Source organism: Mesorhizobium sp. M0227, from assembly GCF_040321855.1.
Classification (GTDB): domain Bacteria; phylum Pseudomonadota; class Alphaproteobacteria; order Rhizobiales; family Rhizobiaceae; genus Mesorhizobium.
Window position 1 is genome coordinate 1 of sequence record NZ_JAMYSJ010000033.1, and the last position, 57,671, is coordinate 57,671.

Annotated in this window: 48 protein-coding genes (1 of these 48 running past the window's edge); 25 read left to right on the top strand and 23 right to left on the bottom strand. The window is 63.4% G+C overall.

Annotation, left to right across the window (positions count from 1 at the left end; all coding sequences use genetic code 11):
- Positions 1-224: 224 nt before the first annotated feature.
- From NKJ00_RS28320 to NKJ00_RS28365, 10 genes are all read right to left on the bottom strand, one after another.
- A complete protein-coding gene (locus NKJ00_RS28320) occupies positions 225-1,106 on the bottom strand; it encodes an AAA family ATPase (RefSeq protein ID WP_352441171.1) in 882 nt (293 codons plus the stop codon).
- An 8-nt stretch (positions 1,107-1,114) separates the two neighbouring features.
- Entirely contained in the window at positions 1,115-2,119 is a 1,005-nt protein-coding gene (locus NKJ00_RS28325) for a xanthine dehydrogenase family protein molybdopterin-binding subunit (protein WP_127295450.1), read from the bottom strand.
- Between the two features lies 1 nt (position 2,120).
- Positions 2,121-3,488: a xanthine dehydrogenase family protein molybdopterin-binding subunit gene (locus NKJ00_RS28330; protein ID WP_127295452.1), complete on the bottom strand. Its 1,368-nt coding sequence runs from the start codon at positions 3,486-3,488 to the stop codon at positions 2,121-2,123.
- Positions 3,489-3,501: 13 nt separating this feature from the next.
- The gene (locus NKJ00_RS28335; protein WP_127295454.1) at positions 3,502-3,984 is read right to left on the bottom strand and encodes a (2Fe-2S)-binding protein; all 483 of its coding nucleotides are present in this window, start codon (positions 3,982-3,984) and stop codon (positions 3,502-3,504) included.
- Positions 3,985-4,044: 60 nt separating this feature from the next.
- Positions 4,045-4,839 (bottom strand): FAD binding domain-containing protein, encoded by a 795-nt coding sequence (locus NKJ00_RS28340; RefSeq protein ID WP_127295456.1) that lies wholly within the window; start codon positions 4,837-4,839, stop codon positions 4,045-4,047.
- A gap of 13 nt (positions 4,840-4,852) precedes the next feature.
- Positions 4,853-5,296: an SRPBCC family protein gene (locus tag NKJ00_RS28345; protein ID WP_127295458.1), complete on the bottom strand. Its 444-nt coding sequence runs from the start codon at positions 5,294-5,296 to the stop codon at positions 4,853-4,855.
- Positions 5,297-5,426: 130 nt separating this feature from the next.
- Positions 5,427-6,254 (bottom strand): AraC family transcriptional regulator, encoded by an 828-nt coding sequence (locus NKJ00_RS28350; RefSeq protein WP_352632101.1) that lies wholly within the window; start codon positions 6,252-6,254, stop codon positions 5,427-5,429.
- Positions 6,255-6,429: 175 nt separating this feature from the next.
- On the bottom strand, positions 6,430-7,197 hold the full coding sequence (locus NKJ00_RS28355) for an SDR family oxidoreductase (RefSeq protein WP_023813246.1): 768 nt from the start codon (positions 7,195-7,197) through the stop codon (positions 6,430-6,432).
- 66 nt (positions 7,198-7,263) lie between these two features.
- Complete coding sequence (locus NKJ00_RS28360) at positions 7,264-8,262, bottom strand: ABC transporter permease (RefSeq protein WP_023813245.1); 999 nt, start codon at positions 8,260-8,262, stop codon at positions 7,264-7,266.
- 41 nt (positions 8,263-8,303) lie between these two features.
- Positions 8,304-9,044, bottom strand: a complete 741-nt coding sequence (locus NKJ00_RS28365; RefSeq protein ID WP_013530854.1) for an ATP-binding cassette domain-containing protein — start codon at positions 9,042-9,044, stop codon at positions 8,304-8,306.
- Between the two features lie 466 nt (positions 9,045-9,510).
- Here NKJ00_RS28365 and NKJ00_RS28370 point away from each other — a divergent pair, with 466 nt between their 5' ends.
- Together NKJ00_RS28370 and NKJ00_RS28375 are read left to right on the top strand one after the other, a co-directional pair.
- On the top strand, positions 9,511-10,500 hold the full coding sequence (locus tag NKJ00_RS28370; RefSeq protein WP_023813244.1) for a sugar-binding protein: 990 nt from the start codon (positions 9,511-9,513) through the stop codon (positions 10,498-10,500).
- A 197-nt stretch (positions 10,501-10,697) separates the two neighbouring features.
- Entirely contained in the window at positions 10,698-11,480 is a 783-nt protein-coding gene (locus tag NKJ00_RS28375; RefSeq protein ID WP_023813243.1) for a FadR/GntR family transcriptional regulator, read from the top strand.
- Between the two features lie 24 nt (positions 11,481-11,504).
- Here the strand turns inward: NKJ00_RS28375 and NKJ00_RS28380 are convergent, their stop codons facing one another.
- Complete coding sequence (locus tag NKJ00_RS28380) at positions 11,505-12,443, bottom strand: NAD(P)-dependent oxidoreductase (RefSeq protein ID WP_352611333.1); 939 nt, start codon at positions 12,441-12,443, stop codon at positions 11,505-11,507.
- Between the two features lie 119 nt (positions 12,444-12,562).
- Here NKJ00_RS28380 and NKJ00_RS28385 point away from each other — a divergent pair, with 119 nt between their 5' ends.
- The gene (locus NKJ00_RS28385) at positions 12,563-13,459 is read left to right on the top strand and encodes an NAD-dependent epimerase/dehydratase family protein (protein ID WP_352632103.1); all 897 of its coding nucleotides are present in this window, start codon (positions 12,563-12,565) and stop codon (positions 13,457-13,459) included.
- Between the two features lie 102 nt (positions 13,460-13,561).
- On the top strand, positions 13,562-14,338 hold the full coding sequence (locus tag NKJ00_RS28390; protein ID WP_023813240.1) for a FadR/GntR family transcriptional regulator: 777 nt from the start codon (positions 13,562-13,564) through the stop codon (positions 14,336-14,338).
- A 12-nt stretch (positions 14,339-14,350) separates the two neighbouring features.
- Here the strand turns inward: NKJ00_RS28390 and NKJ00_RS28395 are convergent, their stop codons facing one another.
- Complete coding sequence (locus NKJ00_RS28395; RefSeq protein WP_031213606.1) at positions 14,351-14,641, bottom strand: DUF3175 domain-containing protein; 291 nt, start codon at positions 14,639-14,641, stop codon at positions 14,351-14,353.
- A 170-nt stretch (positions 14,642-14,811) separates the two neighbouring features.
- On the opposite strand from NKJ00_RS28395, the gene NKJ00_RS28400 reads away from it, so the two are divergent.
- From NKJ00_RS28400 to NKJ00_RS28430, 7 genes are all read left to right on the top strand, one after another.
- Entirely contained in the window at positions 14,812-16,041 is a 1,230-nt protein-coding gene (locus NKJ00_RS28400; RefSeq protein ID WP_352611331.1) for an MFS transporter, read from the top strand.
- A gap of 177 nt (positions 16,042-16,218) precedes the next feature.
- A complete protein-coding gene (gntR, locus tag NKJ00_RS28405) occupies positions 16,219-17,247 on the top strand; it encodes an HTH-type transcriptional regulator GntR (RefSeq protein WP_352611330.1) in 1,029 nt (342 codons plus the stop codon).
- 301 nt (positions 17,248-17,548) lie between these two features.
- Positions 17,549-18,676, top strand: a complete 1,128-nt coding sequence (locus tag NKJ00_RS28410; protein WP_352441169.1) for a sugar ABC transporter substrate-binding protein — start codon at positions 17,549-17,551, stop codon at positions 18,674-18,676.
- 79 nt (positions 18,677-18,755) lie between these two features.
- Positions 18,756-20,303 carry a sugar ABC transporter ATP-binding protein gene (locus NKJ00_RS28415; RefSeq protein ID WP_352632105.1) on the top strand — a complete coding sequence of 516 codons (1,548 nt, stop codon included), beginning with the start codon at positions 18,756-18,758 and terminating at the stop codon, positions 20,301-20,303.
- Positions 20,300-21,280 (top strand): ABC transporter permease, encoded by a 981-nt coding sequence (locus NKJ00_RS28420; protein ID WP_127295462.1) that lies wholly within the window; start codon positions 20,300-20,302, stop codon positions 21,278-21,280. The genes NKJ00_RS28415 and NKJ00_RS28420 overlap by 4 nt, the downstream gene beginning before the upstream one ends.
- On the top strand, positions 21,277-22,263 hold the full coding sequence (locus tag NKJ00_RS28425) for an ABC transporter permease (protein WP_127295464.1): 987 nt from the start codon (positions 21,277-21,279) through the stop codon (positions 22,261-22,263). The genes NKJ00_RS28420 and NKJ00_RS28425 overlap by 4 nt, the downstream gene beginning before the upstream one ends.
- A 2-nt stretch (positions 22,264-22,265) precedes the next feature.
- On the top strand, positions 22,266-22,814 hold the full coding sequence (locus tag NKJ00_RS28430) for a gluconokinase (protein WP_352611328.1): 549 nt from the start codon (positions 22,266-22,268) through the stop codon (positions 22,812-22,814).
- A gap of 63 nt (positions 22,815-22,877) precedes the next feature.
- Here the strand turns inward: NKJ00_RS28430 and NKJ00_RS28435 are convergent, their stop codons facing one another.
- Together NKJ00_RS28435 and NKJ00_RS28440 are read right to left on the bottom strand one after the other, a co-directional pair.
- Positions 22,878-23,039 (bottom strand): hypothetical protein, encoded by a 162-nt coding sequence (locus NKJ00_RS28435; protein WP_352611327.1) that lies wholly within the window; start codon positions 23,037-23,039, stop codon positions 22,878-22,880.
- Positions 23,040-23,152: 113 nt separating this feature from the next.
- Positions 23,153-24,058 carry a LysR family transcriptional regulator gene (locus NKJ00_RS28440; RefSeq protein WP_352441166.1) on the bottom strand — a complete coding sequence of 302 codons (906 nt, stop codon included), beginning with the start codon at positions 24,056-24,058 and terminating at the stop codon, positions 23,153-23,155.
- 119 nt (positions 24,059-24,177) lie between these two features.
- Here NKJ00_RS28440 and NKJ00_RS28445 point away from each other — a divergent pair, with 119 nt between their 5' ends.
- Both NKJ00_RS28445 and NKJ00_RS28450 read left to right on the top strand, forming a co-directional pair.
- Complete coding sequence (locus NKJ00_RS28445) at positions 24,178-24,600, top strand: DoxX family protein (RefSeq protein WP_127295470.1); 423 nt, start codon at positions 24,178-24,180, stop codon at positions 24,598-24,600.
- Between the two features lie 43 nt (positions 24,601-24,643).
- On the top strand, positions 24,644-25,513 hold the full coding sequence (locus tag NKJ00_RS28450) for an NmrA family NAD(P)-binding protein (RefSeq protein WP_023813228.1): 870 nt from the start codon (positions 24,644-24,646) through the stop codon (positions 25,511-25,513).
- Positions 25,514-25,633: 120 nt separating this feature from the next.
- Here NKJ00_RS28450 and NKJ00_RS28455 read toward each other — a convergent pair whose 3' ends face one another.
- The gene (locus tag NKJ00_RS28455; RefSeq protein WP_023813227.1) at positions 25,634-26,083 is read right to left on the bottom strand and encodes an RrF2 family transcriptional regulator; all 450 of its coding nucleotides are present in this window, start codon (positions 26,081-26,083) and stop codon (positions 25,634-25,636) included.
- A 256-nt stretch (positions 26,084-26,339) separates the two neighbouring features.
- Positions 26,340-27,326 carry a sulfate ABC transporter substrate-binding protein gene (locus tag NKJ00_RS28460; RefSeq protein WP_352551694.1) on the bottom strand — a complete coding sequence of 329 codons (987 nt, stop codon included), beginning with the start codon at positions 27,324-27,326 and terminating at the stop codon, positions 26,340-26,342.
- Between the two features lie 253 nt (positions 27,327-27,579).
- On the opposite strand from NKJ00_RS28460, the gene NKJ00_RS28465 reads away from it, so the two are divergent.
- The 4 genes from NKJ00_RS28465 (at position 27,580) to NKJ00_RS28480 (ending at position 29,173) form a co-directional block, all read left to right on the top strand.
- The gene (locus tag NKJ00_RS28465) at positions 27,580-27,861 is read left to right on the top strand and encodes a type II toxin-antitoxin system TacA family antitoxin (protein ID WP_023813225.1); all 282 of its coding nucleotides are present in this window, start codon (positions 27,580-27,582) and stop codon (positions 27,859-27,861) included.
- Positions 27,861-28,346, top strand: a complete 486-nt coding sequence (locus tag NKJ00_RS28470; protein ID WP_128303536.1) for a GNAT family N-acetyltransferase — start codon at positions 27,861-27,863, stop codon at positions 28,344-28,346. The genes NKJ00_RS28465 and NKJ00_RS28470 overlap by 1 nt, the downstream gene beginning before the upstream one ends.
- Positions 28,347-28,501: 155 nt before the next feature.
- Entirely contained in the window at positions 28,502-28,774 is a 273-nt protein-coding gene (locus NKJ00_RS28475; protein WP_023813223.1) for an AbrB/MazE/SpoVT family DNA-binding domain-containing protein, read from the top strand.
- Complete coding sequence (locus NKJ00_RS28480; RefSeq protein ID WP_023813222.1) at positions 28,775-29,173, top strand: type II toxin-antitoxin system VapC family toxin; 399 nt, start codon at positions 28,775-28,777, stop codon at positions 29,171-29,173.
- Positions 29,174-29,188: 15 nt separating this feature from the next.
- Here the strand turns inward: NKJ00_RS28480 and NKJ00_RS28485 are convergent, their stop codons facing one another.
- From NKJ00_RS28485 to NKJ00_RS28515, 7 genes are all read right to left on the bottom strand, one after another.
- A complete protein-coding gene (locus NKJ00_RS28485) occupies positions 29,189-30,229 on the bottom strand; it encodes a sulfate/molybdate ABC transporter ATP-binding protein (protein WP_023813221.1) in 1,041 nt (346 codons plus the stop codon).
- Between the two features lie 13 nt (positions 30,230-30,242).
- Complete coding sequence (cysW, locus tag NKJ00_RS28490; protein WP_127270916.1) at positions 30,243-31,127, bottom strand: sulfate ABC transporter permease subunit CysW; 885 nt, start codon at positions 31,125-31,127, stop codon at positions 30,243-30,245.
- On the bottom strand, positions 31,120-31,971 hold the full coding sequence (cysT, locus tag NKJ00_RS28495; protein WP_013530875.1) for a sulfate ABC transporter permease subunit CysT: 852 nt from the start codon (positions 31,969-31,971) through the stop codon (positions 31,120-31,122). Before cysT ends, cysW begins: the two co-directional genes overlap by 8 nt.
- A gap of 21 nt (positions 31,972-31,992) precedes the next feature.
- Positions 31,993-33,018, bottom strand: coding sequence for a sulfate ABC transporter substrate-binding protein (locus tag NKJ00_RS28500; RefSeq protein WP_127271865.1), 1,026 nt, complete (start codon positions 33,016-33,018; stop codon positions 31,993-31,995).
- A gap of 218 nt (positions 33,019-33,236) precedes the next feature.
- A complete protein-coding gene (locus NKJ00_RS28505; RefSeq protein ID WP_502895930.1) occupies positions 33,237-33,893 on the bottom strand; it encodes a M15 family metallopeptidase in 657 nt (218 codons plus the stop codon).
- Positions 33,894-34,200: 307 nt separating this feature from the next.
- Positions 34,201-36,291, bottom strand: coding sequence for a penicillin-binding protein 1C (gene pbpC, locus NKJ00_RS28510; protein WP_352632107.1), 2,091 nt, complete (start codon positions 36,289-36,291; stop codon positions 34,201-34,203).
- A gap of 108 nt (positions 36,292-36,399) precedes the next feature.
- A complete protein-coding gene (locus NKJ00_RS28515) occupies positions 36,400-41,898 on the bottom strand; it encodes an alpha-2-macroglobulin family protein (protein WP_352632109.1) in 5,499 nt (1,832 codons plus the stop codon).
- Between the two features lie 272 nt (positions 41,899-42,170).
- Between NKJ00_RS28515 and NKJ00_RS28520 the strand changes: the two genes are divergently transcribed.
- The 8 genes from NKJ00_RS28520 to NKJ00_RS28555 form a co-directional block, all read left to right on the top strand.
- Entirely contained in the window at positions 42,171-44,099 is a 1,929-nt protein-coding gene (locus tag NKJ00_RS28520) for an autotransporter assembly complex protein TamA (RefSeq protein WP_352551705.1), read from the top strand.
- 3 nt (positions 44,100-44,102) lie between these two features.
- Positions 44,103-50,156: a translocation/assembly module TamB domain-containing protein gene (locus tag NKJ00_RS28525; protein ID WP_352632111.1), complete on the top strand. Its 6,054-nt coding sequence runs from the start codon at positions 44,103-44,105 to the stop codon at positions 50,154-50,156.
- Between the two features lie 266 nt (positions 50,157-50,422).
- Positions 50,423-52,075 (top strand): ABC transporter substrate-binding protein, encoded by a 1,653-nt coding sequence (locus NKJ00_RS28530; RefSeq protein WP_352632113.1) that lies wholly within the window; start codon positions 50,423-50,425, stop codon positions 52,073-52,075.
- 228 nt (positions 52,076-52,303) lie between these two features.
- Positions 52,304-53,338, top strand: coding sequence for an ABC transporter permease (locus tag NKJ00_RS28535; protein ID WP_352632115.1), 1,035 nt, complete (start codon positions 52,304-52,306; stop codon positions 53,336-53,338).
- A 12-nt stretch (positions 53,339-53,350) separates the two neighbouring features.
- Entirely contained in the window at positions 53,351-54,508 is a 1,158-nt protein-coding gene (locus NKJ00_RS28540; protein ID WP_023813215.1) for an ABC transporter permease, read from the top strand.
- 67 nt (positions 54,509-54,575) lie between these two features.
- On the top strand, positions 54,576-56,924 hold the full coding sequence (locus tag NKJ00_RS28545) for a dipeptide ABC transporter ATP-binding protein (protein WP_023813214.1): 2,349 nt from the start codon (positions 54,576-54,578) through the stop codon (positions 56,922-56,924).
- A 118-nt stretch (positions 56,925-57,042) separates the two neighbouring features.
- Entirely contained in the window at positions 57,043-57,270 is a 228-nt protein-coding gene (locus NKJ00_RS28550; RefSeq protein WP_023813213.1) for a ribbon-helix-helix domain-containing protein, read from the top strand.
- A protein-coding gene (locus NKJ00_RS28555; RefSeq protein ID WP_352632119.1) for a TA system VapC family ribonuclease toxin crosses the window boundary here: on the top strand, positions 57,267-57,671 show its 5' portion. The gene runs 33 nt beyond the window's last position; only the first 405 of its 438 coding nucleotides appear in the window; it begins with the start codon at positions 57,267-57,269; the stop codon falls past the right edge of the window. The genes NKJ00_RS28550 and NKJ00_RS28555 overlap by 4 nt, the downstream gene beginning before the upstream one ends.

The window sequence follows — 57,671 nt, forward strand, 5'->3', positions numbered from 1 at the left end:
CGACCGCTCCGACCAAGACCCTGCGGCAGCAGAGCCTCCACAAAACTGAACTGACCGCTCGGCTTCGTCGTCATCGCAAGATCCCCGTTTCAAAAACAGGGAACCACATCCACACAATTTTGCAACGGGCCCCTTGAGGGGGAGATGTCCGGCAGGACAGAGGGGGGTGCTGTCCCGCCAGCGTTGCGGAATGAACGGGGAGAACGTGCCGTTGAGGTCTCGGCTCACGCCAGCGCCTCCTCGACAATCCGGCCAAGCTCGGGCTCGATGTAGGAGAGATCCTCCTCGTCCTTGATCAGCACGCCGATGGCGCGGCGGAAGGCTTCCGGCCACGGGCTGCCGCCTTTTTCCAGGATGGTCGCGGCGTTGGCCCATTCGACCGCCTCGGCAATGCCGGGCGGCTTGGCGAGCGGGCGGGCGCGAATGGTCTGCACGGCCGCCGCCACCGCGCGTGCGGTGGCTTGCGCTACATCGCCGGCGCGCAGCATGATGATGGTGGCCTCGCGCTCGGCGTCGGGATAGCCGATCCAGTGGTATACGCAGCGGCGGCGCAGTGCTTCGGCCAGTTCCCGGGTGCGGTTCGAGGTCAGGATGACGATCGGCTGTGCCGTGGCGCGGATGGTGCCGCGCTCGGGAATGCTGATCTGGAAGTCGGAGAGGAATTCCAGAAGCAGCGCTTCGAATTCGTGGTCCGAGCGGTCGATCTCGTCGACCAGCAGCACGCGCTGCTCGGGCGCCTTCAGCACCTGCAGCAGCGGCCGGGCGATCAGGAAACGGTCGTCGTAGATGTCGATCTCATGCTCGCCGGCATGGCGGATGGCGAGCAGTTGGCGCTGGTAGTTCCATTCGTAGAGCGCATGCGCGGCATCGATGCCTTCATAGCATTGCAGCCGCACCAGATCACGGCCGAGCAGCGCGGCGATCGCCTTCGCCGCCTCCGTCTTGCCTACGCCCGGCGCGCCTTCGAGCAGCAGCGGCTTGCCCAGCCGGATTGCCAGGAAGATCGCGGTCGAAAGGCTCTCGTCGGCAAGGTAGCGCGAGGCGGCCAGGTGCTGCGCCACCGCCTCCGGCGAGGTCGCGACAGTCTCGGCGCTTGTCCCTGTCATTCCAGCCCTCAATTCGCCGTTTGCGCCTTCAGCGCGCGCAGGATGCGCTCCGGCGTGATCGGCAGAGTGTCGATGCGCACGCCGACGGCGTCGAAGACGGCATTGGCGACGGCCGGGATCTGCGGGTTGGCGCACATTTCGCCCGGCCCCTTGGCGCCGTATGGTCCGTCCGCCGAAGGCCGCTCCAGAACGATGATCTCGGTCTCGGCGAGATCGCCGGGGCCGGGCATCAGATACTGGTTGAAGTCGGTGCCGCCATGGTCGCGGTTGGGATAATAGGGCTCGGTTGTCTCATAGAGCGCATGGCTGATGCCCATCCAGGAGCCGCCAACCAGCTGCTGTTCGACCATCTTTGGGTTCAGCGCGCGGCCGATCTCGAAGACGTTCTTCACCGTCAGCACGGTAACCTCGCCGGTCTCGTCGTCGACCTCGACCTCGGCCACCGTGCAGGCATGGGCATAACAGGTCGACGGCTTCATCGCGCCGGTTTCCTTCTCGGGATAGGAGCGCGGGATCAGGAACATGCCGCGGCCGGAGATCGAGCGGCCACGCTTGAAATGCGCCGACAGCGCGACATCGAAGATCGAGATCGACTTTTGCGGTGCGCCTTTGACCAGGATGTTGCCCTGTCCATCGGTCTCGAGGTCGGAGGCGTTGACCTCCAACTCCTCGGCGGCCACTTCCAGCATCACCTGGCGCGCTTCCCTTGCCGCCTGGATGACGGCGTTGCCGGCGCGGTGGGTGCCGCGCGAGGCGAATGTGCCCATGCAGTGCGGGCCGGTGTCGGTGTCGGCGGTGTCGACGACGACACGGTCGGTCGGCACGCCGATCGTCTCGGCGCAGATCTGCGCCATGATCTGCTTCATGCCCTGACCGAGATCGACGCTGGAAAGCGTCACCATGAAATTGCCGGTCGGCGTCGAATGCACCAGCGCCTGCGTCGGGTCGCCGCCGAGGTTCATGCCGGTGGGATAGTTGATCGCGGCAACGCCGCGTCCACGCCTGATCGCCATCTCAAGCTCCCTTCACGTAAGACGACATGGCCATGTATTTCTCCGCCACCGGCCAGTTGGCTGCGCGCGAGGCTTCCTGCATGCATTCGATCAGCGCCGCGCCCTCGGTCGGCTGGCGATGCGCTTTCATGTCGCCGTCGCGATAGGCGTTGATGAAGCGGAATTCGAGCGGATCCATGCCGATCAGCCGCGCCAGTTTGTCCATCTGCACCTCCAGCGCGAAGTCGCCGATGGTGACGCCGAAGCCGCGCATGGCGGAGGAGGGCGTGCGGTTGGTGTAGACGCAGTAGGTGTCGATCCAGACGTTCGGGATGGTGTAGGGGCCGGGATAGTGCCCCGCACCCTTCTGCGCGCCATAGGGCGAGTGGCGCGAATAGGCGCCGGCGTCGGTATAGCCGGTGACCTTGCGCGCGACGATGCGGCCATCTTTCATGACGCCGTCCTTGATGACGACCTTTTCGGCCGCTCGCGGCGACGAGATCTGCATCTCCTCCTCGCGGCTGTAGATAAAACAGACTGGTCGTCCTGTTAATTTTGCGCCGAGGATGGCGATGGGCTCGACGATGACGTCGACCTTGCCGCCAAAACCGCCGCCGACGGTGCCGCCGACGAAATGCAGTTTGCTGCCCGGCATCTGCAGGATGATCGAGGTGTTGTCGAGCGTGAAGAACATCGCCTGCGTGTTGGTGTAGCAGGTGAAGCGGTCATTGCCCTCGGGTGCCACCACGCAGCCGGTGGTCTCGGTCGGCGCGTGCTCGATCGGCGAGGACTGGTAGCTCTCCTCCAGGATGTGGTCGGCGCCGGCGAAGCCCGCCTCGACATCGCCGAAGCGCACCTTGCGGCACTCGCCGCTGTCATAGAGGTAATAATTCTGGCCGTGATATTCGTTGACCAGGGGCGCGCCGGGCTTCAGCGCCTCTTCCATGTCGAAGACGGCCGGCAGCACCTCATAGTCGACCTTGACCTTGGCTGCGGCCTCCTGCGCGGCACGCTCGGTTTCGGCCAGCACGGCCACCACGGCCTCGCCCTTCCAGCGCACCTTGCCGTCGGCAAGCACCGTCTCGTCCTCCGGCCCGACCTGGATCAGGATCAGGATGGTGTAGACATTGTGCGGCACGTCCTTGGCGGTCAGAATCTTCACCACGCCCGGATGCTTTTCCGCTTCCGAGGTGTCGATCGAGCGGATGCGGGCATGGTGATGCGGGCTGCGCACCATCTTCAGGTGCAGCATGCCAGGGAAATTGCGGTCGGCGAAAAAGGCGGTCTTGCCGGTGACATGGCCTGGCGAATCCGAGCGCGGCCGGGGCTGGCCGATCTCGTTCAGATCGTCCTTGCGGATATCAGTGAAGTAGTTCTTGCGCAGTTCCATTGCTTTGGACCCCTCAGGCCGCGTTCTGCGAATTGGCGCGGGCGGCGGTCAGCACCGCCTGGATGATCGGCTCGTAACCGGTGCAGCGGCAGATGTTTCCCGACAGCGCCTCGACCACCTCGTCGCGGCTGGGGTTGGGTGTGTGGTCGAGCAGCACCTTTGCCGCCATGATCATGCCCGGCGTGCAGAAGCCGCATTGCGTGGCGAACGTGTCGAGGAAGGCGCGCTGCAGCGGGTGCAGCACGCCAGCTTCCGAAAGTCCCGATGTCGTGCTGATGACGGCGCCATCGCAGGTCTCGGCCAAGGTCAGGCAGGAGAGCCTGAGTTCGCCGTCTATGATGACCGAACAGGCGCCGCAGGTCCCTTGATGGCAGCCGCCTTTCGGTGAGGTGTCGCCGATCTTGTCGCGCAGGGCCTGAAGCAGCGTCGTGCCGCTGTCGATGAATTCGGCCTTTTCCGAGCCGTTGAGCGTGAATTGAACCGGAACCTTTGCCATGTTTTCCTCCCAGCGCGCCTGCCCGAACCGGCGGACAGACGCGCGCCCCCGAACGAAATATTATGCGAGCAGCAACCGGCCGAGATGAACCGGCAAGACTTCGGCGCGATACCAGGCGCTGGCGATCGGGTCGGTGATGGGCGAGGTGCCATCACCGGCCGCGGCCAAGGCCGGCGCGATGCCGTCAGCGGTCAGCTTTCGGCCGATCAGCGCTTTTTCCGCCGCCCTGGCGCGCATTGGCCGATCCGCCATGCAGCCGAGCGCGATCCGCGCCGAGGTCACGGTGCCATCCGACGACAGTTCCAGAGCACCGGCTATGCTGAGCACCGAGACGCCCTTGGGCTTGACCCTCGACACTTTCAGGAAGCGGAAACTGTCGGCCTTCGGAAGCGTGAAGCTCACGGAAGTGACGACGGCACGGCTGCCGTCCCGATTGGCCAGAAAAGTCTCGATAGGCGTTTCGCCGCCATCGGTGCCGACCATGGCATCGAGCGCCAGCAGGGCAACAGCGAAATCGCCATAGGGGGCCGGGGCAAAAAGATTGCCGCCGACGGTCGCCATGTTGCGGATGGCCGGGCCACCGACGGCGCGGGCGGCCTTGGCGAGCGTGCCGAGCTCCGGATGGCCGGCGATCGCCGCCATCGTCACCGAAGCGCCGACACGGGCTTTTCCACCGGCAACGGCGATGGTGGACAAAGACGGCTCGGTCGACCTGACAAGGCCGGAAACCGAGACATCGCCCTCATTGGCCGCGCGGACGACCAGCGTGCCGCCGCCGAGATAGCGTGTGCCCTGGGCTTTCAGTGCCGCGTTCGCGTCTTTCACCGTTGCAAAGGTCTGCAGTGCCAGCGCCATGGTTTGGCTCCTGTCAGCTCTGGCCGGCGAAATGGCTTTTCAGAGCGTTGAAGCCGCCCTGAAAGACATTGGCGCCCATGCCCTCGGCCAGCTTGTCTGCCTCCTCGGGCGCGGCGTCGAAGCTGGCGGTCCATTCGGCGTAGGTGCGGTCGCCATCGGTCACGCGCCGCAACTGCAGCGTCGCCTTGTGATTGGTCAGCGGCTGCGGCGTCTCCAGGATGGAGTAGCTGACGAGGAAATTCTGATCGGAAAAATCGAGCAGCTTTTCGCGCAGGCGGGGGCCGCTGGCGAGCTGGAAATTGCGCACGCAGCCGATCGTGGTGGCATCCTTGCCGTCTTCAATGTGGCTTTCCACCATGCGCGGATGCCAGCCCGGCAGCCCGTTGAAGTCGCGTATGCGCGCCCAGACCTTTTCGACCGGCGCGTCGATGACGCTGGATATGGTGACTTTGGCCATTCAAATGTTCCCTTGCAAAAGCGATCCGGTGCAAGGGTAGGGCGGCCATTTCAGCGACGCTTATCAATGCGTCTTGAGCGTGTATCAAGGAGTCTGAAAAACAGTCGACCTTGACTAAACGAGGACAGGTTCAGGCAATCGCCCGCGCGGCCTCGCGGTAGAGCGTCGGCGGCACGCCGACATGGTCGCGGAAAAAGCGCGAGAAATTGCCCTGCGTGGTGAAGCCGAGATTGCAGGCGACCGAGATCAGCGGCTCCCGCGACCATTGCAGCTGCCGCACCGCTTCCTCCATGCGCAGCGTATTCCAGTAGACATTGGGCGTCAGATTGGTCTGTTCCTTGAACAAAGCGAAGAAATGCGGTCGCGACAGGCCGACGCTGCGCGCCACGTCGTCGAAGCAGATGCGCTCGCAGACATTGGCCTTCATCAGCTGGATTGCCTTGCGGACACGGAAATCCTGCATGGTGTTGATGCGGACACGGGCCTCCTGCGGCGCCGAGGCGTCGGCGGCGTCGAGCACGCTATCGATGAAACGCTCGATCTCGTAGTGGGCGATATCGTCGACGCTCTCATTGTCGCTGAGGTGGTCGAGCAGATTGGCGGCGGCCTGATGCAGCCACGGTTCCAGCGTGATCGCGGCTTGTGAGAACAGCGGCGCAGACGAAGGCAGGTCGCGGCGGCGCCGCGCCCAGTCGGGATCGATGTAGAAGGCGAGAAACAGACCGGGCGTCCCGTTTTGCGACAGAACATGGCTGTGCGGCTGGAAGGAGTTGATGCCGGCGGCCGTTCCAGGTCCAAGCCGGACGGTCTCGCGGCCGATGGTCATTTCGCCGGCCGTACCTTCCAGCCAGATGATCAGATGGGCCTCGACATGGGCATGAGTGACGAAGTCGCTTGCGACATTCAGGATAGAAACATGTCCGAACCGGCCCCAGTAGAGCCTGATCGCTTCCGTCATGGGTATATCCTCCCGCAGACGACTGGCCTCCCTTCGCCTGCAACAGGGATTGTGCGGCGGAGTTCGGGGCCGCGTCAAGACGCGCGGGGGCGGCGAGGGCCAATGACGGCCGATGCGGCCGGATTTTCAGACTGAGCGATAGGTTTCCTCTTCTCCCACAAGGGAAGAACGCCCTTCAAACCGAAGCCGTCATGCCGCCATCGACATACAGCGTATGGCCGTTGACGAAAGACGATGCGTCGGAGGCAAGGAACACGGCGGCGCCGATCAACTCGTCGACATTGCCCCAGCGCCCGGCGGGCGTGCGCTTTTCCAGCCAGGCGGAAAATTCCGGATTGTCGACCAGCGCCTGGTTCATCTCGGTGCGGAAATAGCCGGGTGCGATCGCATTGATCTGCAGGCCGTATCTCGCCCAGTCGGCGCACATACCCCTTGTCAGGTTGCGGATCGCGCCTTTGGTCGCGGTGTATGGTGCGATGTTCGGCCTTGCCAGCTCGCTCTGCACCGAGCCGATGTTGATGATCTTGCCCTTGCCGCGCGGGATCATGTGGCGGGCGACCGCCTTGCCGACATGGAAGGCGCCCGACACATTGGTCTTGAACAGGCGCTCCCACTGCTCCTCGGGAAAGTCCTCGAGCGGAGCGCGGAACTGCACGCCGGCATTGTTGATGAGGATGTCGATGGCGCCGATCTCGGCCTCGATGCGGGCAATGTCCGCGTTGACCGCCTGAAAATCGGTGACGTCGAATACCGAGGCGTGCGCCTTGAAGCCGACATCGCGCAGCTTTTCGACGGCGCTGTCGATCCTGGCGGTGTCGCGACCGTTCAGCACTATGCTTGCACCGTGTCCGGCGAGGCCCCGAGCCAGCGCAAAGCCGATGCCTTGACCGGAGCCAGTCACCAGCGCCACCCGCCCCTCGAGGCTGAACAGGGAGTTGGCCATCAAACAGTCTTTTGTTTGACCATGATCTTGCCTGAAAACCGGTTTCCACTTTTCGGGATCATGGTTCTAGTCGCTGCGGCGGAAATTGCGGATGCGGTCGAACAGCACCGCCAGCAGGATGGCGCCGCCGATGAACACACCTTGCCAGAAGGCATTGATGCCGAGCAGACCGAGACTGTTGCGGATCACCTCGATCAGGGCCGCACCGACGATGGCGCCAAAGGCGGTGCCGACGCCGCCAGCCAGATTGGCGCCGCCAATGACGGTTGCGGCGATCACCTGCAGCTCCATGCCGGTGCCGAGATTGGTGGTGACGGCACCCAGCCAGCCGGTCTGGATGATGCCGGCAATGCCGGCCGACAGCGCCGAGATCATGTAGACGGCAACCTTGATCTGGCGCACCGGAACGCCGGTCAGCGTTGCCGCGTGCTCGTTGCCGCCAATGGCGAAGATGTGGCGGCCGAACTTCGTCCAACGCAGGATAAAGCCGGTGATCAGCGCCAGAAGGATCATGTAAAGCACCGGATTGGCGATGCCGAACACCCAGGCGCCGCCGCCCAATGACAGAAGCTTGGCGTGGTCCGGCCCGAACTGGAAGACGACCGTGTTGTTGGAGGCGACCATGGCTAGGCTGCGGGCGATCGACAGCATGCCGAGCGTCACCACAAAGGGTGGAAAGCCGAGATAGGCGATCAGCACGCCGTTGAAGGCGCCAATGGCGAGCGCGGTGGCGATCGAGGCCAGGATGCCGACCTCGATCGAGTAGCCGGCATGCATCGTGACGGCCAAAATCATCGACGACAGGCACAGCACCGAGCCGACCGAGAGGTCGATGCCGCCGGTGATGATGACGAAGGTCATGCCGAGCGCGATAATGGCGACGAAGGTGATGTTGCGGGTGATGTTGTAGAGGTTCTTCGACGTGGCAAACGCGTCGGTGGCAAACGACAGGAACACGCAGGCGAGGATAACGGCGATCACCACCCAGAAGGTCTGGCTGGCAAACACTCTTGCCGGCAGGGATTGCTGCTTGTGTTCGATCGGCTGGTCAATTGTCAGTGCCATCGTCGACCTTCATCTGCTGTGCGTGGTGAAATTCGCTGAAATCAAACCTGTTCGATGGCGCCGGTGATCAGCCCGGTGACTTCCTCGGGCGAGCTCGACGCAATCGTCTTGTCGGCGACCTTGCGGCCGCGCCGCATGACTATGACGCGGTCGGCGACGGTGAAGACGTCAGGCATTCGGTGACTGATCAGCACGACGGCAATGCCTTGATCGCGCAAATGGCGGATCAGGTTCAGCACTTCGGCGACCTGGCGCACCGAGATAGCGGCCGTCGGTTCGTCCATCAGCACGATCTTGGCCTGCGACAGCATGGTGCGGGCGATCGCCACCGCTTGGCGCTGGCCACCCGACATCTGCTTGACGAGATCGCGCGGACGGGTCTCGGACTTCAATTCGGCGAAGAGCTGGCCGGCACGCTTGTACATCGAGGCATAGTCGAGGATGCGGAACGGCCCGACGCCGCGCCGCAACTCGCGGCCGAGATAGACGTTGGCGGCGGCGGTCAGATTGTTGCAGAGCGCAAGGTCCTGGTGGACGATCTCGATGCCGTGCTGGCGGGCTTCCGCCGGCTTGTGCAGGATCAATTCCTTGCCGTCCATGTGCATGGTGCCATGGCTCGGGCGGAAATTGCCGGCGATCATCTTGACCAGCGTCGACTTGCCGGCGCCGTTGTCGCCCATGAGGCCGACCACCTGTCCGGGCTCGATCGACAGCGACACGTCGTTGACGGCCTGGATGGCGCCGAAATGCCTTGAGATGTTGGTGAGTTCGAGAACCGCCACCAGCCTTTGCCTCCCCGTGATTTGCGACCTGCTGCTGTTCCCGGCGTGGATGCCGACGCTGCTTTGGCCTCGCTCTCCCCGGCTCCTCCCGAAGACGGCGTTAGCGTTCTTTTACGCAAAAGCCGGCGCACGTCAATCAATTGTCGGACGAATTGGGCCAGGACTATTTTAAAAATCCGTTTTGTAGGACAAATAGCATTGACGTTGGCGCCAAGCCGATATTAGCTAAGCGTCGGAGGAGATTATGCCGATCTCCGCTGGCGGTTCGCCGGCCGGAATCGGCGGAGGTTTGACGGTCCAGGATCCAGCGGCACCTGTGTGTGAGTTGATCTGAAGCCGAATCTGGAAATGCTTATCGATCTGTCCTGGCGACACGAGCGCTCGCGAAACGACCCTCGGTCATCACGCATCCGGTCGATCTGTATGGCGGGCACGCCGTGTCCGTTTGTTTCAAGGGAGGACTGACATGAGGAAAACACTTTTGCTCGCCGCCGTCGCCGCAATGGCGTTGGGTGCCGGGCCGGCTTTGGCCAAGAAACAGCTCGTCATTGTCGTGAAAGGTCTCGACAATCCGTTCTTCGAGGCCATCCACCAGGGCTGCGAGAAATGGAACAAGGAAAACGCCAGCTCGGAGTATGAATGCTTCTACACCGGTCCGGCGTCGACTTCGGACGAGGCCGGCGAGGCGCAGATCGTCCAGGACATGCTGAGCAAGGCCGACACGGTCGCGATGGCGATCTCGCCGTCCAACGCGCCGCTGATCGCGCAGACGATCAAGAGCGCCAATCCGACGATCCCGATCATGACGGTCGATGCCGATCTCAGCAAGGAAGACGCAGGTCTTCGCAAGACCTATCTCGGTACCGACAATTACCTGATGGGCAAGAAGATCGGCGAGTACATCAAGAAGGGCAAGCCGAATGGTGGCACGATCTGCACCATCGAAGGCAACCCGGCAGCCGACAACATCCTGCGCCGTGCGCAAGGCATGCGTGACGCACTGTCGGGCAAGGAAGGCCTTGCCGCACTTGCGGGTGAAGGTGGTTGGACCGAAGTTCCCGGCTGCCCGGTGTTCACCAATGACGATGGCGCCAAGGGCGTGCAGGCGATGACCGACATCCTCGCCGCCAACCCCAAGCTGGACGCCTTCGGCATCATGGGCGGCTGGCCGCTGTTCGGCGCGCCGCAGCCCTACCGCGATCTGTTCGGGCCGCTCAAGGACCGGATCGCCAGCAACGACTTCGTCATCGGCGCCGCCGACACGATCGGCGACGAAGTGGCGATCGCTCGTGACGGCCTTGTAACGGCTCTGGTCGGCCAGCGGCCGTTCGAAATGGGCTACAAGGCACCGTCGGTGATGATCGACCTGATCGAAGGCAAGGCGGTCGCCGATCCGGTGTTCACCGGCCTCGACGAGTGCACCAAGGATACGGTCGACACCTGCATCCAGAAGTAGGTTCTCGATTTCGGGGCGCCCGGTTGCGGGCGCCCCGTCATTCCTGAACGGAAGCGGTATTCCCGAACGGACGCAATAGTTGGGGCAATCGGCTCCGGCTTTGCCGCGCCCGTGATCTGGATTTTTCGGCAACGAGATCGGCGCCCGTACGGTTCGGACCAGTCCGGACGACAGACGGTCGACGCATTGGAACGTGGATGCCGGACGAGAAGTCAAGCAAGCGAACCGACCTAACCAAGGCACAAGCGAGCCACGGTCCGGCTGTCATGCGGAAGGCTGGTGCCGCGCATTTTGCGGGGGCGAGCGTCCATGTCTCGTTGGCCGGCGAGATTGGCCTGCGGATCGTGCGTGGCGACTATCCGCCCGGCACCATCCTGCCCAACGAGTCCAAATGGGCCGAGATCTTCAATGTCAGCCGTTCGGCGGTGCGCGAAGCCATCAAGATGCTGATGGCGAAAAGCCTGTTGGCCTCACGCCCCAAGATCGGCAGTTGGGTCGAGCCGAAGGAGCGCTGGAACCTGCTCGACCGCGACGTTCTGGCCTGGTACGCGACGGCGCCCGACCGCGAGGCGTTCCTGCGAACCGTGCAGGAGTTTCGTCATATCATCGAGCCGGAAGCGTCGGCCTTTGCCGCCATGCGGCGCAGCGACGAGCAAATGGCGGAAATCAGCCAGGCCTGCCGCGACATGGGCGAGGCCTTGAGCCTGCAGGAGCGTATCCGCGCCGATACGCGCTTTCATCTGGCCATCCTGCGCGCTTCCGGCAACGACCTTCTGGTGCCGCTCGGCGTGCTGATCGAATCGGCGCTCGACCATCTCTTCGCATTCACGACACAGCAGGTCGCCGATCAGCGCCAGGCGCAGAAGCTGCATGAGGCGATCGAAAAGAACATCCGCCTGCAGCGCCCAGCCGCTGCGCGCAACGCCGTGCACAAGCTGCTTGCAGATACCGACGATGGGATAGGGCGGTGGCGGCGGTGATCGGCGCCGGCGTTGGGCAATCGGTTAAATGGTCTGTTTCTTGCCATCCTTCATCGGCATCAGGTCGACACCGTTCACCCCAGCGATATGCGTCGCCAGCATCGGTACGAATTGCTCGGCCGGGCCGGTTGCATGGGCACCGGCGAAGGAGTTCTTGGTGGCGTTGCCGAGCGGGTTGGCAATGCCGGCCGCACCCGCCATCGATTCCAGATAGGTCAGGTCCTTGAAGGCATTGGCGATGGTGAATTTGTGCGCATCGCGGTCACCTTCCAGCGTCCAGCGCATGAAGGTCTGGTAGAAGCCGCAATCCATGCGGCCATTGCGAATGACGCTGTCGAAGCGCGGCGGCGAGATGCCGACCTTCTCAGCCAGTGCCAGTGCCTCGGAATAGATCGCGGCGTAGCCGAGCGAGATGAAATTGTTGAGCAGCTTCATGCGATGGCCGTCGCCGGTGTCGCCGATATGGACGATGCGGCCGGCCCAGGTTTCGATTACCGGTTTCACCCTGGCAAAGAGGGCGTCCGGTGCGCCGACCATGGCGTCGAGCGTGCCTTCCCAGGCTTCCTTCGGCGTGCGGCTGAGCGGTGCGTCGACAAAATCGATGCCGAGTGCATTGAGCTCAGCGGCAAGCGCAATGGTCGAGACTGGATCTGAGGTCGAGCAATCGACGACGACCGAACCTTTCTTCAAACCCTCCTTGAGGCCGCCCGGGCCGCGAATGATGGCTTCGACCTCGCGCGAACCGGTGACGCAGATGAAGACGATATCAGACGCCGCCGCCACATCGCGCGAGGTTGATGCTTCCTTCGCACCTCGACCGAGCAGATCCTCCGCCGGCTTGCGGTTCTTGCGGCCGAGGAAGGTCAGGCTGTAGCCCTTGTCGACGATGTTCTTGGCGATCCCGTGCCCCATCAGACCAAGGCCGATGAAGCCGATCTTTTCGCTCGCGGCAGTCGTGTTCATATCTTCAAGTCCTGTTGCAATGATTGATGTCAGGCGCTGCCGTTTTGCAGGCGAGGATGGTTGCGGATGGTGATATTGTCTGACAATACACATAAATCCCAGAGGATGTGGAGAGCAAAATGACGAAGCGGATCATGTTCACCGGCGGCAGCGGCAAGGCCGGACGCCATGTCGTGCAGTATCTGGTCGAGCAAGGCTGCCAGGTGCTCAACATCGACACCAGGCCGCTCGACAACCCAAAGGTGCGCACGCTGATCACCGACATCACCGACAGCGGGCAGGTGTTCAACGCACTGTCGAGCTATATGGGCCTGCACGAATTCGACCCTTCGCTGCGCCCGCAGGCGGTCGATGCGGTGGTGCATTTCGCCGCCATCCCGCGCATCATGATCACCACCGACAACGAGGTGTTCCGCATCAATGCGCTCGGCACCTACAATGTCATCGAGGCGGCGGTAAAGCTCGGCATCCCCAAAATTATCATCGCCTCCAGCGAGACGACCTATGGGCTCGTGTTCGCCAACGAGCCACGCGATCCCAAATATTTCCCGCTCGACGAGGAGTATGACGTCGACCCGATGGACAGCTATGCTTTGTCCAAGGTCGTCAACGAGAAGACGGCGCGGGCATTTGCGCAGCGCAACGGCACCGACATCTATGCCCTGCGCATCGGCAACGTCATCGAGCCGCACGAATATTCGCTGTTTCCGAAATGGTTCGCCGATCCGGGTTTCCGCAAGCGCATCGCCTGGAGCTATGTCGATGCGCGCGACCTTGGCCAGATCACGCTGCGCGCCATAGAGAAGGACGGGCTCGGCTATCAGGTGTTCAACGCCGCCAACGACGACACCTCGTCCGACCTGCCGACCGCCGAACTCTTGAAGCGGTTCTACCCCGGCGTGCCGCTCAAGGCCGAGCTCGGTGAATACGAGACGCTGCTGTCGAACCGCAAGGCGCGCGACGTGCTCGGTTTCCGCCCGGAGCATAGCTGGCGCAGATACGTCAAGCAGGACTGATCCGCGAAGCAAGCGAGGCTGATCTGTGCACAGCGGGCGGCTTTGCGGTGCAAGCCGCTTGCCGCGCTTGACAGCCTGCTTAATACGGACTTTCTGGAACCCATGCGGGACGCGAAGCCGAACAAGGAAAAATCGTTGGGGAAAGCGGCCTCCGGGGACCGTCCGGGCGGCGTTCGCCGGGCGGACGCCGCGCGTATTCCAGGCTCCAGCGTCCACGCCTCGCTGGCCAGCGAAATCGGCCTCAGGATCGTGCGGGGCGACTATCCGCCTGGTACCATCCTGCCCAATGAAGCGAAATGGTCGGAGACCTTCAGCGTCAGCCGCTCGGCGGTGCGCGAGGCGATCAAGATGCTGATGGCCAAGAGCCTTTTGGCCTCACGTCCCAAGATCGGCAGCTGGGTCGAGCCGAAGGAACGCTGGAACCTGCTCGATCGCGATGTGCTTGCCTGGTACGCGACGTCGCCGGATCGCGAAGTGTTCCTCAAGACGGTGCAGGAATTCCGCCACATCATCGAGCCGGAAGCGACCGCGTTTGCCGCCATGCGAAGAACCGACGAGCAGATGGCCGAGATCAGCCTGGCCTGCCGGGAGATGGGAGAGGCGACGAGCCTGCAGGAGCGGACCCGCGCCGACACGCGCTTCCATCTTGCCATCCTGCGGGCTTCGGGCAACGACCTGCTGGTGCCGCTCGGCGTACTGATCGAATCCGCCTTCGATCACCTCTTTGCCTATACGACGCGGGAGATCGACGATCTCAACCACGCGCAGAAGCTGCACGAGGCAATCGAGAAGAACATCCGCCTGCAGCGCCCCGACGCGGCGCGCAATGCAGTGCGCAAACTGCTCGCCAACACAGACGGCGTCATCCGCGCCCGGTAGGGCCGGCCGCCGCTAATCATCCTTGTCACGTCCGAAGGCGCTGCGCAGTTCATCCTTGGCGTCCTCAAGCACTTTTTTGCGCGCGGCAGGCAAGTTCTTGCCGGCGCGGTTGATGTAGAAGTTCAGCATCGACATGGCCGACTGGAACGGCTCGGCCTTGCGCCGGTGGCTGTGTTCGGCGGATCGCTTGAGCGAGGCGGCGATCTTCCTGGCGTCGTCGGATTCGAAGACGTGATCCTCAAGATCCATCGCGTCGCTGTGCTCGGTCACCTCGGCCGACCATTTTTTCCTGGTGGCGGTCATCGCAGGACTCCTCTGCAGGGTGGGTTGCCGGGAAACTCCGCACATCGGCATCGGTTCCGTCCTGGCTCTGGAGCCACGGATTTGCCAGCTGTGGCGCTGCTGCGGCCTGAGAATGCGCCGATAGTGGCGCAAACGGCAGCCGATCTCCGAGACCGCCGACAGGAAACGCCTTGACCCGAACCGACAGCATCCAGCCCGGCCCCGGCATCGACAGCTCCTATGCCTGGATGCGGCTCGCCATCTCGATGCTGCTGGCGACGATCGGCGCCGTCGGCATGTGGGCTGTCGTCGTCGTGCTGCCCGCGGTGCAGGCCGAGTTCGGCGTCGACCGCGCCGCGGCGTCCATGCCTTACACTGCGACCATGGTCGGTTTCGCCGCCGGCAACGTGCTGGTCGGTCGCGCCATCGACCGGATGGGATACTGGATCCCGGCGCTGCTCTCTTCGATCGCGCTTTCCGCCGGGCTGCTGCTGGCGGCGCTGTCGACCTCGATCCTGCAATTCACGCTTGCCCAAGGAGTGCTGATCGGTATCGGCACGTCGGTGATCTTCGGGCCGCTGATCGCCGATATCTCGCACTGGTTCAACCGCCGGCGCGGTGTCGCGGTGACCGCGGCGGCCGCCGGAAACTACCTCGCCGGAGCGATCTGGCCGACCATCATGCCGACACTGATAAAGGCGGAAGGCTGGCGCTTCACCTATGCCGCCATCGGCATCTTCTGTCTGGTGACCATGGTGCCGCTGGTGCTGATGCTGCGGCGCGGTGCCCCAGTTGCGGCTGCCGCCGGTTCGCCCGGAAGCCGGCCGGTGCAGTCGATGCCGCTGTCGCCGGCGGCGTTGCAGGTGCTGCTGGTCGTCGCCGGCCTCGGCTGCTGCGTGGCGATGTCAATGCCGCAAGTGCATATCGTCGCCTATTGCATGGACCTTGGCTACGGAGTCGCACATGGCGCCGACATGCTGTCGATCATGATGGCGGGCGGCGTCGTCAGCCGGCTGGCGTCCGGCTTCCTCGCCGACCGTATCGGCGCGGTGTGGACACTGATGATCGGCTCGGTGCTGCAATGCCTGTCGCTGCTGTTCTACATCCCGTTCGACGGGCTTGCCTCGCTCTATGTGGTGTCGCTGGTGTTCGGCCTGTCGCAAGGCGGTATCGTGCCTTGCTACGCGATCATCGTGCGCGATTACATGCCGGCCAAAGAGGCTGGCCAGCGTATCGGCATCGTCTTGATGGCGACGATCTTCGGCATGGCGATCGGCGGCTGGATGTCGGGCTGGATCTACGATTTGACCGGCTCCTATGCGGCTGCGTTCCTCAACGGCATCGCCTGGAATTTGCTGAACATACTGGCGATCGGGCTGCTGTTGTGGAAGGCACGGCGCAGCGCAGCCGTGATGGCCTGAGCTCTCCGTGCCCAATGGTCCGGGAGCTGCGCGGCTTGACAACCACCCAAGGCTGCGCGACGCCGGAAGATGGGTGGGTGCGGCAACAGGCCGGTTTGGCATGACGATGGTGGCAAAGACCCTGAATATGGTTCCAAAGGCGCTTGGCTGTACAAGCCCGTCGGCAGGAGTGCGTCCTTGACCAAGCCGCGCTCGCGCCGGGGCGGCGGCCGCCCTACCATCGCGGATGTCGCGCGCAAGGCCGGCGTTGGTGCCATCACCGTGTCGCGCGCCCTGCGTGAGCCGGAGCGTGTGTCCGAAGAGCTGCGCCGCCAGATCCAGGCCGCCGTCGACGAACTGGGCTATGTGCCGGACCCGAATGCCCGGGCCCTGGCCTCGGCGCGCGCCGAGGTGTTCGGCGTGCTGGTGCCGTCGCTGACCAACAACGTCTTCGCCGAGGTGGTGCGTGGCATCTATGACAGCCTGTCGGCCAGCCCGTTCCGCATCCAGCTTGGCAACACCCACTATTCCGGCCTTGAGGAAGAGCGGCTGCTGCAGGTGTTCGGTTCGCAACGGCCAGCCGCGCTGATCGTCGCCGGCATCGATCAGACACCGGCTTCGCGAAAGCTGCTGGAAAGTGCCGGCTGCCCTGTGGTGCAAGTCATGGAAACCGGTCCAGATCCCGTCGACATGATGGTCGGCTTCTCGCATCTCGATGGCGGCAGGGCGGCGACCGAGCATCTGATCGAGGCCGGCTATCGCCGCATCGGCTTCATCGGCGCGCGCATGGACCCGCGTTCGCAGCGGCGCCTTGCCGGCTATCGCGCGGCGATGGAGGCCGCGGGCCTGTTCGATCCGCGCCTCGTCACCACTACGCCGGTGCTGTCCAGCGTGTCGCTCGGCCGCGAGATGTTCCGCGATGCGCTGGCCAAGGTGCCGACACTCGACGGTGTCTTCTGCAACAATGACGATATCGCGCTCGGCGTCTTGTTCGAATGCCATCGCGCCTCGATCGCGGTGCCGAAGACGATCGGCATCGTCGGTTTCAACGATCTCGACATGATGCAGGTGGCGTTTCCTTCGGTCACCAGCATCCGCACCCATCGTTATGAGATCGGCCGGCGTGCCGTTGCCATGGCGCTTGCGGCGATCGCCGGCAACAGACCGGAGCAACGGATCGTCGACCTCGGTTTCGAGCTCAAGCGCCGCGAGAGCACGGCGCGTTGAAACGCACAGAAGCGACTGTGCGAATACCGGTTTACACGCCAATTTGGTAGCGCTACCATTTCCTGCAGGCAGGTGCATCAACGACAGGGCGTACCTGTTTATTATACATAAGCGACAACTAATACTTGTTTATTATGGATAATATGATAGTTTTCGTACCGCTGGCGGCGACAAGGGAGGAACCGGGTCGGCCACCACGGGCGGCCAAGGACGCGCATGGCGAGGCGGGAGGTGCCGGTCCATCGCGCGAAAATTCGCGTTGCGAAACGAACAATCTGAACTGCAATCGGGAGGATTATCGATGATCAAGTCACTGGTTGGTGGCGTCGTTGCCGCCACTGCATTCGTCATGCTCAATTCGGCCGCCATGGCCGCCGGACCCGAAATCGTGTCGGGTCCCGCCGCTCAGGCGGATTGTTTCGCGCCGTGGGACGCGGAGACCAAATTCTTCAAATATCCCAAGAAGGAAGGGCCGTTCCGCATCGCCTTCGCCAATGGCTACATCGCCAACACCTGGCGCATCCAGATGGTGCAGACGGCCAAGGCCTACGCCGCACAACCTGAAGTCAAAGCCAAGATCAAGGAATTCAAGGTCGTCTCGACGGGCGAGGACGTGCCGGCACAGATCTCGGCGATCAACAATTTCATCGATTCCGGCTATGACGCCATCGTCACCGACGCCCAGAACCCGACGGCCTTCGGTCCGGTCATCAAGCGCGCCAAGGAAGCCGGCATCGTGCTGGTCGCCTTCGACAACATCCTCGACACCAAGGACGCCATCAACGTCAATGTCGATCAGAAGGGCCTTGGCGAATTGTGGGCCAAGTGGCTGGTCGCCAAGATACCGAACGGCGGCAAGATCCTGGAAGTGCGCGGCGTCGCCGGCACCTCGGTCGACACCGATCGTCACAACGGCATCCACGAGGTCTTCGACGCGTCCGGCAAGAAGTGGGACGTGACCGAAGTCGCCGGCAAATGGGATGACGGCGTGGCACAGAAAGTGACCGCGGATGCGATCGCCACCAACGGTCCGTTCGACGGCATCACCGGGCAGGGCGGCGACACCGGCATCGTGCAGGCGATGATCGACGCCAAGCATCCGTTCGTGCCGTTTGGCGGCGAGACCGAGAACGGCTTCCGCAAGTTCTGCGCCGCGCATTCGGCCGACGGGCTGAAGTGCTCGTCCGCAGGCTCGGGTCCGGCTCAGGTCGCCGTCGCCATCAAGACCGCGATCGCCGCACTCGAAGGCGAGGTTGTGCCACAAGAGGTGAAGCTGCCGCTGGCGATCGCCGAAGACCCGAACTTGAAGGAAGGCACGGATTATTTCCCCAAGGAATCCGATAATTTCTTCGTCGGCAATTCCTTCCCGACCTGCGGCATCAATTTCAGCGCCCAGGAAATCATGGGTCAGACCAAGGAAAACCAGTAAATCATCGCTGGCTGTCGCCTGGCGCCGCGGCTTGTGCCGCGGCGCTTGTCTCAATCCCACAATCGCCCTGGGAGGGCCGATGGACGGTGCGGCTCCGCTCTTTCGTATGGAAGGCATATCCAAGCGCTATGGCGGCGTACGTGCGCTGGAGAAGGCCGAGCTTGTCGTCGAAGCCGGCAGCATCCACGCCATTCTCGGTGAAAACGGCGCCGGCAAATCGACGCTGATCAAGGTCATGGCAGGTGTCGTGGCGCCCGATGAGGGCCGCATGACGCTGGACGGGCGCGAGGCGACCTTCGCTTCTCCGGGGGCCGCCAACAAGGCCGGCATCGTCTGCATCTTCCAGGAACTGTCGCTGGTCCCTGAGCTCAGCGTGGCCGACAACATCGTCATTTCCGATCCGCCCAAACGCTTCGGCATGATCGACCGCAAGGCGCAGCGCCGCATGGCCGAAGAAGCACTTGCTCGCGCCGGCGCAGCCGACATCCACCCGCTGGCGCTGGTCAAGGACCTGCCATTGTCGCGCCGCCAGATGGTCGAGATCGCCAAGGCTTTGGCACGCAAGCCGCGCATCCTCATCCTCGACGAAGCGACCTCCGCGCTGACCGCCGCGGATGTCTCGAATATCTTCGCGGTGCTGAAGCGGCTGCGCTCGGAAGGGCTGGCGCTGCTTTACATCTCGCACCGCATGAACGAGATCGCCGAACTGGCGGATCAGTGCACGGTGTTCCGCAACGGCCGCAATGTCGCCAGCTATGCAGCCGGCTCGAAGAGCGACAATGAGGTGGTCGAACTGATGATCGGCCGCGAATACAGCCATATCTTTCCGCCCAAGCCGGCGGCCGTGCCTGCCACCGCGGCCCCCAGGCTCGAGGCCCGCAAGCTCTCATGGGCCGACCGGCTGCACGATATCTCGCTGACCGTCAGGGCAGGTGAGGTGGTCGGCCTTGGCGGCCTCGACGGCCAGGGCCAGCGTGAATTGCTGCTCGCCTTCTTCGGCGTGCTGCGGGGCCTCAGCGGCCAGATCCTGATCGACGGCAAGTCTGTCTCGATCACCAGTCCATCCGTTGCGCGCGACGACGGCATCGGCATGGCGCTCATTCCCGAGGACCGCAAGACCGAAGGGCTGATGCTGCCGATGACGGTGCGCGAGAACCTGTCGTTCGCGGCGCTCGACCGGCTGTCGAAAGCCGGCATCATCGATCGCGCCGCCGAGCAGCGGCTGATCGACGACATGGTCGGCCTCTTGGCGATCAAGACGGCGGGCCTCGACATTCCGGTCGGCGCGCTTTCGGGCGGCAACCAGCAGAAAGTGGTCATCGCCAAATGGCTGATGCGCCAGCCGCGCATCATCCTGCTCAACGATCCGACGCGTGGCATCGACGTCGGCACCAAGCAGGAGTTGTACCAGCTGATGCGCAAATTGGCCGACGCGGGTGCGGCGATCCTGTTCTACTCGACCGATTATGACGAACTGATCGGCTGCTGCGACCGCGTGCTGGTGCTCTATGACGGGGCGGTCAAGCGCGAGTTGGTCGGTGCCGAGATCACCGAACGGGCGCTGATATCAAGCGCGCTCAACATCCATGGCGAGGAGAGCCCAGTGGGCCTGGGAGCAAGCGCGTGAAAGATTGGCGCTACTGGCTGGCCGAGCAGCGCGGAACGCTGCTGGCGTTCGGCATCTTCATCGTCATGTTCGTCATCTACACCTCGAACCATCCGGCGGGCTTCACCGCCAATGTCGTGCAGACGGCGTCGAACAAGGGTGTGCTGCTCGCCTTTGTCGCCATGGCGCAGACGCTGGTGGTGATCACCGCCGGCATCGACCTGTCCGTCGGCATGATCTTCCTTTTGACCAACTGCCTGGCCTCCTGGCTGGTGGTCGGCACGCCGATGCAGACGACGCTCGGTGTCATCGCCGTGCTGGCGGTAGGGCTGCTGTGCGGCGCGATCAACGGCGCCATCGTCATCTATGGCCGATTGCAGCCGATCGTCGCCACCATTGCCACGGGGGCCGTCTATTACGGCATCGGCCTTTTGCTGCGGCCATTCCCGGGCGGCTCGGTCAATGAGGATCTGGCCGATGCGCTGACCGGCCGTGTGTTTGGCGTGGTGCCGGCGAGCCTGGTCGTCCTGCTGGCCGTCGTGCTGGTGATCTGGGTGCCGTTCAGCCGCTCGGTGCTCGGCCGCGCCGCCTACGCGGCAGGCTCATCGGAGACGGCGGCCTACATGTCGGGTGTGCCGATCCGGCGCGGCAAGTTCGCCGCCTACACGCTGGCCGGCCTGCTGGCGGCGATCGGCGGACTGTTCCTGACCTTCTTCACCTATACGGGTGAAGCGGCCTATGCCAGCGGCAACTCCTACACGCTGTTTTCGATCGCCGCCGTGGTGCTCGGCGGCGTTTCGCTGTTCGGCGGCAAGGGCAGCGCGATCGGCGCCATCTTCGGCGCACTGGCCTTCCGCACCATCGGCGACCTGTTGTTCGTCTTCGATTTCGATCCGCTCTGGCAGCCGCTGTTCCAGGGCGTTATCCTGCTGGTCGCCGTCAGCCTCGGCGCCTTCGCCCTGTTTCGGGTCCGCAACCGGCTGGAGTGGTTCCTGTGAGCGAAACGACGCTTGGCGGCATTGCCGGCCGCATGCCCAGATTCATCCGCCGTGCCGATCCGGCGGTGCTGACGGCCTTTGCCTGCATCGTTCTCTTGCTGTTCCTGGGCAGCCTCTATTCCAGAAGCTTCCTGTCGCCTGAATATCTTCTGCAGCAGCTCAAGGTGGCTTCATTCCTCGGCGTCATCGCCACCGGGATGATGCTGGTCATCCTGCTCGGTCAGATCGACCTGTCGGTGCCGTGGGCGGTGGCGGCGGGCGCCATGATGGCCTGCGCTGCGGCGGCGTACGGCCCGGTCGGCGTGGCGCTGGCCATTCCGTTCGGTATTTTCTGCGGCATGCTGATCGGCGTCGTCAACGGCATCGGCGTCGCCTATCTGCGCATCCCCTCGATGATCATCACATTGGCCACCAACGCCGTCGCGCAAGGGCTGATGGTGGTCTACACCGGCGGCTTCTCGCCGCAGGATTCGGCGACGGGCGCGATGCGCTACCTGGCGACCGGCTTCGCCATTCCGGGCGTGCCCAACGCGGTCATCATCTGGGCGCTGATCGGAGCCGCGATGGTGTTCGTGCTGACCCGTACCAGCTTCGGCCGCACCGTCTACGGCATCGGCAACCGCGAGCGCGCGGCCTATCTCTCCGGCATCGATACGCGGCGCGTGGTGATGATCGCCTTCGCCGTCTCCGGCGGGCTCTCGGCTTTCGGCGGCGTGCTTCTGGCGGGCTATGCCTCCAAGGCGGCGCAGTCGATGGGCGACGCTTATCTGCTGCCGTCGATCGCCGCGGTGGTGCTTGGCGGCACCTCGATCCTGGGCGGACGCGGCTCTTATCTCGGCACTGTCGCCGGTGTCATCCTCATCACGCTGCTGCAGTCCATCCTCTCCGTCATGCAGATGCCGGAGGCGGGGCGGCAGATCATCTACGGTGTCGTCATCGTCGCCATGCTGCTGCTCTACGGCCGCGCGCCGGCAAGCCGCTGACAGTGGATGAAAAGGCAGCACAGGCGCCAGCGGGCGCTCCCGGCTCGGTGTCTCCGGCCATCGTGGTGATGGGCGTCGCCGGCTGCGGCAAGTCGGCCGTCGGTATTGCGCTGGCGGCCGCGCTGCGCGTTACCTTCATCGAGGGCGACAGGCTGCACCCGCCGGAAAACGTCGCACGCATGGCAAGCGGCGAACCCCTTACCGATCAACTGCGCGAAGGCTGGCTCAACGCGATCGGCGAGCGCATCGCGGAGTCGGTGGGCGGCCGACAGGGCGTGGTTGCCGCCTGCTCGGCACTGAAGCGCAGCTACCGCGAACGGTTGAGCGGCTTCTGCCCGGAAATCGTCTTCCTCTATCTGGAGATCGACCCTGCCACGGCCAGGCAGCGTGTCGGCAACCGCAAGGGCCATTTCATGCCGGCAAGCCTGGTCGACAGCCAGTTCGCCATCCTCGAGCCGCCGGCAGTGGAGGAGCGGGCCTTGTCGCTCGATGCGACGCGCCCGGTCGGTGAGCTCGTCGCTGCCGCGGTCCGACTGATACGCCGGTCATGAACTTTCATCGTCAGTGCCGATGCCGGTGCTGTCCTGGGCCTCGGTCAGCCGCTGCCGGCGGGATCACGTCAGCATCTGCTCGGGGTAGAGCCTCAGCGCCTCCAGCAGGCGGTCATGCTTGAGCAGGATGTAGTGCGCCTGCACGGCCATGTTCTTGGCGCCATCCCTGGCGGTGTCCGTTGCCGGGGTGACAGACGCCTCCGGCGCCAGCGCGGGGCTGAGCACGGCCCGGTACTCATGTCCGTGCTTGAGCCGGCGCCCGCGACGCCGGACCGCCGATCGGCAGACACAACTTCAGAAATGTTGATTTCGAGGGTCGGACGAAGATATTCGTGTCGCTATTCCATATATGGCGTCAGCACATCTTCGATCCATTTCATGAATGCGCGGACTCGGCGCGACAGATTGCTCCGATGCGCAACGACGAGGGACACGGCGAGCGCCCGGCGACGAAAATCGGGTATGATCTCGACAAGCGCTCCACTCTCCAAGTATCGGCCAATGCCCAAGAGTGGCGCCTGAATCACACCAAGGCCGGCGAGGGCGGCGGCTTCGTAGGTCTGCGCGCTGTTGACGTGTAGCCCACCTGGCAACTGAAGCGTCGCGTAGCTGTCGCCGTCCGGATATTCCCATCCATAGGGTCTCGCGCCCAGCACCGTCGAAAAGTGAATTGTCCTATGTTCCTGACGCTGGAGATCTTCCAGCGACCGAGGGACGCCATGGCGCGCCAGATAGGCGGGGCTGGCAGCGTTGGCCATGCGCAACAGGCCCAGTGGGCGGGCAATCAGCGTCTCGTCCCGAATGGGTCCAAGCCGCAATACACAATCGAACCCCTCTTGAACCAGATCGACTTGCCGATCCGTACTCGACACCTCCAGCTCCAACTCGGGGTGCGCCGCCATGAAATCCGGCAAGGCCGGCACGATCGTTGTGCGCGCCACTTCGGTTGGAAGGTCGACCCGCAAACGCCCGCGAAGTGCCACGCGATCGCCGGCGAACATCGAGTGCAGATCATCGACTTCAGCAAGCAGATCGCGGGCACGGGCATGAAATGCGCGTCCGTCTTCCGTCAACCGCACGCTGCGCGTCGTCCGGTGCAGGAGCCTGACACCGAGATCTTCTTCCAGCTTCCGGACCGCCGTTGAGGCTCTCCCCTTTTGGATGCCCAGGCTGTCGGCTGCGCGGGTGAAGCTCCCCATTTCCGCTACCGTTATGAAAATGAGGATGGGTTCGAGATTTTGCATTTTCGTGCCCCGGTATTGTTTCCCGAAAAGAGAACAGTCGGTTCATTTCCTCGGTGTTTATCACGTCTTGGGGGCACAGTAAGCTTGGAACATGGGATCTTCCCAATGGAGAATGACAAGTGTCGGAAACCGTAAACCTGCATCAGACACCTGAAACTATGACCTTGCATCGCGCCCTGTGGGCCGGCCGGATAATGAGCGCGTTTGTCGTTATCGCTTTGATGGCAGACGGCACTGTTCAGCTTTTCGCGCCGGCACGGATCGCGAGCATGTTGCAGGAAACCGGGTTCGCGATGGACCTGACCCGTGTCGTGGGTCCGATCATACTCGCCTGCGCCATCCTCTATGCCATCCCGGTCACCGCCGTCCTCGGCGCGATCCTGGTGACTGGCTTTCTGGGAGGTGCCATCTGCGCCCATCTCCGCATCGGTGAGTTGGGGTCGCCGCCGGAAATCATTTCCCTGCTTCTGGGCGCGATGACCTGGGGCGGCCTCTATCTGCGCGATCCGCGTATCCGGGCCATTCTGCCGCTCATCCATTGAACCAACAGGGGCAGCTCTGTCCCTAAACATCAGGAGAAAACACATGTTCTTAGTAATGGGAATCACGGGAAACGTGGGCGGCGCGACGGCAAGGCATTTGCTAGCGCAAGGCAAGAAGGTGCGCGCGCTGGTCCGCGACCGCGAGAAGGCATTGAGCTGGGCGAACCGGGGCGTGGAGCTCGTTGACGGCGATTGGAACGATTCGGCAGCCATCGAGCGAGCGCTCGAAGGCGTCGAAGGCGCGTTCGTCATGCTGCCCCCTGTCTGGGCGCCTTCGCCCGATTACAAGGAAGCAAAGGGCGTGATTGCAAGCTATGTCGAGGCGCTCACCAAGACAGCGCCGCCGCGAGTGGTTGCGCTTTCGTCTATGGGGGCGAACAGAACCAGCGGGCACGGGGTAATCGCGGCCTTGTCCCTTCTGGAGCAAGGTTTTCGCGACCTGACATCGCCAGTTGCTTTTGTGCGCGCAGGCGGATTCTTCGAGAATTTTCTTTTCGGGTTGCAGGTCGCGCAGGGCGGAACGCTGCCGGCTTTCTACAATCCGACAAACCGGAAATCGACAATGGTCGCGACGAACGACATCGGCGCGGAATTCGCAACGCTTTTGACCGGGCCAATGTGGTCAGGGCAGCGCATCGTCGAGCTTGGTTCGATGGTCAGCGCGGACGACGTCGCCGAGCAATTGGGCGAAGTCCTGAATCTCGACGTGAAAGCCTTTGCAATCCCGCGTGCGGGGTGGGCGGAAGCGCTCGAGCAATTCGGCATCCCGAAGGGCCACAGCGGACCTGCCGAAGAAATGTACGAGGCCGTGAATGCGGGATGGATGGACCTCGGTGTGGCGGGTACGGAGCACGTGGCGGGTACGACGTCCGCACGCGATGTATTCGAGGCTGCGTCCAATTTGAACGGGTAGGCCAAACTGTATGGGGTTCTCCTGTGATTTCAGGTCTTCGCAACCCGGGATTTGGAGAACTCCCTCTTCAATGGAAGAATCTCATGTCTGTCTGAGCGCGGTCAGCTTGCAGTCGGTGGTTTAGATCTGCGACGTCAGCTCGACCGGAAAATCGTCATTGTCCGCATCGCGCATGGCGGCGAGGCTGCGATTGTCCAGCACCTCGGCGATAGCCTGCCGCACCTCCAGCATCATGTGGCGGACCTGGCAGGTCGCCTCGTCGCAATCCTCGCAGCGCTGATACTGCGTGCGGCTGGCGCAAGGGATCGGCGCCAGCGGCCCGTCAAGCACGCGCACGACATGGCCGATCTTGATTTCGGAGGCCAACCGGGCAAGGCGGTAGCCGCCTTCCTTGCCTTTGCGGCTCTGGACGAAGCCGGCATTGCGCAACTCGCCCAGGATGGCATCGAGGAATTTCTTCGGGATATTATTGGCCACAGCGATGTCATTGACGAAGGCCAATTGGCCGGCCGGCAGGCCAGACAGATGCACGAGGGCCTTGAGGCCGTATTTGCCTTTTTTTGTCAGCATGCCCAGATCAACCCATAAAAGCCCCAACCACTCGCATCTGCCGACTGTTTGTGTGCAAATAATGACGTCTTCGCCCTGCGATGATGTTTCGCAAACAGCCACCAAATTGCACGTTAGGCATAAACGCGTTGATTCTTTGTAACGTTTTGCACTGAGAAGGCGGATATTCTGCTGATAACCAGGTTTTCGGCGTTCAAAAACGAAAAAAGCCGGCAGGGCGCCGGCTTTTCCGTCTACTCCGCAGATATCGCGGCCTTCAGCGGCTGCCGTAGGTCTGGTCGAGCAGGCCGCCAGCGGCGAAATGCTCTTTCTGTACTTTGTCCCAGCCGCCGAAGACGTCTTCCACCGTCAGCAGCCGGATATCGGGGAAATCGACCTTGTATTTTGCCGCCACAGCGGCGTCGCGGGCTCTGAGGCCGTTGCGGGCGGCGATGTCCTGGCCCTCCGGCGTGTAGAGGAAGTCGAGATAGGTCTTGGCCAGATCGCGCGTGCCGTGCTCGTCGGCAACCTTGTCGACGATCGCGACGGGGAATTCGGCCAGCAGGCTGACCGAAGGCGTGACCTGCTCGAACTTGCCGTCGCCATACTCCTTGCGAATGCCGCGCGTCTCCGACTCGAAGGTGATCAGCACATCACCGATCTCGCGCTGCACGAAGGTGGTGGTCGCGGCGCGGCCGCCGGTGTCGAAAATCGGCACGTTGTTGAACAGCTTGGTGATGAACTCCTTCACCTTGGCGTCGTCGCCCTTGAAGGCCTCCTTGGCGTAGGCGGTGGCCGCCAGATAGGTGTAGCGCGCATTGCCGGAGGTTTTCGGATTGGGGAAGATCACCTGCACGTCGTCGCGCACGAGATCGTTCCAGTCCTTGATATGCTTGGGGTTGCCGGCGCGTACCAGGAAGGACGGCAGCGAATAGAAGGGCGAGGCGTTGTCGGGAAAGTTCTTCTGCCAGTCTGCCGACACGAGGTCCTTCTTGACCAGGAAGTCGATGTCGGTGACCTGGTTGAAGGTAACGACATCGGCGCCAAGGCCCTCGGCGATGGCGCGCGCCTGCGCCGAAGTGCCGGCATGCGACTGGTCGACGGTGACGCCCGGATGCTGAGCGATGAAAGCCTTGTTGACCTGCACGAACAGTTCGCGGCCGACATCATAGGATGCGTTGAGCAGTTTGTCAGCCGACCAGGCCGGGGAGGATGCGAGGAACAGGCCGGCGACGGTGGCAAGCCCGAGGAAAAATCGCTTCATGAAAACAGGCTCCGATGCAATGTGTTTATGGTCGGACCATAGCCGGGGTGCGTGGTGTGCGACGAGGCATGGGTCCGGGGATCAATGCATCGCTTCTAGAAAACCTATCCCCGGAATAGAAGGTTCGTAGTTTTTTCTTTCAAGTGCGACTTCGCCTCGGTGGACGCCGATCGTTCCAATTCGTTTGACTGTTCCGAAAAAAGATACACATTGTGTATGCAGGTGTGCTACGGGAGCGACAAGGAGCGCTGCCATGACAAAGACCACACCCGAGACCCACGCCAAGCCTGTCAATCTGCGCATCCGAGAGGATGTGCGCATATTGATCGACCGTGCTGCGAAAATACGCGGGAAGACCCGCTCCGACTTTATGATCGATGCTGCATATCGTGCGGCCGAGGACACGCTGCTCGACCAGGCACTGATCAAGGTGGATCCCGAGAGCTATCGGCACTATCTCGACATCCTCGATGAGACGCCAAGCGGTGAAGGTTTTGCACGCCTTATGAACGTGCCCAGGCCGTGGCAGGGATGATACTATCGGCGCCCGCGCCTCTGGCCGAAAATCACGATCTCGACCTTTTTCGAAGCGGGACGGAAAGTCTCGACCAATGGCTTCGCCTGAGGGCGCGAGCCAACCAGGTCAGCGGCGCGTCGCGTACCTATGTGGTGGCGGAAGACGCGCGCGTTGTCGGTTATTCCTGCCTCTCTTCGGGCGGGCTTGATCTCGCGCAGGCACCCGGCGCCATTCGTCGCAACATGCCTGATCCCATTCCGATGGTCGTGCTCGGGCGTCTTGCCGTCGACGCGGGCTGGCAAGGCAAGGGGCTGGGTGCCGCGCTGCTGCAAGACGCCGTTTTACGGGCAGGTCGCGCCGCGACGATCCTCGGGATTCGCGGGATATTTGTTCATGCCATATCGGATGAGGCGAAAGCCTTTTACGAACACTACGGTTTTGCGGCTTCGCCGAAAAACCCAATGACCTTGGTGCTGTCGCTGAAAGGCGTGACGAAAGGATAGTCGTGTCGCTCGAAGCATGAATTAAGCCGACCGCCATCAGACCGAAACGTTCCGGGGTGCGATGGCAGGCGATGTCTCCTGTGCCGAGTTTTCCCGGGCCTTGCACCGTGGCGCTGTTTGGCATATACAAATGGCATATACAAAAGAGCTGCAACATGCCCCAGAACCGTCATTCAACAACGCCGCCCAAGGAGGCGAAGCTGTTTCGCAACAACCGCAGCCAGGCGGTGCGCATTCCTGTCGAGTTCGAGCTTCCCGGCGAAAAAGTCCTGATCAGCCGGGAAGGCGATCGTCTTGTCATCGAGCCGGTTCGCAAACCTGGCCTCACCGCGTTGCTCGCCCAGTGGGCGAAAGAGCCGCCGCTCGATCCTGAAGACGACTTCCCCGAGATCGACGACACGCCAGTCAAATCCGAGGACATTTTCTAGATGCGGTTCATGCTGGATACGAACATCATCAGCGACATGATCCGAAACCCGGCTGGCAAGGCCGCGAGGGCAATGTCGCGCGAGGGAGATGACGCGGTTTGCACCAGCATCGTGGTCGCCTCGGAATTGCGATATGGCTGCGCCAGGAAGGGATCGGCCAAGCTGCTCAAGAAGGTTGAAGACTTGCTGGCCGAGATTCCTGTCTTGCCGCTCGATGTGCCGGTGGATGCCGAGTATGGCGGACTTCGCGCCGAGCTTGAAGCGGCAGGCCAGACCATTGGCCACAACGATCTTTTTATTGCCGCTCATGCCTGTGCATTGGGCGCCACGCTGGTGACCGCCAACACGGGCGAGTTCAACCGGATCAAAGGCCTGAAGGTCGAGAACTGGCTGGCGTAGCCCTCGACCAGAGGATCAAGCCGCCGGAAAAAGTTTCCAGCGTCCGGGGCGAAACGCCACCCGGCTTTTCTGCGCCGCGGGGTGGTCGACGGGCAGTTCGATTTCGACCCGCTGGCGCTCTCCGCCGATCTCAAGCTCGACCCGGCGCGTGCCGGCGACGCGGCGGCTGGCGGCGACCGTGCCGGCGATACAGCCGCTGCAGCCGTCCAGCAGTTCGACATCATGCGGGCGGAAATAGAGCGTCGCATCGCCCGAGGGCTCGTTGGGCGCGGCAATCCCGATCGGACGGTCGGCGAGCCAGATCTCGCCATTCTCGACCTTGACGGGAAGCGAGCTTGATTCACCGATGAAGCCATAGACGAAGGGCGAGTTCGGCGTGTCGTAGATATCGTCGGCGGTGCCGACCTGCTCGATGCGGCCCTGGCTCATCACCACGACGCGGTCGGCAAGCTCCAGCGCCTCTTCCTGGTCGTGGGTGACGAAGACGGTGGTATGGCCGGTGGCGTCATGGATTTCGCGCAGCCAGCGGCGCAATTCCCGGCGCACCTGCGCGTCAAGCGCGCCGAACGGCTCGTCGAGCAGCAGCACCTTGGGCTCGATCGCCATGGCGCGCGCCAGCGCCACGCGCTGCCTCTGGCCGCCGGAGAGCTGCGCCGGATAGCGCTTTTCGAGCCCTGAAAGCTGGACGAGGTCCAGAAGCTCGGAGGCGCGACGGCGGATCTCCTGCGCCGGCGGGCGCGACGGTCCGTGCCGGACCTTCAGGCCGAAGCCGATATTGTCCGCCACCGTCATATGCCGGAACAGCGCATAGTGCTGGAAGACAAAGCCGACATTGCGCTCCTGGATCGACTTGTGCGAGGCGTCCTCGTCGCCGAAGAATATCTTTCCCCGTGTCGGCCGCTCCAGCCCGGCAATCAGCCTGAGCAGCGTCGTCTTGCCGGAACCGGACGGTCCCAGCAACGCGATCAGTTCGCCCGACTTGATGTCGAGCGAGACGTCGTGAAGCGCCGGAAACCGGTCAAACTCCTTGCGCACGTTGGCAACGCGAACTTCCATAGTGGTCCCTTTGTCAGTGCCCGCGTGTTGCGGCGATCTCGGCGCCGTAGCGCATCTCGAGAAGTGTTTTCAAGACCAGCGTGACGAGCGCCAGGCCCGCAAGCAATGAAGCGACGGCGAAGGCACCGACGGCGTTGTACTCGTTGTAGAGGATTTCGACATGCAGCGGCATGGTGTTGGTCAGGCCGCGTATGTGACCCGACACCACCGATACCGCGCCGAACTCGCCCATGGCACGCGCATTGCACAGGAGCACGCCGTAGAGCAGCCCCCATTTGACGTTGGGCAAGGTCACGTACCAGAAGGTCTGCCAGCCATTGGCGCCGAGCGAAAGCGCTGCCTCCTCGTCGCCATTGCCTTGTTCCTGCATCAGCGGGATCAACTCGCGGGCGACGAAGGGGAAGGTGACGAAGATTGTGGCCAGCACGATGCCCGGCACGGCAAACAGGATGACGATGCCATGCGCTTTCAGCCAGGTGCCGAGCAGCCCTTGGGCGCCGAACAGAAGCACATAAACGAGGCCCGATATGACCGGCGAGACCGAGAAGGGGAGGTCGATCAGCGTGGTCAGGAAGGCCTTGCCCTTGAACTCGAACTTGGCGATCGCCCAGGCGGCGGAGATGCCGAAGACGATGTTGAGCGGCACCGAGATCGCCGCCACCAGCAGCGTCAGCCGGATCGCCGAGCGGGTGTCGGCACTGCCGAGCGCTTCGGTGTAGGCACCGATGCCCTTGGCGAAGGCTTCGTTGAAGACGATGATCAGCGGCAAGAGCAGGAAAATGCCGAGGAAGGCGAAGGCGACGGCCATCAGAGCCAGGCGCGCAGGGCGGCTTTCCGTGACCGCCGCCGACTGGCTTTCATGATGCGGTTCGTAGGATTTGATCTCCGGGTCAGCCATAGCGCTTGCGGCTCCATGACTGTGCGAGGTTGACGACCAAAAGCATGATGAACGACAAAGCGAGCATGATCGCCGCGATCGCGGTTGCCGCCGGATAATTGTATTCCTCCAACCGAATAACGATCAGCAGCGGTGCGATTTCTGATTTGTAGGGCAAGTTGCCGGCGATGAAGATGACCGAGCCATATTCGCCGACGCCACGCGCGAAGGCGAGCGCGAAGCCGGTGACGATGGCCGGCGCCAGGCCCGGAAACAGGATGCGGGTGATGATCTGGAAGCGATTGGCGCCAAGCGTGGCGGCGGCTTCCTCCACTTCCTTGTCGATCTCCTCCATGATCGGCTGCACGGTGCGCACGACGAAGGGCAGGCCAATGAAGATCAGCGCGATGACGATACCGAGCGGCGTATAGGCTACCTTGATGCCGAGCGGCATCAGCAATTTGCCGATCCAGCCGTTCGGCGCGTAGAGCGTGGTCAGCGCGATGCCGGCCACAGCCGTCGGCAGGGCGAAGGGCAGGTCGACCATGGCATCGACGATGCGGCGGCCGGGGAAGCGGTAGCGCACCAGCACCCATGCGACCAGCGTGCCGAAGACGACGTTGACCGCAGCTGCGACGAAGGCGGTGCCGAAGCTGATTCTCAGCGCATTGATGGTGCGGCGATCGGTGGCGATCGCCCAGAATTCAGGCCAGCCAAGGGCGGCCGAGCGCCAGAGCAGCCCGGATAGCGGGATGAGGATAATGAGGGTGAGGTAGGCAAGCGAGAAGCCGAGCGTCAATCCGAAACCCGGAATTACGCTCGGCTGCCTGAATCGCCACCCCGCCTGGGCGGGTGCTGTGGTCATGTCGTCCTGAATATCGACTGCTTACTGGGGCTTGTAGATCTGGTCGAATATACCACCATCGCCGAAATGATAAGGCTGTGCTTTTTTCCAGCCACCAAACTGTGGATCGTCGATGGTTACGAGCTTGATCGGCGGCAGCTTGGCGAGGTCTTCGGCCGGCACCAGATCGGGCTTGGCAGGACGATAATGGTTCTTGGCGATGATCGTCTGTGCTTCTTTGGAATAGAGCCAGCTCAGATAGGCTTCGGCGACCTTGCGCGTGCCCTTGGCATCGACATTGGCGTCGACCACCGCCACCGGCGGTTCTGCCAGGATCGAGGTCGGCGGGTAGACGATGTCGAAATTGTCGGCACCGAACTCGTCGAGCGCCAGATAGGCCTCGTTTTCCCAGGCGATAAGCACATCGCCAAGACCCTTTTGCGCGAAGGTCACGGTCGAGCCGCGCGCGCCGGTGTCGAGCACCGGGGCATTGGCGTAGAGCTTGCCGACAAACTCCTTGGTCTTGGCCTCGTCGCCGCCGTCATTGGCGTTAGCGTAGGCCCAGGCGGCGAGATAGTTCCAGCGCGCGCCGCCGGAAGTTTTCGGATTAGGCGTAATCACCTGGACACCGTCCTTGACGAGGTCGCTCCAGTCGTGAATGCCTTTGGGATTGCCCTTGCGAACGAGGAAGATGATGGTCGAGGTGTAAGGCGCTGAATTGTTTTCGAATTTGGTGCGCCAGTCCGGATTGATCTTCTTCGCCTTCGAGACGATGGCATTAATGTCGCCTTCAAGTGCCAGCGTCACCACATCGGCGTCGAGGCCATCGATCACGGCGCGGGCCTGGGCGCCCGATCCGCCATGCGACTGCTGGACGGTGACCGTCTCTCCGGTCTCGGCCTTCCAATGCGCGACGAAAGCTTCGTCATAGGCCTTGTAGAGCTCGCGTGTCGGATCGTAGGACACGTTGAGAATGGTGGTATCGGCAAACGCGAAACCGAGCGTGCCGAACTGGACAGATGTGGCGACCAGTGCGCCGAGCAGTTTCCTGAAATGAGGTTTGGTCATTTTGCCTCCGTTGAACCCGCGCCAAATCTACCGAATTGGTAGAAATTAGATGCATTCAATGTTGCCTTTTTTGCCCCTCTTGAGAAAATGTTCGACGCCATTTAGCCGTTAGGAGAAATATTTTCCTCTTGCGGCCAAAGGAAGAATCCATGGCCCGGCCACTCAGCTATCTAGCAAGGGGCGGTGCCGAGGCAAGGTGTGGAATTTGGTCCGGTGCATCAATCGGCGGTGATGGGAAAGTCGAAACGCTGTCTGGCGAACGGTTCGCTTTTCAGCGTGAAGTGCCACCATTCCCTTGCATAGTTCTTGAAGCCGCCAGCGCGCATGGCGTCGACAAGCATCTTGCGGTTTGCCGCCGCTTCACTGGCAAGGCCGCGGTGGGCGGTTTCGCTCATCGGATCAAAGCAGTCGAAGCCGGTGCCGAAATCGAGCGTGTCGGCATCAACCGCGCCACAGGCCGGGTTGGGGCTGGACCTGCGGTCCGTCCGGGCGATGGCGACGTCGACGGTCGAGCCTCGTGAATGGGTCGACAGCTCTCCGACATAGCCGTTGGCGATCAGGTCGCTGCGCCTGACCTTCGGATACCATTGCGGATCGGGCGGCCCGCCCTCGCGCGTCCATTCATTCATGTCGGCGACGGCGCGGGCAGGGCGGTAGCAATCGAACAACACCAGGGTCAAGCCTTTGGCGGCGATCGCTTTCTGGACGGCGGACAGTGCCTTTGCCGCCTGCCCAGTGAGGATGCAGGCCGGGGCGTCATAGCCGTCCACCTTGCGATGCAGAAAATTATCCGATCCGGCGTAGCGTATGTCCTGGCGGATCGAGGGATCGACATCGGCGAGCCGGACAAAGCCGGCGGGCAGGGCATCGGCCAAAGCGGGGAGTGTGGTTGCCGCGATAAGGATTGTTGCTGCCAGTGCTGAGGCTGCTGACGATAGAAGATGGCGCGAGGCACCCCCTCTGCCCTGCCGGGCATCTCCCCCGCAAGGGGGGAGATTGGCAGCTTTGCCGTTGCGTATTGTCTTTGACAGTTGGCGAAAGCGGAAAGGACATCCGATCTCCCTCCTTGCGGGGGAGATGGCCGGCAGGCCAGAGGGGGGTGCCTCGGAACAGGCATGGGGTGAGTATCCTGCTATCCGCTGAGCCTGTGGAAAGCCAATTCCATGAATCGCTTGGCGCGATCTATTCGACAAACACCTTCACACTCGCCGCACGCCCCGCGGCGTCGATGACGGTCAGTGTCGAATAGCCGGCGCCGTCGGGCTGCCAGGTCGCGGTGCGGCGACGGTCGATGCCAGTGAGCGGCTTGCCGTTGGCCAGCCAGCGGAACGGCGCGCGGCCGCCTTGCAGCTTCAGCACAAGCGGCGAGGCGTCGGCAGAGCTGGTGCCGAGATCGACGCGGGCGCCGTCGGGCGGGAAGATGATGGTCGGTGCGGGTTCGGTCACTGTCGCCTGCACCAGGCCGTCCGACCCGGCGCCGAAGCGGGCGAGCGTCACCGGCAGGTCCTCGCGCCTGGGGTTGAACAGGCCGGGCGGCTTACCCGGCAAGGGGATGGTGGCCAGGCCCGAGCGGACAAAACCCTCGAACAGGATGGGAGCGGCCGAGACGTAGCCGGACAGGCCCGGCACCGCGCCGGCGTCGGGGCGGCCGACCCAGACACCCAGCACGTAGCGGCCGTCGAAGCCGACCGACCACGCGTCGCGGTAGCCGTAGGAGGTGCCGGTCTTGTAGGCGATGCCGCGCTGCAAGGCACCCTCGGGCGGCTTGACGCCCGACAATATGTCGATGATCTGCCAGTTGGCCTGACCATCGAGGATAGTGGCGCTGGTGCGCTCGGCACTGGGCGGTTCGGTGCCGTCATGCAGCGTGTGCGTCTTGCCGCCGTTGGCGAGCCCCGTGTAGAGTTGGACGAGATCGCGCAGCGTCACGCCAACGCCGCCAAGGCCGATGGCCAGGCCTGGCGCCTCGTTGACCGGCAGTATGGGGTTTACCCCGGCCTGGCGAAAGCGCGCCATCAGCCGCGTTGGCCCGACCGCGTCGAGCACGCGGATCGCCGGCACGTTGAGCGACAGTTGCAGCGCTTGCCGGATGCTGACATCGCCCTGATAGCCCATGTCGAAATTCTTCGGCCGGTAGCCGGAGAAATCGACGGGGCTGTCGTCGATCAGCGTTTCCTGCGCCACCAGGCCTTGTTCGAAAGCCAGACCGTAGATGAACGGTTTCAGCGTCGAGCCGGGCGAGCGGACGATCTTTGTCATGTCGATCCAGCCGGAGCGGCTGGCATCGAAGAAATTGGCCGAGCCGACTTCGCCAAGAATGTCGCCGGTGCGGGAGTCGGCCAGCACCATGGCGACCGACAGGCGAGGCCCAAGCTTGGTGGCGGCGTCCCTCGCCACCTGCTCCAGCCCTTCCTGGACGCTCTTGCGGATCGTCAGTTGCAAGGGTTGGCCGGGGACGGCCTTGGGCAGCATCGCATAGGCGGCGTGCGCGGCAAGCGCTGGGAGCGTGCGGCGCAGGCCCGCCACATCGTCGAGTGCGGCACGTGCGGCCTCGCGTTCGCCGAGCAGGCCGGAAGAGACCATGCGGGTCAACACCCGGTCGCGGGCGGCGTGGGCGATCTTCAAATTGCGGTCGGGCCGGCGCTTTTCCGGCAGTTGCGGCAGAGCGACGAGCAGGGCGGATTCGGAAACGGTGAGCCGCTTCGGTTCCTTGCCGAAATAGGCGAGCGAGGCGGCGCGCACGCCTTCCAGATTGCCGCCATACGGCGCCAGCGTCAGGTAGCGTTCGAGGATCTCGCGTTTGGACAGCCGCCGTTCGATCTGGATGGCGCGCAGCATCTGCTTGATCTTGGAGCCGAGGCTGCGGCTCTCGCGCGGCTCGATCAGCCGGGCGAGCTGCATTGACAGGGTCGAGCCGCCGGAGACGATGTGGCCGCTGGTGGCGAACTGGCCGGCGGCGCGCGCCAGCGCCAGCACGTCGACACCCTCATGGTCCCAGAAACGCTTGTCTTCGTAGGTGACCAGCATGTTGACGAATTGCTTGTCGACCTGGTCGAGCCGGGTTTCTAGACGCCAGTAGCCATCCGGCGTGGCGAAGGCGCGCAACAGTTGGCCATCGCGATCCTGCACTTCGGTCGAGACCGTGAGTTCGGCTGGCAGCGGGGGCGGGAAGGCGCGGTCGAGTTCCCAGAGGGACGCGACGGAGAGCGCGAGGATGCCGGCGCAGGAAGCTGCGGTTATGGCTGCCCGGCGCAGGAATTTTTTGGAGAGCATAGCGCCGCCCCTCATCCGCCTGCCGGCACCTTCCCCCCGTATAGTGACGGGGAGAAGGGGGCTTTCGTCAGCGCAATCGCCATTTTCATGATCGTTACCATCGACGCCTTACGGCGCCTTGATCTCCATCATGCCGGTGGCGGTGCGGGCCGAGTATTGCGGCCGGTACATGTCTTCCACCGTTGCCGCCGGATGGGCGTAAGTACCCGGTGTCACCGCGCGCACGACATAGGCGAGGGTCAGATTGTGGTCGTGGTCGCCGTCGGCCGGGTTGAACGCCGCGACGAAACGGTCGTCGCGGAATTCGAGATGGGCCGCATCGGTCTGCGCCAGCCACGAGAAGTTCGTCAACTGGGCGCTGGACACCAGGCCGGGATTGTCGATCTCGAAGCCGGCCGGCAGCAGGTCGGTGACCAGCAGGCGAGACGGCCATGTGTTCTGCTCGTTGACCTTGAGCACGACGACATAGCGTTCGTTCTGCGTCGCCTCGGTGACATTGGCTTCGGTGCCATCAAGTTTGTAGTAGGTGCGGCTGATGGTGAAGCCGTCGCCACCGGCCGGCAGGGGCTGGACCGGCGACGCCACCGTGGTGACGACGGCCTGCAGCGGGGTCTTGCCGGTGTTGGCGATGGTCAGCGGGCTGTCGACCAGGTCAGAACCTTCGACCTGGTTGGAATAGCCGCCGGAATGCGCAGCGCCATTGACGGTCAGCGTGATCGTATCATTGCCTTCCCTGAGCGCGCGGGCCGCCAGCAGCATCCAGGATTCGTCCTGGGTGCTGGTCCAGCGGGCTTCGGCGCGTTCCCTGGTCACCAGCTTGATCAGCTCCGGCACGATCGTCGGCACCGGCTTGGATTCCGCCGCCAGCGCCAGCATCGCCGCGCCGTCACGCAGCCGCGAGCCGTAGTCGGAGCGGTAGTAGTCATAGTCGGTGGTCGACTTGGCGAGCTGCAGGGCGGTCTTGAAGGTCGATTCCGCGCGTGGCGTATCGCCGTAGAGCGCCAGGCTCGCCGCCAGCTGGGCAACGGCCATCGGGCTCGAGAAGGCTTCGAGCTGGGTGTCCGCGTAGTAGCGCAGATCGCCGATCGAGGCCTTCTTGTTGCGGGCCAGAACATAGAGGGCGTAGGCGATCTCGCTGCCACGGTCCTGGACGCTCTGGTCGTAGCCGAGCGAGTTCTGCAAATTGCTCAGCGCCTGGTTCATGGCCAGGCTAGGCACGTCGTATTTCTGCTCGCGCGCCCTGGTCAGGAAGTCGGTGACATAGGCATCGAGCCACAGATCGCCGGAGCCCGGACCCCACAGGCCGAAGCTGCCGGCCGAGGCCTGGTAGCTCAGAACCTTGTAGATGGCGTCCTGGATGCGGCCATGGATGTCAGGATCGCTGGCCATGCCGATGCCGGATGCCAGCTCATTGACGTAGAGAAGCGGCATGGCGCGGCTGGTGGTCTGCTCGGCGCAACCATAGGGGTAGCGGTCGAGCGTCATCAACAGCGACGGCACGTCGAAGGCGGCGGCCTGCGAAACGCCGACGCTGACGGAAGCGCCATCGAGCAGGCTGGCGGCCAGCAGTTCCTTGTCGACGCGCAGCGCGCCGCCAGTGCCCTTGAGGTCGACCACCAGCCGGGTGGTGACCGGCAATTGCGCCGGGCGCACCGGCACATAGAGCGTCTGCTCGACCTTGGTGCCGTCGGCATGGGCAAGCTTGATGGTGAGCGAGGCATTGCCGGCCGTCTGAGCGATCAGCGGGACAGTCAACGTCTGGCGCTTGCCCTGGGCGAGCGTCAGCTTCTGGGGCAGGGGCTTGTCGCCGGTCGACAGGTCGCCCGTGGTTTCGATCGAGAACGCATAGTCGCCGGCCGGACCATCGGTGTCGGCGACGTCGAGGCGCATGACGGCGGCGTCACCAGGCGCCAGGAAGCGCGGCAGGCCGGCGGTGATCACCACGGGATCGCGCACGATGACGTCGGACTGAGCATGGCCGACCGCCTCCTTGGTCCAGGCGACGGCCATGACGCGCACGGTGCCGTTGAACTGCGGAATGTCGAAGTCGACCCGCGCCTTGCCGTCGGCATCGAGTTCGACGATACCGGAGAAGAAGGCGACCAGCTTTTCGGTCGGCGGGCTGCCTTGCGCCTGCATGTTGGCGCCGTCGCCGCCGGTCCTGAGCTTGCCGGTGTTGCCAAGCGAGCCGTCGATCAGGCGGCCGTATATGTCGCGGATTTCCATGCCTAGCATGCGCTGGCCGAAGAACCAGTTCTCCGGGTCCGGTACCTTGTAGTTGGTCAGGTTGAGGATGCCGACGTCGACGGCGGCAACCATGACGTAGGCACTGCTTCCCGGCTGCACGCCGGCGACCGAAACCGGGATCGACAGCTGTTGGCGCGGCATGGTCTTGTCCGGCGGCGTCAAGGTGACGGCCAGCTTCTTCGAGCCCGGATCGACCTTCAGCCATTTCACGCCGATGGCGCGCGCCGGCATGCGCGTTTCCTGCGCCTCGCCCGGCCGGAACAGGGTTGCGGTGACATAGGCGCCGGCGCCCCAGTCGTCGCCGACCGGTATGTCGACAGTGCTGCCGCCGGCCGGCACTGATGCCGTGACGGTCTTCAACAGCTTGTCGGAGCCGATGTTGATGAGAAGTTCGCCGCCAAAGTGCGGCGAGACTTTCAGCTTGGCCACTTCGCCGGCGGCATAGTTGTCCTTGTCGAGTGCGATTTCGAGGCCGTCAGGCGTTTCGGTGGTGGTCGAGGAGACATACCAGCCGGCATCGAACTCGTAGCTGGTTGCCGGTCCCTCGGGATCCGATGTCTCGACCTCAAGCCGATACTGGCCCCAGTCGACCGGCAGGGAGACGGTCGCGTCGCCGTCGGCGCTGAGGTCGACCTGGCCGTTAGCGATCGACTTGGTGAAGGTCACCGGCTCGTAGTTCCAGGAATTGTTGGAGCGGTACCACTGGTAATTGCGCTCGACTTTGACCAGCGTCCACTGCGCGCCTTTCAGCGCCTCGCGCTTGCCGTCGGGATCGACGGCGATCAGGCTGAACTTGGCGGTGCCGCCCTGCGGCACCTCATTGTCGGCGAAATCCGGACGGATGCCGATCATATGGCCTTGCGGGCGGATCCCGATGTTGAGCGAACGCTCGATGGCGCGGCCGCCGGTTTCGCGCATCCTCACCGTCACCTTAGCGTCGACCAGCTTGGTGGTCGAGGGCAGTTGCTCGACGGAGACCGGGAAGGTCGCCTTGCCGTCATCGCCAACCACCGGCAGATCGGCCAGGGGAGTGACCGTGGGTTCGGCGGACTGCTCGTCGGCGAGACCGAAGGAAAAGCCCTGGAAGCGGTCCCAGTCGCGCGACGTCGACAGCGTCAGCTCGCCTTCCAGCGCCAGGCCCGCCGCCGGCGCGCCATAGAGGAAGCGGCCGTCAATGTCGATATTGGCGGTTTCGCCCAGGGCGATTTCCTGCTTGTCGGCCTTCATGTCGAATTCGATGCGATCCGGTACGAAATCCTCGACCAGGAACATGTGGCTGGCCACCGCCGGCTGCTTGGGATCGGTGTAGATCGACACCGACCAGGTACCGCGCATGGCGTTGGGTTCGAGCGGCAGGTCGACGGCATGGCCGCCCGCGGATGCGCCGTCACTGACGATACGGCGGTTTTCGACACCGTCGGGGCGCGAGAAGATGAAGGTCAGCGGCAGGTTCTCGACTGCCTTGGCGGCGCCGTCGCGAGCAAGGGCCGCGACATGAACATCCTCGCCGGCGCGGTAGATACCGCGTTCGGTCCAGGCATAGACGTCAAGCGCACCGGGCGCCGCGCGCCCGGTGACGCCGCGGTCGGACAGATCGAAGCCGGCCCGGCCCATGTCGAGGAAGACGAAATCATTGTCGCCCTGCTTGGCCATCAGCACGGCCGGCACCATGCCGCCGTCGCCGCGCGTCAGGCCGGGGTTGAAGACGGCATGGCCGTCAGCATCCGATGTCGCCGTGCCGAGAACCTCATTGTTCCTGGCAACCAGGGTCAGTTCGGCGCCTGCTATCGGCTTGGCACTGCCCAGCGAACGGGCAAAGACATTGAGCCCGTCCTGGCCGGTATAAGTCGACAGGCCGATGTCGGAGACGACGAACCATTGCGTGGCCATCGAATTGTAGTCGTCGCTCTTGTCGTTGACGGCCTGGGCGGTCAGCACGTAAACGCCGGGCTTGCGCTGCGGCACCGCCTCGTCGACCGGGAAGGAGGTGGTGACCTCCTTGTTGAGATCATTGGCGATGTCGAGCTGGCCTTGCCAGACCGGCGCGCCCATCTGCTCGGAAATGTTGGAGATGTCATAGCCGTCGAGCTGGTGCAGGAACTGGTAGCCCGACAGAAGCTGGGCCAACGAACGGTCGCCGATGCGGTAGAGCTTCATTTCGGCGGCGTTCATGTTGACGGTGACGATCGGAATGCCGCGGCGCGCGCCGGCCGGCAGCACGAAGCTGTCACCCGTGAAGCGGGCGGACGGTGCGCGGTCCTGCACATAGATCGACAGCACCACGGGTGCCGCGGTCACTTCGCCGATTGCCGCCGGCAGGCCGGCGCGGAAGGTGACGTCGTAGTGCTGGCCATGCTCCAGTCCTTCGACGCAGATTTGCTTGTCCTTGGCCTCGACGCCCTTGGGTGGCGCGTTGTCGACGGTGACGAACTGCGCGTAGTCGACGCCGGTCTTGACCAGATCCTCGGAGAATTGCGCGCAGATGCGCGGCGCGCTGGTGTCGGCGTCGACGGTATGGTCGATCACGCGAAAACCCTTGCGGGCCTTGAGATCGGCATAGTCGGCCTGGACCGCCGGCGAAGGGTTCAGCGCAAGGCTGGCCTCATAGGCCTGCAGCGCCGGCCGGTAGAGATCGCGCTTGTCGAGCCCATTGCCGAGCAGCGCCAGCACTTCGGCGCGCGTCTTGGTGGTGCGCAGCAATTTATAGGCATTGAAAGCGGCCGACGTGCCGTTCGCCGGCAAAGTGGATGCTTCGGAGGTGCTTGCGGCGGGCTGAACGGCCAGCGTTTCACGCGCCAGGTTGAGCCAGAGCTGGCCATCATCGGGCAGCACCGAGACCGCGGCCTCGTATTTCAGCATGGCGGAGCGGTGATCGCCGGTCAGCACGGCCTGTTCGGCGGCGTTAAGCAAGGCAGCCATGCCTTCTGTCGGTCTATCATAGGCCGGGCCGAGCAGCTTGTTGCGGTATTGCTGGGCCTGATCGGCCATCCAGTTGGGGAAGAAAGCGAGTTCCGGCGGCGCGCCGATATCAGGATCGCCATCGATGTTGACGACCTTGCCCGCGACCGCGCCGTTGAAGGTTTTCAACTGGTTGTAGTCGGATTTGAGGAAGCACCATTTGGCTTTTTTGTTGTAGGTGAAGGCGCGGCAGGCCGGGTCTCCCAGGCACGTCGTCTTGCACTGGTCGATTGTCACATTCTGGTCGGACCTGAGATCAAAGCCGAAATAGTCGGAATTGTCCGTTGTCGCTATTCGCCGGGCCTCGGCCGCTTGCGCGGCGCTGCTCCAGGCCAGGACATTGGCCCAGGCGAAAAACAGAAGAATCAGGATAGACAGACCACGAGCCGCGCGCATTGCCATAACACCCCTCCAGACACAGCTGACGTCCGGGCATGATCAAGCTTCAGTCAGGCTTGTCAACACAAGGACGCGGCAGGGTTCCGCCTGCCAGCGGTTTCCTTTCCGGCCGATGACCGGTAGTACCTCCATAGGACAGGGGATCACGCATTCTTGCGGCGACGCAAAAGGTGTGAATTCCAAGCCCGCCCTATTTCAGACAATTGGATTGTGGCCCCTTTACGAGCGCTTCAGAACTTCATTCCAATTTTAGTTTTGTAATCTAGGTTGTCTTAATGCCGGCGCATGAAGAGCAGATGTCAGGAGGTCGCGCGCCAGGGCGTGCGCTTCCGCGCGCCCTGCTGCTGGCCATGATGTGCTCGACCGTGCTCGTCGCCGAATCGCGCCCGGCGGCCGCTTTCGAGCTTTTCGGCATCAAGCTGTGGGGATCGTCCAGCGACGAGGATGCAGATATCGTCGATCCCCTGCGCTACGCCGTGACCATCAATGCCCCCGACGCCGACAAGGATCTGGTCAAGAAGCTCGAAAATGCCTCGGCGCTGAAGAGTGACGAGGAGCGTCCGGTTTCAGGCTCGCTCGGGCTGATGGCCAAGGCGCGCAGCGACCGCGAACAGCTTGTCGCCGCGCTTTATGCCGATGCCCGTTACGAAGGCGTCGTCACCGTCACCATAGACGGCAAGCCGCTCGACGATTTGCCGCCGGATGCCGAATTCAAGGGCCCCCAGCCGATTCCGGTGGTTGTCGATGTCGCCAGCGGGCCGAAATTCACCTTGGGCAATATCAGGCTGCAAGGCGACGCGGCAGGACTGATGAGCGCCGATTATGGCCTGATATCAGGCGGCGACGCCGGATCCGGCGCGGTGCTCAAGGCCGAGGCGCTGATCGTGCGGACGCTGAAGGAGCAAGGCAGACCGCTGGCGGAGGTGACGGACCGCCAGATCGTCGCCGACCATGCGACCTCGACGCTCGACGTGACGCTGACGGTCGCCGCCGGACCGGTCGCCGGCTACGGCCCGACCACGGTGGAAGGCACCGAAAAGGTCGACCGCGACTTCACCGAATACATGACCGGCCTCAAGCGCGGCCGGCAATACTCGCCGCAAGAAATCGACGACGCGCGCGACCGGCTGCTGGCGCTCGAGGTCTTCAACAGCGTGACGTTCAAGGAAGCCGACACGCTCGATGCCGACGGCAACATTCCGATCGGCGTCCAGGTCAGCGAGCGCAAGCCACGCTATTTCGGCATCGGCGGCACCTTCTCCAACACCGAGGGGCTGGGCCTGGAAGGTTATTGGGGCCACCGCAATTTGTTCGGCCGGGCCGAGAAGCTGCGCATCGAGGGCAAGATCAGCGGCATCGGCAGCAACGATCTCGGCGAACTCAACTACAATGCCGGCATCATGTTCGAGAAGCCGGGCGTGATCGGGCCGGCATCCAAGTTCTTCGCCAGCGTCAAGACGGTGCTCGAACATCCTGACGCCTACGACCATTTCTCGGTCAAGGGCAGCACCGGCCTGTCCTACGAACTGACCAAGAAGCAGACGGTTTCGGCGGAAGTGGCGCTCGACTATTCCCGCATCCACGATGCTTTCGGCAAGCACAAATACCTGATCGCCAGCATTCCGCTGCAATATGTCTACGACAACCGGGACAACCGGCTGAACCCGACAAGCGGCTTCCGGGTGCTGGCCTATGCCGAGCCCAGCTACGACATTTTGAGCGGTGCGGCGTTCCTGAAACTGAGAGGCGAAGGGTCGGCCTATCAGTCGCTGGATTCGGCTTCGAAGTTCGTCCTGGCCGAACGTGTCGCTATCGGTTCGATCGTCGGCACCAGCCTCGAACATGTGCCGGCCGACCGGCGCTTTTATTCCGGGGGCGGCGGTTCGGTGCGCGGCTATGCCTATCAGGGCATCGGACCCAAGGACTTCACCGGCCAGCCGATCGGCGGCCTGTCATTCTTCGAAACCTCGGTCGAGATGCGCATCGCCATCACCGACACGATCGGCATCGTGCCGTTCGTCGATGCCGGCACCGTGTCGACCAAGTCGGTCCCCGATTTCGCCGACGTCAAGGTCGGCGCCGGCGTCGGCCTGCGCTATGTCACGCCGTTCGGGCCACTGCGCATCGATGCCGCCGTGCCGCTCAACCGCGATCCGGGTGACCCGCATTTCGGCATCTATGCCGGCATCGGACAGGCATTCTGAGCGATGAAAACAGTCTGGCGCATCCTCCGCATTGTTCTCTACACGCTGCTGATCGTGGTTGCGGGAGCGATCGGCGCGCTGGTGGTGCTGACCAAGACCGAGCGCGGCCGCGACAATCTCGCCGGCATCATTTCGCGGCTGGCCTCGGACGACGACCGCAAGATCACGGTCAGCGGCATAGACGGCATCTGGTCCGGGGCGCTCAGCGTCGATCATGTCGTGCTGGAGGATCGCGGGGGCGCCTGGCTGGTGGCGCGCAAGGTGGCCGTCGACTGGTCGCCGCTGGCGCTGCTGTCGAAAAGCTTCAGCGCCGACCGTATCGCTGCCGAGCGCATCGAACTGGCCCGCCTGCCGGTGGCCGGCACGCAACAGCCTGCGCCGAGCGGCACGACGACGCTGCCGATTTCCATCGACATCAAGCAGATCGACCTGCCCGAGATCGCGCTGGGGCAAGACCTTGCCGGCAGCGGCATCGCCGAGCTTGCGGCCAAGGGATCGGTCAAGGCCGATGCCGCGCCGCTGGCGGTCGAGACGGTGCTCAACATCACCCGCCATGACGGCAAGCAAGGTAATGTCGACGCCAAGATCCACTTTGCGCCGGCAGACAACAGGCTCGATCTTGACCTGAAGGCCTCGGAGCCGGCAGGCGGTATCATCGCCAACCTGCTCAAGCTGCCCGACACGCCGCCGGTCGACATAAATGTCTCGGGCACCGGGCCGCTCGCCAATTGGAACGGCATCGGCACGTTCTCGGTCGACGGCAAGATCGTCACCCAGCTGACGGGTCGCCACCAACTGACCGACAAGGGCAATCATATCGAGGCCAAGGGCGATGGCGATTTCGCTCGCTTCCTGCCTGAGAATCTCAAGCCGCTGTTTGCCGGCAAGACCAGTTTCGACATTGCCGGCACCGCCACATCGGCCGGTGGCGTCAGTGTCGACCGCGCCAACATCGACAGCGATGCGGTGCACGGCACCGCGACCGGCATTGTCGATCCTGCCGGCGCCAGCGACCTCTCGGTCGAACTCGCCGCCAAGGGTCCACCCGTGGTGATCAGCGTCGGCAGCAAGGCGCAGCCGATCACGCTGGCGATCAGCAATGCCACCGCCCGCGCCTTCGGCGACGGCAAGGCGCCGATCATCGACATCGGCGCCTCCTTCGTCTCCATCGTCGCCGGCGGCACGCGGCTGGATGACCTGGCGGCGCAGATCCATTCCGACGGCTTCGATATCCAGAACCGCGCCGGGCCGGTCACCGTCAAGCTGGAGGCGGGCGGCCTCAACACCGACGTGGCGACGCTGGCGCCGCTGATCACCGGGAAGATCGACGTCGATCTGGCCGGGTCGGTCAGCAAGGACGCCATTGCCATCGACCAGGGCACGCTGCGTTCCGACGCGCTCAACGCTTCGCTGACCGCGACGGTGGCGCTTGCCGACCTGTCGATGCAGCTGAAGATGAACGCGGATGCCGTGGCGACGGCCTTTCCGCCGCAGATCGCCTCGGTGCTCGGCGCCCGGGTGAAATTCTCGGCAAGCGCGGCCCGCGATCCACAAGGGTCCTTCGCCGCCAACTCGATCGAGTTCACGTCCGGCACGCTTAGCGCCGCCGGCACGGCCAGCATGCAAGGCACCGACATCCAGGCCGACATCAAGGGCAAACTGGGCGACGTTTCCGTGCTGTCGCCGACGGTCGGCGTGCCAGTTGCCGGTGGCGTCGATTTCGCGCTGTCGGCAAGTGGCGCCATGACGGCGCCGGATTTCACCGTTACCGCCGACAGCGACAGCCTGACGGCATCGGGCCGCACGGTGAAGAGCATCAAGCTGACGGCAAGCGGCAAGGCCGATATCACCAGTCCCGCCGCCAACGTATCGCTGACCGGCTCCGTCGACGACCAGCCGCTCGACATCAAGGCAGCGCTGGTGACGAGCGAAGGCAAGCGTTCGATCAATGGTTTTCTGGTCTCGCTCGGCGACAACAAGGTCTCGGGCGATCTCGCGCTCGACGACAAATTCATGCCGCTCGGCACGCTGACGCTCGATGCACCTGCCATCGACCAGCTGGCCGCACTTGCCGGCCAGGCGATAACGGGCGATATCGACGGCACCATCCGCTTTGCCAAGGAGGGCGACGCGCCCTCCGTCGCCATCGATGCCAAGAGCACGTCGATCGCGCGCGGCGAGGTGACGGCCAAGGCCATCACGGTCAATGCGCTGATCGCCAATTATCTCAAGGCGCCGGCGATCGCGGGTTCGATCAAGGCCGACAGCGTCACCTCCGGAACCACCGAAATCGGCGGCATCGGCGTCGACCTGAAGCGCGACGGCGACTGGACCAATTTCACCGGCGGCGCCACCATAGCGGGCATTCCGGCAACCGCTGCCGGCCGGGTGAAGATCGCCGACGGCACGACCAGCGTCGAGATCGCCTCGGGCGAAGCCACTGTTCGCGGCATCAAGGCGGCAATCGCCCAGGCGTCGACACTGAGCATTGCCAACGGCACGGCCAGCATCGAAAGGCTGGCGCTCGATGTCGGCGGCGGTTCGGTGACCTTGTCGGGTACCGCCGGCCAGACGCTCGACCTCGCGGCGCAATTTTCGGCACTGCCCGCATCGCTCGCCAATGATTTCTCGCCCGGCCTCGATGCTGGGGGCACGCTCAGCGGCACGGCTGGTGTGACCGGACCGCCGGCCGCTCCCGATGTCCGCTTCAATGCGCAACTGGCCGGTATCGAAACCAGCCAGACCCGGCAGGCCGGGCTCGGGCCGCTCGCCGTCGATGCGGCCGGCAGCTATACCTTGGCCGGCGGCGTGATGCTCGATCAAGCGACGCTGACCGGCGACAAGATTTCCGGCAAGGCGACCGGCACCCTCAACCCGAACGGCGCCAGCGATTTTGCGCTCGATCTCATATCATCCGGCCCCAGCCTGCCCCTGACTGTCGGCAGCGCCGAGAGCCCGGTCAAGATCGAGATCCAGTCCTTGTCGGCAAAGGTGGCGGGCCAGAGCACGCGGGCCCGCCTGGATGTCTCCGCGATCCTGCCCTCGATCGTCACCAGTCCGGCGAGGGTGGACGGGCTTGCCTTGGCGTTGCATTCGGATGCGTTCGATCTCAAGAACCGTGCAGGGCCGGTTTCCGGCACAGTGTCGGTGGACAAGGTCGGTCTCGACAATCCGGTGATCGCGCCGCTGATCGCCGGCAAGGTCACGGCAGCCGTCAGCGGCCGCCTGACGGCCGACCTGTTTGCCATCGACAGCGGCTCGCTCAAGAGCGATGCGTTGAACAGCCAGGTCGCCGGCCAGGTATCGCTGCGAGACGGTGCCATCGACCTCAATCTCAAGGCGGATGCCCCATCGTCGGCCTTGCCGGCGGCGGCGCGCGGCATGCTTGGCGAACGCGCTGAGATCAGCGCCACGCTGAAGCGCGATCCCAAGGGCAGCATCAACATAGGCGGATTGAAGCTGGCCTCGGGTGCGCTGACCGCCGACGGGCAAGCCAGCCTTGCCGACAACAAGGTGGCCGCCGACATCAAGGGCGCGCTGAGCGACATCTCTCTGCTGTCGAAGGATGCCAAGGGCGCCATCGCCTTTGCGTTGAACGCACAGGGGCCGGCCACCGCGCCGGACCTGTCACTGACGGTCGACAGCGACAGGCTGCTGGTGGCGGCGCGAGAGATCACCGGGTTGAAGCTGACCGCCACCGGCAAGGCCGATGCCGCCAATCCGGCAGCCAACGTGCAACTGACCGGCAATGTCGCCGGCCAGGCGCTGCAAGGCAGCGCGGTGCTGGCGACGGCTGACGGCAAGAGCGCCATCAACGGCCTGCTGCTGTCGCTGGGCAAGAACAGGATCTCCGGCGATCTGGCGCTGGACGAGAAGTTCGTGCCTGTCGGCACCATCGCGCTCGACCTGCCCGATATCGGCCCGCTGGCGGCACTGGCGCTGGAAAAGGCCGAAGGCGACGTACGCGGCACGATTGCCTTCTCGAAGAATGGCGCAGCACCCCAGGTCGCCATCAAGGCGGCGACAGCGTCGATCACGCGCGGCGACCTCCAGGCGAAAGCCGTCTCGATCGATGCGCTGGTCGCCAACTATCTGGCGGCGCCCGTGATCTCCGGAAAGATTCGCGCCGACACCGTCATTTCGGGCGGCACCGTGATCAGCGGCATCGATGTCGATTTGAAGCGCGACGGCGACTGGACCGGTTTTTCCGGCGGCGCCACAGTCAAGGGCATTCCGGCACAGGCTGCTGGCCGCGTGAAAGTGGCCAACGGCACGACGACCATCGAGCTTGCCTCCGGCCAGGCGACCGTCCAGGGCATCAAGGCGGCCATTGCCCAAGCCTCGACCGTCAGCATCGCCAATGGCACGACGACGCTGAACAGGCTGGTGCTCAACCTTGGCGGCGGTACGGCGACGGTAACCGGCAAGGTCGGCGCGGCGCTCGACATCAACGCGACGCTGGCGCGGGTGCCGATGTCGCTTGCGAACAGTTTCTCGGCCGGCCTTGACGCCGCCGGCTCGATTTCGGGCACGGTGAAGGTGACGGGCGCGCCGGCCAGCCCTGCGGTCGCCTTCACTATCGATGCGGCGGGCGTGCAAACATCGCAGACCCGAGGCGCTGGTGTCGGGGCGGTGAGTGTTTCCTCGTCGGGCACCTTCGGCGCCAACAAGCTGACCTTCACCGCCAATGTCAGCGATGGAGCCGGCCTTGGCCTGAAGGGCGGCGGCAGCGTGACGACGGCCGGCACGCCGGCGCTGGTGCTCGACTTCAATGGCGCCGTGCCGTTCGGCCTGCTCAGCCAGAAGCTCGCCGCGCAGGGCATGTCGCTGACGGGCACGGCCAATGTCAACGTGCAGGTGCGCGGTCCCGCGACATCGCCCGTCATCGGTGGCAGCGTCAGCACCTCCGGTGCGCGCCTTGTCGATGCGCGCTCCGGCCTCGCCGTCAACGATCTCGCCGCCGATGTCTCGATTGCCGGCGGCGTCGCCAGGATCAACCGGCTGACCGGAACGCTGTCCACGCGCGGCAGCCTGTCGGCCAGCGGCACGGTCGGCATCAACCCGGCGCAGGGTTTTCCGGCCGATTTGTCGATCAAGCTGGTCGACGGCCGCTATACGGACGGAAGGGTGGTGACCGCCAATCTCGGGGGCGACCTGACGATCAAGGGACCGCTGACCTCCGCACCGGTCATTGCCGGCACCGTGAATCTCGCCAAGACGGTGATCACGGTTCCGGACAAATTGCCGGGCTCGCTGGCGGCGCTCGACGTCAAGCACAAGAACGCGCCAGCTGCGGTCAAGGCACAGGACAAGGCGCTGCGGCCGCCGACGACCAGCGGCAAGGGCGGCGGTAGCGGCCTTGCGCTTGATGTCACGGTCAACGCCCCGAACCAGATCTTCATCCAGGGCAGGGGCGTCGATGCCGAACTTGGCGGCTCACTCAGGCTGACCGGCCCGGCCTCGTCGCCGCAAGCGGTCGGCACCTTCACCTTGCAGCGCGGACGGCTGTCGATCCTCGGCAAGCGGCTGACCTTCACCGAAGGCACGGTCGGGTTTTCCGGCTCGCTGGTGCCCTATCTCAATTTGACGGCGACCACGACGACGACCAGCGCCACCGTCACCATCGTGGTGTCGGGCGAAGCGACCAATCCGAAGTTCACCTTCTCCTCCGTGCCGGCACTGCCCGAGGACGAGGTGCTGGCGCAATTGATCTTCGGCCGCTCGATGTCGAACCTGTCGCCGCTGCAGATCGCCCAGTTAGCCGAGGCCGCCGGGCAACTGGCCGGCGTCGGCGGCTCGACGTCGCTGCTGGAAAACCTGCGCAGCGCCATTGGCGTCGACGATCTCGACGTCACCACCGACGACCAGGGCGGCACGGCGGTTTCGGCGGGCAAATACCTCAACGACCGCACCTATGTCACGATCCAGAAGGGCGACAAGCCGGGCTCGGGCAAGGCGACGATCGACCTCAATGTCGGGCGCGGCGTCAAGCTGCGCGGCGAGGCCAACGATGCCGGCGAAGCCAAGGGCGGCATCTTCTACGAGAAGGAATACTGATAGTTCGGCAGGGCTTTTGGCCTCATGATGGATCGATTCTGGCGCTGTTCGGGCTGGAGTAAATGTCTCAGTTTAATCGACTATCGAGATTCCAGAAGAATCCGTCGGACAGTAGCAAATTTGCGCCAAGACTGTCGTTATCACGCGAACCGCTCCCCTTTCAAAGTTGCACATTCCCTAACATGTTCTCAATCCACGCCGTCTTTGACATCATGGCTTGGATGCGGAATGTTAAAAGGCGGAAAGCCAACAATGGGAGTTAAGTCATGACAATTTATAAGAGTAACGGCGATCGCGTTCCGGATCACATCCTGGCCATGGCCGAAGAAGCCAAGGCAGGCAAGGTGGACCGCCGCGAATTCCTGGCCATGGCCAGCGTCTTCGGCGCATCGACGGCAATGGCCTACGGCTTGCTCGGCCTCGCCGATCCGACGCCGGCGAAGGCCGAAGAGGTAAAGGGCAAGAAGGGCGGCACGCTGAAGATCGCCCAGTGGATCAAGGATCCCAAGGACCCGCGCAAGGCCGACTGGTCGGAAATCGCCAATGCCGAGCGCCAGGCGCTCGAGCCGCTGGTCAAGTACACGTCCGAATACACGTTCCGCCCCTATCTGCTGGAAAGCTGGGACGTCAACGACGATGCCACGCAGTACACGCTGCATGTGCGCAAGGGCGTCACCTGGTCGAATGGCGATGCCTTCACAGCCGATGACGTCATCTTCAACCTGAAGCGCTGGGCCGACAAGAAAGCCGAAGGCAACTCCATGCCCGGCCGTCTCGGCTCGCTGGTCAAGGACGACAAGCTCGACGAAAGCGCCGTGACCAAGCCGGACGACCACACGGTCGTGCTGAAGCTCACCAAGCCGGACATCGCGCTGATTCCGAACATGTGCGACTATCCCGGCCTCATCGTCCACAAGACCTTCGACGAGAAGGGCGGCGACTTCAAGGCCTGCCCGATCGGCACCGGTCCGTTCGAACTCGTCTCCTACGATGTCGGGCAGAAGGTGGTCTACAAGCGCCGCACCGACGACAAGTGGTGGGACGGCGAAGTGTTCCTCGACGGCCTGGAATTCATCGACTACGGCACCGATCCGGCAGCCATGGTCAGCGCTTTCGAAGCCGGCGAAGTGCACACCAATTTCGAGACTTCGGCCGACTATGTGTCGATCCTCGACGGCATGGACCTGGTGAAGTCGGAGATCGTCACCGCGTCGACCATCGTCTGCCGCACCAACGTCAACAACAAGCCCTATGGCGACCAGAAGGTGCGCAACGCGCTGCAGCTTGCGGTCGACAACAATGTCGTCTTGCAGCTCGGCTACGGCAATGCCGGTTCGGTCGCCGAAAACCACCATGTCTGCTCGATCCATCCGGAATATTACGAGCTGCCCAAGGTTGCCCGTGATCCGGCCAAGGCAAAGGCGCTGATGGCGGAAGCCGGCCAGGCCGACTTCGAACACGAGCTGATCACTGTCGATGAAGACTGGCACAAGAACACCGGCGATGCGATCGCCGCCCAGCTGCGCGACGCCGGCATCAAGGTGAAGCGCACCGTTCTGCCGGGTTCGACGTTCTGGAACGACTGGACGAAGTATCCGCTGTCGATGACCAACTGGAACATGCGCCCGCTCGGCGTCCAGGTTCTGGCCATCGCCTATCGCACCGGCGAGGCCTGGAACGAGGCCGGCTGGTCGAATCCGGACTGGGATGCCAAGCTCAATGCGGCGCTCGCCGTTGCCGACGCCGCCAAGCGCAAGGAGATGATGAAGGAAATCGAGCAGATCCTGCAGGATTCCGGCATCATGATCCAGCCGTACTGGCGCAAGCTCTACAGCCACTCGGTCAAGGCGGTGCAGAATTACAAGATGCACCCGACCTTCGAGCGCGACTACGGCAAGATCTGGCTCGACCAGGCTTGATCGCACCGACATTGGGGGAAGAGGCTCGCTCCCTTCCCCCGCTCTTTGCATCGTCCGTCCCTGCTGGTCCGCACTTTCTCAAAAAAATTGCGGACTCGCGGGCAAGGCCATGCAACAAAAACAGGGTTGATCGCATCCGAAGGCCTGTTTGACAGCCAGCCCCGCCGGTTACGGCAGGGTTGGCTTTCATAGCCGGCTCAAACCCCAACCCATCGGCAGGGGGCCGCCATGCTTTCCTTCGTTATCAGGCGTCTTGGCACCATGGCATTGACGATGCTGTGCCTGACCATGGTCGTCTTCTTCCTGATCAACCTCGAACCCAATCTGAAGAAGCTGGCGATCAGCCAGACCGAAATGCATACGTCGGCCGAGCAGCTCGAGAGCTGGCTGGTCAACCATGGCTATCGGCAGAACTTCTTCGTCCGCTATGGGCAGTGGCTGGGCGTGGTGCCCAAGCAACCTGTGACAGACCCGGCGACCGGCAAGCCGGCGCAGCGTTTCTCCTTCTGCAACGATCCGCTCGTGCCGACCCTCGCCGGCGTTTTCCAGGGCGATTTCGGCTGCTCGACCAAGTTCAAGGCGACCGTCGCCTCAAAACTGTTTCCGGCACTCGGCGCTACGGGCATCCTGATGTTCTGGGTGCTGGTGGTGATGGTGCCGATCTCGCTGCTGATCGGCATTCTGGCCGGCATGCGCGAGGGGTCGCGAACCGACCGGGTGCTGTCCGTGGCGTCGATCGCCTCGACGGCGACGCCTGAATATGTGTCGGGCGTCATCTTCACCGTCGTCTTCGCGTCATGGCTAGGCTGGCTGAACGGCTCGGCGGCTTCGGCCAGCCAGGGCATTACCTTCTACAATTTCACTTTGCCGGTGATGACGCTGGCGATCTACGGCATCGGCTATATCGCCCGCATGACGCGTGCTTCGATGGTCGAAGTGATGACGCAGCAATATATCCGCACTGCCAGGTTGAAGGGTCTTTCCTTCGGCAGCGTCGTGGTCAAACATGCCTTGCGCAATGCGCTGATCGCACCGTTCACCGTCATCATGCTGCAGTTTCCCTGGCTGCTCACCGGCGTCGTCATCGTCGAGGTGATGTTTCGTTACCAGGGCTTCGGCTACACGCTGGTCGAGGCGGCCGGCAACAACGACATCGACCTTTTGCTCGGCTGCTCGCTGGTCTCGGTGTTCATCGTCTTGATCACGCAGCTCATTTCCGATGTCGGCTACGCATTTCTCAATCCGCGTATCAGAGTTCAGTAGGGAGCGAAGCGGATGCCGGTTCAATACATCAGTGGCTTCACCGTCGTTCTCGAAGTGCTGTCGCGCTTCTGGCCGGTCTGGATCGCGCTCGTCATCGTCATGGGCGCGAGCTTCGCCTACAAGAAGAAGCTGGCGCTCTACGGCCAGCTGTTCGACAGCGGTGTCGGCATCGTCGGCGTCGGCATCTGCCTGTTCTGGCTGTTCACGGCAATCTTCGCCGCGACCGTTTCTCCCTTCGATCCGCTGGCCCAGATTCCCATCATGAAGGATGTGCTGCCGGGCGCCGTCGAACCGAAATCGGGGCTGACCTATCTGTTCGGCGGCGACAAGCTGGCGCGCGACGTGTTTTCGCGCATGGTCTATGGCAGCCAGATCGTGCTGATCATCGCGCCTGCGGCAACCGGCTTCGCGCTGATGGTCGGCATCACGCTCGGCCTGCCCGCCGGCTACTACGGCGGCAAGATCGACACCGTGCTGTCGTTCCTGGCCAATCTCGTGCTGGCCTTCCCTGTGATCCTGCTGTTCTACCTTTTGGTGACGCCGGGCATCATGGACACGCCGATCCCTTATGGCATGGCCGGCGTCTTCTTCCTGTTCCCGATCATCTTCTTCAGCGTGCTGTTCTGGACCCGCTACAAAAACCGGCCCGACCGGCTCTACATCCTGCTCGGCATCACCCTGATCCTCGGCGGCTGGATCTATGCCGGCCTGGTCTTCGACGCCGATCCGCTGAAGATCGTGCATATCGACCCCAACCAGCTCAATATCTTCGTGGCGGTGGTGTTCGCGTCCAGCCCCGGCGTGTTCCGCATCGTGCGTGGCCTGGTGATGGACATCAAGACGCGTGACTATGTGGCGGCGGCGCAGACGCGCGGTGAATCGCCCTGGTACATCATGCTATGGGAGATCCTGCCCAATGCGCGCGGGCCACTGATCGTCGACGCCTGCCTGCGCATCGGCTACACCACGATCCTGCTCGGCACGCTCGGTTATTTCGGCCTTGGCCTGGCGCCGGAAAGTCCGGACTGGGGCACTGCGATCAAGGACGCCAGCCGCCTGCTGCGCTCCTTCATCCACCCGGCGTTGCCGCCGACGATCGCACTGATGTCGTTCGTGCTGGGCTTGAACCTGCTCGCCGACTCGCTGCGCGAACAATCGATGAAAGACTGATCTCGCGGGTTTCGACCCGATGCGCCTGATAGAAACAGGCCTAGAAGAACCAGGATTGGAGCGACCCATGAACGAGGCAGTTCGAAATCCCGCCACGCCAACCAATGGGCCGGCCAACGCGCCGATCATCGAGATCGAGAACCTGTCGATCTCCTTCTTCACCCGCAAGGGCGAGATCCCGGCGGTCATGGATTTTTCCTGCACCGTCATGCCCGGCGAGGCGATGGGCATCGTCGGCGAATCCGGCTGCGGCAAGTCGACCGTGTCGCTCGGCATCATGCGCGACCTCTCCAACATCGGGAAGATCGTCGGCGGCAAGATCAAGTTCCAGGGCAAGGACATGGGCGAGCTCTCCGACGAGGAGTTGCGCTCCATTCGCGGCAACAAGATCGCGATGATCTACCAGGAGCCGATGGCGAGCCTGAACCCGGCGATGAAGGTCGGCCAGCAATTGATGGAAGTGCCGCTGATCCACGACAAGGTGTCGAAGGAAGAGGCCCATAAACGCGCGCTTGACATGGTGCGCGCGGTCAAGCTGCCTGATCCCGAGCGCATGATGCGCTCCTATCCGCACCAGCTCTCGGGCGGCCAGCAGCAACGCATCGTCATTGCCATGGCGCTGCTGTCGAAGCCGGCGCTGCTTTTGCTCGACGAACCGACGACGGCGCTCGACGTGACGGTGGAGGCCGGCATTGTCGACCTGGTCAAGGGGCTCGGCGAGAAGTTCGGCACGTCGATGATTTTCGTGTCGCACAATCTCGGCCTGATCCTGGAAACCTGCGACCGCATCACGGTTATGTATTCGGGCGAAGCGGTCGAAACGGGCAAGATCAAGGACGTGTTCGACCGGATGCGCCACCCTTATACGCAAGGGCTGTTCCGCTCGATCCCGCTGCCCGGCGCCGACAAGAACTCGCGGCCGCTAATTTCGATCCCCGGCCAGCTGCCGCTGCCGCACGAGCGGCCCAAGGGCTGCAATTTCGGCCCTCGCTGCCACCATTTCGTCGAGGGCGTCTGCAACGCCGCCGAAATCCCGATGATCGAGGTCGCGGGTCACGAAGGCCATTTCTCGCGCTGCGTGCGCTTCAACGAGATTGACTGGGAGGCGCTGCCGCCCGGCGCCAAAAAGGTCAATGAGCGCGTCGTGCCCGGCGCTCCGGTGCTCAAGATCGAGGATCTCAGAAAATACTACAGGGTGGGCGGCAGCGAGGTGTTCGGCTCGAGCGAGGGCCGCGTCGTCAAGGCCAATGAGACGATCTCGTTCATGGCGCGCGAATCCGAGACGGTTGCCATCGTCGGCGAATCCGGCTGCGGAAAGTCGACGCTGGCCAAGGTGCTGCTCGGGCTGGAGACGGCAAGTGCCGGCACGGTGACGCTGGGCAACAAGGAAATCCAGTCGACGGGCATCGAGAAGCGGAGTGTCGACACGGTGTCGTCGATCCAGATGGTGTTCCAGAACCCGTTCGACACGCTCAATCCCAGCCATTCGGTCGGTTCGCAGATCATCCGCACGCTGGAGAAGTTCAATGTCGGCAAGACGGTCGCCGACCGCCGCAAGCGCATGCTGGAGCTGCTCGACCTGGTGAAGCTGCCCAGGGCGTTCGAGACCCGCAAGCCGCGCCAGCTATCCGGCGGCCAGAAGCAGCGCATCGGCGTGGCGCGGGCCTTTGCCGGCGACGCCAAGGTGGTGGTGGCCGACGAGCCGGTCTCGGCACTCGACGTGTCGGTGCAGGCGGCGGTGACCGAACTGCTGATGGACATCCAGCGCAAGAACAAGACGACAATGCTGTTCATCAGCCATGATCTGTCGGTCGTGCGCTACATCGCCGACCGCGTCGTGGTCATGTATCTCGGCTATATTGTCGAGCAAGGCACGACCGACCAGATCTTCGCGCCGCCCTACCATCCCTATACCGAGGCGCTGCTGTCGGCGATCCCGATCGCTGACACCAGCGTGGTCAAGCGGCACATCGTGCTGGAGGGCGACATTCCCTCGGCGATGAACCCACCGTCCGGCTGCCCGTTCCAGACCCGCTGCGGCTACAAGAAGCTGGTGCCTGACAATCTGTGCGAGACCAAGGTGCCACCGGTCAAGCATCTCGGCGGCGGCCATATGAGCCTGTGCTGGCTCTCCGACGACGTGCTGGCAACGATGGAGCCGGTGATCAAGTTCGACAAGGAGCACGCCGCGCACGAAGGCGTGCCGGATGACGCGCCGCATGGCGATGGCCCCGGTTTTGCCGGCACGCCACCGAAGCGTCCGCGCGGCAAGACGGGCAGCGCGGAAGCCGATGCAGCGAGGCAGGCCGGCGAGGAGACGGAAGCCGTTTCGAAAGCCCGCCGTCACGAGGTCCGCGACGAGGTTTCGGAAACCGGCGATACCCCAAAGCCGGGCGATTCTAGGAAACCGAACTGACCGGCATCAGGCAATGCCATCAATTTCATATGCTGCGCAAAACATGCGTCCCTTGAGAATCTCAGTCTGTTGCTCTATGTGATGCGTGATGTTTGATGCTTGGAAAGGAGGACGAATTGTGAGAACGACACTTGCAATCGATGATGATGTCCTTCTTGCCGCCAAGGCTATGGCGCGGCAGCAGGATCGCAGCGTGGGAGAAGTCATTTCCGATCTGGTTCGCCGTTCGCTGCGTCGGCCGCAGGCGGGCGGTGAGCGCAACGGCATTCCCTTGCTTTCGTCGCGGCCCGGCGGGCCGATGGTCGATCTCGAAACGGTCAATGCGCTTCGCGACGAGCTGCCGTGACCTTCCTGCTCGACGTCAATGTGTTGATTGCGCTGATCGATCCGGCTCATGTCGCGCATGACGATGCCCATCGGTGGTTCGAATCCACCGGGCATCACTCATGGGCCACATGCCCCATCACCGAGAATGGCGTTATCAGGATCGTGGGCAACCCCAAATACCCCAACTCTCCTGGCTCCCCTGCCGTCGTCGCGCCGATCGTCGGCAAATTGCACGCACTTGCCGGACACCAGTTCTGGCCCGATGACATCAGCCTTGTCAGTTCCAGAGAGATCGACGCGGGCAAGATCCTGACTTCGACGCAAGTAACCGACAGTTATCTGCTGGCGCTGGCCAAGTCGCATGACGGCGAGTTGGCGACGTTCGACCGAAAGCTATCGAGGACGGCGGTAAAATCAGGG

What these genes read in the sequence shown, in the direction of transcription:
- NKJ00_RS28320 (WP_352441171.1), bottom strand. Translation starts at nt 1,106, where the DNA reads ATGACAGGGACAAGCGCCGAGACTGTCGCGACCTCGCCGGAGGCGGTG.
- NKJ00_RS28325 (WP_127295450.1), bottom strand. Translation starts at nt 2,119, where the DNA reads ATGGCGATCAGGCGTGGACGCGGCGTTGCCGCGATCAACTATCCCACC.
- NKJ00_RS28330 (WP_127295452.1), bottom strand. Translation starts at nt 3,488, where the DNA reads ATGGAACTGCGCAAGAACTACTTCACTGATATCCGCAAGGACGATCTG.
- NKJ00_RS28335 (WP_127295454.1), bottom strand. Translation starts at nt 3,984, where the DNA reads ATGGCAAAGGTTCCGGTTCAATTCACGCTCAACGGCTCGGAAAAGGCC.
- NKJ00_RS28340 (WP_127295456.1), bottom strand. Translation starts at nt 4,839, where the DNA reads ATGGCGCTGGCACTGCAGACCTTTGCAACGGTGAAAGACGCGAACGCG.
- NKJ00_RS28345 (WP_127295458.1), bottom strand. Translation starts at nt 5,296, where the DNA reads ATGGCCAAAGTCACCATATCCAGCGTCATCGACGCGCCGGTCGAAAAG.
- NKJ00_RS28350 (WP_352632101.1), bottom strand. Translation starts at nt 6,254, where the DNA reads ATGACGGAAGCGATCAGGCTCTACTGGGGCCGGTTCGGACATGTTTCT.
- NKJ00_RS28355 (WP_023813246.1), bottom strand. Translation starts at nt 7,197, where the DNA reads ATGGCCAACTCCCTGTTCAGCCTCGAGGGGCGGGTGGCGCTGGTGACT.
- NKJ00_RS28360 (WP_023813245.1), bottom strand. Translation starts at nt 8,262, where the DNA reads ATGGCACTGACAATTGACCAGCCGATCGAACACAAGCAGCAATCCCTG.
- NKJ00_RS28370 (WP_023813244.1), top strand. Translation starts at nt 9,511, where the DNA reads ATGAGGAAAACACTTTTGCTCGCCGCCGTCGCCGCAATGGCGTTGGGT.
- NKJ00_RS28375 (WP_023813243.1), top strand. Translation starts at nt 10,698, where the DNA reads ATGCCGGACGAGAAGTCAAGCAAGCGAACCGACCTAACCAAGGCACAA.
- NKJ00_RS28380 (WP_352611333.1), bottom strand. Translation starts at nt 12,443, where the DNA reads ATGAACACGACTGCCGCGAGCGAAAAGATCGGCTTCATCGGCCTTGGT.
- NKJ00_RS28385 (WP_352632103.1), top strand. Translation starts at nt 12,563, where the DNA reads ATGACGAAGCGGATCATGTTCACCGGCGGCAGCGGCAAGGCCGGACGC.
- NKJ00_RS28390 (WP_023813240.1), top strand. Translation starts at nt 13,562, where the DNA reads ATGCGGGACGCGAAGCCGAACAAGGAAAAATCGTTGGGGAAAGCGGCC.
- NKJ00_RS28395 (WP_031213606.1), bottom strand. Translation starts at nt 14,641, where the DNA reads ATGACCGCCACCAGGAAAAAATGGTCGGCCGAGGTGACCGAGCACAGC.
- NKJ00_RS28410 (WP_352441169.1), top strand. Translation starts at nt 17,549, where the DNA reads ATGATCAAGTCACTGGTTGGTGGCGTCGTTGCCGCCACTGCATTCGTC.
- NKJ00_RS28415 (WP_352632105.1), top strand. Translation starts at nt 18,756, where the DNA reads ATGGACGGTGCGGCTCCGCTCTTTCGTATGGAAGGCATATCCAAGCGC.
- NKJ00_RS28440 (WP_352441166.1), bottom strand. Translation starts at nt 24,058, where the DNA reads ATGCAAAATCTCGAACCCATCCTCATTTTCATAACGGTAGCGGAAATG.
- NKJ00_RS28450 (WP_023813228.1), top strand. Translation starts at nt 24,644, where the DNA reads ATGTTCTTAGTAATGGGAATCACGGGAAACGTGGGCGGCGCGACGGCA.
- NKJ00_RS28455 (WP_023813227.1), bottom strand. Translation starts at nt 26,083, where the DNA reads ATGCTGACAAAAAAAGGCAAATACGGCCTCAAGGCCCTCGTGCATCTG.
- NKJ00_RS28460 (WP_352551694.1), bottom strand. Translation starts at nt 27,326, where the DNA reads ATGAAGCGATTTTTCCTCGGGCTTGCCACCGTCGCCGGCCTGTTCCTC.
- NKJ00_RS28465 (WP_023813225.1), top strand. Translation starts at nt 27,580, where the DNA reads ATGACAAAGACCACACCCGAGACCCACGCCAAGCCTGTCAATCTGCGC.
- NKJ00_RS28475 (WP_023813223.1), top strand. Translation starts at nt 28,502, where the DNA reads ATGCCCCAGAACCGTCATTCAACAACGCCGCCCAAGGAGGCGAAGCTG.
- NKJ00_RS28480 (WP_023813222.1), top strand. Translation starts at nt 28,775, where the DNA reads ATGCGGTTCATGCTGGATACGAACATCATCAGCGACATGATCCGAAAC.
- NKJ00_RS28485 (WP_023813221.1), bottom strand. Translation starts at nt 30,229, where the DNA reads ATGGAAGTTCGCGTTGCCAACGTGCGCAAGGAGTTTGACCGGTTTCCG.
- cysW (WP_127270916.1), bottom strand. Translation starts at nt 31,127, where the DNA reads ATGGCTGACCCGGAGATCAAATCCTACGAACCGCATCATGAAAGCCAG.
- cysT (WP_013530875.1), bottom strand. Translation starts at nt 31,971, where the DNA reads ATGACCACAGCACCCGCCCAGGCGGGGTGGCGATTCAGGCAGCCGAGC.
- NKJ00_RS28500 (WP_127271865.1), bottom strand. Translation starts at nt 33,018, where the DNA reads ATGACCAAACCTCATTTCAGGAAACTGCTCGGCGCACTGGTCGCCACA.
- pbpC (WP_352632107.1), bottom strand. Translation starts at nt 36,291, where the DNA reads ATGCTCTCCAAAAAATTCCTGCGCCGGGCAGCCATAACCGCAGCTTCC.
- NKJ00_RS28515 (WP_352632109.1), bottom strand. Translation starts at nt 41,898, where the DNA reads ATGGCAATGCGCGCGGCTCGTGGTCTGTCTATCCTGATTCTTCTGTTT.
- NKJ00_RS28520 (WP_352551705.1), top strand. Translation starts at nt 42,171, where the DNA reads ATGCCGGCGCATGAAGAGCAGATGTCAGGAGGTCGCGCGCCAGGGCGT.
- NKJ00_RS28525 (WP_352632111.1), top strand. Translation starts at nt 44,103, where the DNA reads ATGAAAACAGTCTGGCGCATCCTCCGCATTGTTCTCTACACGCTGCTG.
- NKJ00_RS28530 (WP_352632113.1), top strand. Translation starts at nt 50,423, where the DNA reads ATGACAATTTATAAGAGTAACGGCGATCGCGTTCCGGATCACATCCTG.
- NKJ00_RS28535 (WP_352632115.1), top strand. Translation starts at nt 52,304, where the DNA reads ATGCTTTCCTTCGTTATCAGGCGTCTTGGCACCATGGCATTGACGATG.
- NKJ00_RS28540 (WP_023813215.1), top strand. Translation starts at nt 53,351, where the DNA reads ATGCCGGTTCAATACATCAGTGGCTTCACCGTCGTTCTCGAAGTGCTG.
- NKJ00_RS28545 (WP_023813214.1), top strand. Translation starts at nt 54,576, where the DNA reads ATGAACGAGGCAGTTCGAAATCCCGCCACGCCAACCAATGGGCCGGCC.